61 protein-coding genes, 1 tRNA gene and 1 pseudogene (1 of these 63 running past the window's edge) are annotated in these 57,671 nt (G+C 39.3%); 18 read left to right on the top strand and 45 right to left on the bottom strand.

All coding sequences use genetic code 11. From position 1 onward, the window contains the following. Both PAN07_RS12920 and PAN07_RS12915 read right to left on the bottom strand, forming a co-directional pair. A protein-coding gene (locus tag PAN07_RS12920) for a hypothetical protein (RefSeq protein WP_269798053.1) crosses the window boundary here: on the bottom strand, positions 1-115 show its start. The gene continues 533 nt to the left of window position 1, outside the view; only the first 115 of its 648 coding nucleotides appear in the window; the start codon lies at positions 113-115; its stop codon lies off the left edge, out of view. A 98-nt stretch (positions 116-213) separates the two neighbouring features. After that, positions 214-1,551 carry a hypothetical protein gene (locus tag PAN07_RS12915; protein WP_269798052.1) on the bottom strand — a complete coding sequence of 446 codons (1,338 nt, stop codon included), beginning with the start codon at positions 1,549-1,551 and terminating at the stop codon, positions 214-216. 277 nt (positions 1,552-1,828) lie between these two features. On the opposite strand from PAN07_RS12915, the gene PAN07_RS12910 reads away from it, so the two are divergent. The 7 genes from PAN07_RS12910 (at position 1,829) to PAN07_RS12880 (ending at position 6,736) form a co-directional block, all read left to right on the top strand. Continuing rightward, entirely contained in the window at positions 1,829-2,359 is a 531-nt protein-coding gene (locus PAN07_RS12910; RefSeq protein WP_269798051.1) for a hypothetical protein, read from the top strand. Between the two features lie 99 nt (positions 2,360-2,458). Then, positions 2,459-2,773: a hypothetical protein gene (locus tag PAN07_RS12905; RefSeq protein ID WP_269798050.1), complete on the top strand. Its 315-nt coding sequence runs from the start codon at positions 2,459-2,461 to the stop codon at positions 2,771-2,773. After that, entirely contained in the window at positions 2,773-3,849 is a 1,077-nt protein-coding gene (locus tag PAN07_RS12900) for a cell division protein FtsK (protein ID WP_269798049.1), read from the top strand. Before PAN07_RS12905 ends, PAN07_RS12900 begins: the two co-directional genes overlap by 1 nt. Before the next feature lie 3 nt (positions 3,850-3,852). After that, on the top strand, positions 3,853-4,467 hold the full coding sequence (locus PAN07_RS12895) for a hypothetical protein (RefSeq protein WP_269798048.1): 615 nt from the start codon (positions 3,853-3,855) through the stop codon (positions 4,465-4,467). 132 nt (positions 4,468-4,599) lie between these two features. After that, entirely contained in the window at positions 4,600-5,199 is a 600-nt protein-coding gene (locus PAN07_RS12890; RefSeq protein WP_269798047.1) for a replication protein, read from the top strand. Then, a complete protein-coding gene (locus PAN07_RS12885; protein ID WP_269798046.1) occupies positions 5,190-5,453 on the top strand; it encodes a helix-turn-helix domain-containing protein in 264 nt (87 codons plus the stop codon). Before PAN07_RS12890 ends, PAN07_RS12885 begins: the two co-directional genes overlap by 10 nt. 65 nt (positions 5,454-5,518) lie before the next feature. Next, complete coding sequence (locus PAN07_RS12880) at positions 5,519-6,736, top strand: site-specific integrase (protein ID WP_269798045.1); 1,218 nt, start codon at positions 5,519-5,521, stop codon at positions 6,734-6,736. A gap of 105 nt (positions 6,737-6,841) precedes the next feature. Here PAN07_RS12880 and rpsI read toward each other — a convergent pair whose 3' ends face one another. The 8 genes from rpsI to pbp2b form a co-directional block, all read right to left on the bottom strand. Beyond that, positions 6,842-7,234, bottom strand: coding sequence for a 30S ribosomal protein S9 (gene rpsI / locus PAN07_RS12875; protein WP_269798044.1), 393 nt, complete (start codon positions 7,232-7,234; stop codon positions 6,842-6,844). Between the two features lie 18 nt (positions 7,235-7,252). Next, complete coding sequence (rplM, locus tag PAN07_RS12870; protein WP_001044624.1) at positions 7,253-7,699, bottom strand: 50S ribosomal protein L13; 447 nt, start codon at positions 7,697-7,699, stop codon at positions 7,253-7,255. A 158-nt stretch (positions 7,700-7,857) separates the two neighbouring features. Beyond that, complete coding sequence (locus PAN07_RS12865) at positions 7,858-8,565, bottom strand: TIGR02206 family membrane protein (RefSeq protein WP_269798043.1); 708 nt, start codon at positions 8,563-8,565, stop codon at positions 7,858-7,860. A gap of 122 nt (positions 8,566-8,687) precedes the next feature. Next, positions 8,688-9,299 carry an NUDIX hydrolase gene (locus tag PAN07_RS12860; protein ID WP_269798042.1) on the bottom strand — a complete coding sequence of 204 codons (612 nt, stop codon included), beginning with the start codon at positions 9,297-9,299 and terminating at the stop codon, positions 8,688-8,690. Then, complete coding sequence (gene murF / locus PAN07_RS12855) at positions 9,286-10,659, bottom strand: UDP-N-acetylmuramoyl-tripeptide--D-alanyl-D-alanine ligase (RefSeq protein ID WP_269798041.1); 1,374 nt, start codon at positions 10,657-10,659, stop codon at positions 9,286-9,288. Before murF ends, PAN07_RS12860 begins: the two co-directional genes overlap by 14 nt. 53 nt (positions 10,660-10,712) lie before the next feature. Then, positions 10,713-11,756: a D-alanine--D-alanine ligase gene (locus PAN07_RS12850; protein ID WP_250307608.1), complete on the bottom strand. Its 1,044-nt coding sequence runs from the start codon at positions 11,754-11,756 to the stop codon at positions 10,713-10,715. A gap of 165 nt (positions 11,757-11,921) precedes the next feature. Then, the gene (recR, locus tag PAN07_RS12845) at positions 11,922-12,518 is read right to left on the bottom strand and encodes a recombination mediator RecR (RefSeq protein ID WP_269798040.1); all 597 of its coding nucleotides are present in this window, start codon (positions 12,516-12,518) and stop codon (positions 11,922-11,924) included. A 10-nt stretch (positions 12,519-12,528) separates the two neighbouring features. After that, a complete protein-coding gene (gene pbp2b, locus PAN07_RS12840) occupies positions 12,529-14,571 on the bottom strand; it encodes a penicillin-binding protein PBP2B (RefSeq protein WP_269798039.1) in 2,043 nt (680 codons plus the stop codon). Positions 14,572-14,778: 207 nt separating this feature from the next. Here pbp2b and PAN07_RS12835 point away from each other — a divergent pair, with 207 nt between their 5' ends. Next, the gene (locus PAN07_RS12835; RefSeq protein WP_269798038.1) at positions 14,779-15,630 is read left to right on the top strand and encodes a MurR/RpiR family transcriptional regulator; all 852 of its coding nucleotides are present in this window, start codon (positions 14,779-14,781) and stop codon (positions 15,628-15,630) included. 63 nt (positions 15,631-15,693) lie between these two features. On the opposite strand, the pseudogene PAN07_RS12830 reads toward PAN07_RS12835, so the two are convergent. From PAN07_RS12830 to nrdR, 24 genes and pseudogenes are all read right to left on the bottom strand, one after another. After that, positions 15,694-17,814, bottom strand: a pseudogene (locus PAN07_RS12830) (alpha-L-fucosidase); the annotation flags it as partial. A 206-nt stretch (positions 17,815-18,020) separates the two neighbouring features. After that, the gene (locus PAN07_RS12825; RefSeq protein WP_269798037.1) at positions 18,021-18,905 is read right to left on the bottom strand and encodes an ROK family protein; all 885 of its coding nucleotides are present in this window, start codon (positions 18,903-18,905) and stop codon (positions 18,021-18,023) included. 15 nt (positions 18,906-18,920) lie between these two features. Beyond that, on the bottom strand, positions 18,921-19,838 hold the full coding sequence (locus tag PAN07_RS12820) for a dihydrodipicolinate synthase family protein (RefSeq protein WP_250307612.1): 918 nt from the start codon (positions 19,836-19,838) through the stop codon (positions 18,921-18,923). 164 nt (positions 19,839-20,002) lie between these two features. Beyond that, positions 20,003-20,653, bottom strand: a complete 651-nt coding sequence (locus PAN07_RS12815; protein ID WP_269798036.1) for a DUF624 domain-containing protein — start codon at positions 20,651-20,653, stop codon at positions 20,003-20,005. 20 nt (positions 20,654-20,673) lie between these two features. After that, on the bottom strand, positions 20,674-21,126 hold the full coding sequence (locus tag PAN07_RS12810; protein WP_269798035.1) for a YhcH/YjgK/YiaL family protein: 453 nt from the start codon (positions 21,124-21,126) through the stop codon (positions 20,674-20,676). A 68-nt stretch (positions 21,127-21,194) separates the two neighbouring features. Next, positions 21,195-22,034, bottom strand: coding sequence for a carbohydrate ABC transporter permease (locus PAN07_RS12805; protein WP_006153157.1), 840 nt, complete (start codon positions 22,032-22,034; stop codon positions 21,195-21,197). Positions 22,035-22,050: 16 nt separating this feature from the next. Beyond that, positions 22,051-22,917, bottom strand: a complete 867-nt coding sequence (locus PAN07_RS12800) for a sugar ABC transporter permease (RefSeq protein WP_075566090.1) — start codon at positions 22,915-22,917, stop codon at positions 22,051-22,053. 231 nt (positions 22,918-23,148) lie between these two features. Then, entirely contained in the window at positions 23,149-24,483 is a 1,335-nt protein-coding gene (locus PAN07_RS12795; RefSeq protein ID WP_269798034.1) for an ABC transporter substrate-binding protein, read from the bottom strand. A gap of 125 nt (positions 24,484-24,608) precedes the next feature. After that, complete coding sequence (locus tag PAN07_RS12790; protein ID WP_269798033.1) at positions 24,609-25,307, bottom strand: N-acetylmannosamine-6-phosphate 2-epimerase; 699 nt, start codon at positions 25,305-25,307, stop codon at positions 24,609-24,611. A 256-nt stretch (positions 25,308-25,563) separates the two neighbouring features. Further along, positions 25,564-26,547: an acetylxylan esterase gene (locus tag PAN07_RS12785; protein ID WP_269798032.1), complete on the bottom strand. Its 984-nt coding sequence runs from the start codon at positions 26,545-26,547 to the stop codon at positions 25,564-25,566. Between the two features lie 229 nt (positions 26,548-26,776). Next, complete coding sequence (locus PAN07_RS12780) at positions 26,777-27,262, bottom strand: hotdog domain-containing protein (RefSeq protein WP_269798031.1); 486 nt, start codon at positions 27,260-27,262, stop codon at positions 26,777-26,779. 292 nt (positions 27,263-27,554) lie between these two features. Next, entirely contained in the window at positions 27,555-29,570 is a 2,016-nt protein-coding gene (recG, locus tag PAN07_RS12775) for an ATP-dependent DNA helicase RecG (RefSeq protein WP_269798030.1), read from the bottom strand. Between the two features lie 25 nt (positions 29,571-29,595). Continuing rightward, entirely contained in the window at positions 29,596-30,699 is a 1,104-nt protein-coding gene (alr, locus tag PAN07_RS12770) for an alanine racemase (protein WP_269798029.1), read from the bottom strand. Then, positions 30,689-31,051: a holo-ACP synthase gene (gene acpS, locus PAN07_RS12765; protein WP_269798061.1), complete on the bottom strand. Its 363-nt coding sequence runs from the start codon at positions 31,049-31,051 to the stop codon at positions 30,689-30,691. Before acpS ends, alr begins: the two co-directional genes overlap by 11 nt. Positions 31,052-31,096: 45 nt before the next feature. Further along, positions 31,097-32,128 (bottom strand): 3-deoxy-7-phosphoheptulonate synthase, encoded by a 1,032-nt coding sequence (locus PAN07_RS12760; protein ID WP_269798028.1) that lies wholly within the window; start codon positions 32,126-32,128, stop codon positions 31,097-31,099. Position 32,129: 1 nt separating this feature from the next. After that, positions 32,130-33,161: a 3-deoxy-7-phosphoheptulonate synthase gene (locus PAN07_RS12755; RefSeq protein WP_269798027.1), complete on the bottom strand. Its 1,032-nt coding sequence runs from the start codon at positions 33,159-33,161 to the stop codon at positions 32,130-32,132. Positions 33,162-33,244: 83 nt separating this feature from the next. Further along, positions 33,245-35,755: a preprotein translocase subunit SecA gene (secA, locus tag PAN07_RS12750; RefSeq protein ID WP_075565821.1), complete on the bottom strand. Its 2,511-nt coding sequence runs from the start codon at positions 35,753-35,755 to the stop codon at positions 33,245-33,247. 270 nt (positions 35,756-36,025) lie between these two features. Then, positions 36,026-36,616 carry a LemA family protein gene (locus PAN07_RS12745; protein WP_269798026.1) on the bottom strand — a complete coding sequence of 197 codons (591 nt, stop codon included), beginning with the start codon at positions 36,614-36,616 and terminating at the stop codon, positions 36,026-36,028. A 47-nt stretch (positions 36,617-36,663) separates the two neighbouring features. Then, complete coding sequence (locus PAN07_RS12740) at positions 36,664-37,497, bottom strand: TPM domain-containing protein (protein ID WP_269798025.1); 834 nt, start codon at positions 37,495-37,497, stop codon at positions 36,664-36,666. A gap of 193 nt (positions 37,498-37,690) precedes the next feature. After that, positions 37,691-39,001, bottom strand: coding sequence for a ribosome biogenesis GTPase Der (der, locus tag PAN07_RS12735; RefSeq protein ID WP_269798024.1), 1,311 nt, complete (start codon positions 38,999-39,001; stop codon positions 37,691-37,693). 13 nt (positions 39,002-39,014) lie between these two features. Then, the gene (locus PAN07_RS12730) at positions 39,015-39,728 is read right to left on the bottom strand and encodes an NADPH-dependent oxidoreductase (protein WP_269798023.1); all 714 of its coding nucleotides are present in this window, start codon (positions 39,726-39,728) and stop codon (positions 39,015-39,017) included. Then, the gene (gene dnaI, locus PAN07_RS12725; protein WP_269798022.1) at positions 39,725-40,621 is read right to left on the bottom strand and encodes a primosomal protein DnaI; all 897 of its coding nucleotides are present in this window, start codon (positions 40,619-40,621) and stop codon (positions 39,725-39,727) included. Before dnaI ends, PAN07_RS12730 begins: the two co-directional genes overlap by 4 nt. After that, the gene (locus PAN07_RS12720) at positions 40,622-41,791 is read right to left on the bottom strand and encodes a DNA helicase (RefSeq protein WP_269798021.1); all 1,170 of its coding nucleotides are present in this window, start codon (positions 41,789-41,791) and stop codon (positions 40,622-40,624) included. After that, the gene (nrdR, locus tag PAN07_RS12715) at positions 41,792-42,265 is read right to left on the bottom strand and encodes a transcriptional regulator NrdR (RefSeq protein WP_004250782.1); all 474 of its coding nucleotides are present in this window, start codon (positions 42,263-42,265) and stop codon (positions 41,792-41,794) included. 139 nt (positions 42,266-42,404) lie between these two features. Here nrdR and PAN07_RS12710 point away from each other — a divergent pair, with 139 nt between their 5' ends. Genes PAN07_RS12710 through PAN07_RS12700 form a run of 3 tightly spaced genes read left to right on the top strand, consistent with a single transcriptional unit; the run spans position 42,405 to position 44,216 of the window. Then, the gene (locus PAN07_RS12710) at positions 42,405-42,770 is read left to right on the top strand and encodes a GntR family transcriptional regulator (RefSeq protein WP_269798020.1); all 366 of its coding nucleotides are present in this window, start codon (positions 42,405-42,407) and stop codon (positions 42,768-42,770) included. Between the two features lie 3 nt (positions 42,771-42,773). Further along, positions 42,774-43,469, top strand: a complete 696-nt coding sequence (locus tag PAN07_RS12705) for an ABC transporter ATP-binding protein (protein ID WP_269798019.1) — start codon at positions 42,774-42,776, stop codon at positions 43,467-43,469. A 15-nt stretch (positions 43,470-43,484) separates the two neighbouring features. Next, a complete protein-coding gene (locus PAN07_RS12700; RefSeq protein ID WP_269798018.1) occupies positions 43,485-44,216 on the top strand; it encodes a hypothetical protein in 732 nt (243 codons plus the stop codon). Positions 44,217-44,284: 68 nt separating this feature from the next. Here the strand turns inward: PAN07_RS12700 and PAN07_RS12695 are convergent, their stop codons facing one another. Further along, the gene (locus tag PAN07_RS12695; RefSeq protein ID WP_269798017.1) at positions 44,285-44,980 is read right to left on the bottom strand and encodes an LrgB family protein; all 696 of its coding nucleotides are present in this window, start codon (positions 44,978-44,980) and stop codon (positions 44,285-44,287) included. Then, complete coding sequence (locus PAN07_RS12690) at positions 44,977-45,351, bottom strand: CidA/LrgA family protein (protein WP_269798016.1); 375 nt, start codon at positions 45,349-45,351, stop codon at positions 44,977-44,979. The genes PAN07_RS12695 and PAN07_RS12690 overlap by 4 nt, the downstream gene beginning before the upstream one ends. Before the next feature lie 180 nt (positions 45,352-45,531). Between PAN07_RS12690 and PAN07_RS12685 the strand changes: the two genes are divergently transcribed. From PAN07_RS12685 to trxA, 3 genes are all read left to right on the top strand, one after another. Beyond that, a complete protein-coding gene (locus PAN07_RS12685; protein WP_006149405.1) occupies positions 45,532-45,912 on the top strand; it encodes a MarR family transcriptional regulator in 381 nt (126 codons plus the stop codon). Between the two features lie 96 nt (positions 45,913-46,008). Next, positions 46,009-46,230 (top strand): DUF4649 family protein, encoded by a 222-nt coding sequence (locus tag PAN07_RS12680; protein ID WP_004250771.1) that lies wholly within the window; start codon positions 46,009-46,011, stop codon positions 46,228-46,230. Positions 46,231-46,244: 14 nt separating this feature from the next. Further along, positions 46,245-46,559, top strand: coding sequence for a thioredoxin (gene trxA / locus PAN07_RS12675; protein WP_125827523.1), 315 nt, complete (start codon positions 46,245-46,247; stop codon positions 46,557-46,559). A gap of 97 nt (positions 46,560-46,656) precedes the next feature. Here the strand turns inward: trxA and PAN07_RS12670 are convergent, their stop codons facing one another. From PAN07_RS12670 to PAN07_RS12635, 8 genes are all read right to left on the bottom strand, one after another. Continuing rightward, the gene (locus tag PAN07_RS12670; protein ID WP_269798015.1) at positions 46,657-47,325 is read right to left on the bottom strand and encodes an aquaporin; all 669 of its coding nucleotides are present in this window, start codon (positions 47,323-47,325) and stop codon (positions 46,657-46,659) included. A 352-nt stretch (positions 47,326-47,677) separates the two neighbouring features. Beyond that, entirely contained in the window at positions 47,678-49,474 is a 1,797-nt protein-coding gene (gene pepF / locus PAN07_RS12665; protein ID WP_269798014.1) for an oligoendopeptidase F, read from the bottom strand. Between the two features lie 10 nt (positions 49,475-49,484). Further along, on the bottom strand, positions 49,485-50,228 hold the full coding sequence (locus PAN07_RS12660) for a 16S rRNA (uracil(1498)-N(3))-methyltransferase (protein ID WP_269798013.1): 744 nt from the start codon (positions 50,226-50,228) through the stop codon (positions 49,485-49,487). 1 nt (position 50,229) lies between these two features. Continuing rightward, positions 50,230-51,180: a 50S ribosomal protein L11 methyltransferase gene (gene prmA, locus PAN07_RS12655; protein WP_269798060.1), complete on the bottom strand. Its 951-nt coding sequence runs from the start codon at positions 51,178-51,180 to the stop codon at positions 50,230-50,232. A gap of 136 nt (positions 51,181-51,316) precedes the next feature. After that, a complete protein-coding gene (locus PAN07_RS12650) occupies positions 51,317-51,751 on the bottom strand; it encodes an NUDIX hydrolase (RefSeq protein WP_269798012.1) in 435 nt (144 codons plus the stop codon). A 49-nt stretch (positions 51,752-51,800) separates the two neighbouring features. After that, positions 51,801-52,334, bottom strand: a complete 534-nt coding sequence (locus PAN07_RS12645) for a hypothetical protein (RefSeq protein WP_346658462.1) — start codon at positions 52,332-52,334, stop codon at positions 51,801-51,803. A gap of 23 nt (positions 52,335-52,357) precedes the next feature. Then, positions 52,358-53,437 (bottom strand): site-2 protease family protein, encoded by a 1,080-nt coding sequence (locus PAN07_RS12640; protein ID WP_269798010.1) that lies wholly within the window; start codon positions 53,435-53,437, stop codon positions 52,358-52,360. Positions 53,438-53,455: 18 nt separating this feature from the next. Further along, positions 53,456-53,926: a DUF3013 family protein gene (locus PAN07_RS12635; RefSeq protein WP_269798009.1), complete on the bottom strand. Its 471-nt coding sequence runs from the start codon at positions 53,924-53,926 to the stop codon at positions 53,456-53,458. 115 nt (positions 53,927-54,041) lie between these two features. On the opposite strand from PAN07_RS12635, the gene PAN07_RS12630 reads away from it, so the two are divergent. The 4 genes from PAN07_RS12630 to PAN07_RS12615 all read left to right on the top strand — a co-directional run bounded on the left by PAN07_RS12630 (position 54,042) and on the right by PAN07_RS12615 (position 56,899). Next, positions 54,042-55,313: a replication-associated recombination protein A gene (locus tag PAN07_RS12630; RefSeq protein WP_269798059.1), complete on the top strand. Its 1,272-nt coding sequence runs from the start codon at positions 54,042-54,044 to the stop codon at positions 55,311-55,313. Positions 55,314-55,575: 262 nt separating this feature from the next. Continuing rightward, positions 55,576-55,648 (top strand) — tRNA-Lys (locus PAN07_RS12625). Between the two features lie 95 nt (positions 55,649-55,743). Continuing rightward, positions 55,744-56,160, top strand: a complete 417-nt coding sequence (locus PAN07_RS12620; protein ID WP_257365013.1) for a helix-turn-helix transcriptional regulator — start codon at positions 55,744-55,746, stop codon at positions 56,158-56,160. Positions 56,161-56,383: 223 nt separating this feature from the next. Beyond that, positions 56,384-56,899 carry a DUF308 domain-containing protein gene (locus tag PAN07_RS12615; RefSeq protein ID WP_006150850.1) on the top strand — a complete coding sequence of 172 codons (516 nt, stop codon included), beginning with the start codon at positions 56,384-56,386 and terminating at the stop codon, positions 56,897-56,899. Positions 56,900-57,399: 500 nt separating this feature from the next. Here the strand turns inward: PAN07_RS12615 and PAN07_RS12610 are convergent. After that, the coding region (locus PAN07_RS12610) for an AI-2E family transporter (RefSeq protein WP_269797705.1) at positions 57,400-57,671 on the bottom strand (272 nt) is incomplete at its 5' end.

Genomic DNA, 57,671 nt, shown 5'->3' with positions numbered 1-57,671 from the left:
TATTTAAAATCATTAATAACAAGAGAAAATAATTTAATACTTTATTTCCTGATTGTTTTGTGCCAAGGCTATATGCCACAATTAATGTGACTACTAAATTAATCCAAAATAACATACTTCTCCATTTCTTCATACTCAAAATATTACGAAATTATTATATCAAAAAAACTTTCCATTAACGGAGTTTTCTTCTCAGTTTATTATTTTCTTTAATCAGCGACGTTTTAGATCTTCATATAATTTTTTTGTTTCTTTTGCTAAATCGCTATCAGGATGTTTTTTCATAAAATAACGTTCTCTTGCACGTCGATTGTTGTCTATTCGTAAGCGATTGCTGATCAACGGTCTTAAGATTTCTTTATCTCCCGATATTAAATATTTTAAAATCTCATTACCGAATTGATATTTTTTGACATAACCCAAATAATTGCCTTGCCAATGTGAATTATCCTCTCGAAAGCTTTGGAAACTACTTAAAGAATTAAGTAGCTTTTCTGATAAATCTAAAATATATGTAGCATATATCGTTTCCATGTCCTTATCATCTAAATAAAGACCCGTGCATTCAAACAGCTTATCACTATAATTATATTTATTGAGTGCACATATAAAATCATGATCCCAAATTCTTTTATTATATTTTTTCTTGATGCCTTCCGAATCTTCTCCACTTTGATACATTCGCATCTCTTTTTGGATTGAAATAATTGACTCTAAACTTTGATAAGTACTATTCTCTTGGATAGCTTTCCCTTCATATCCATAGTAACTTGTATCGTTAATAAATTTATCAAATCTTTTTTTTAAAATTTCATGATAGAAATCATTCAAATAAGTATCAATGAGGGCTAACTTATTATTGATTGTCGAGTCGTTCTTTTTTCGTTCTTCATAATATTCCCAAAATAAAGAGCTAGTATTTACCACTACTTCTGAAGCCCGAAAAATCCCAGTCATAAATAATTGGTAATGCTCTTCAAACAAGATATTGTATACCTTTTGAACGTCAACTACATCTAACCTTATTTTCTCAAATTCAATATTAAGTGGCATGTATCCTAAAACTATTCTCCATAGATTTTCGTCATAAGACTCAAAAAGAATATCTAAAATGATACTAGACGATAGAAAAGATTTCAGCTCCCAATGCTCAGAAGAATTACCAAAACAAATCTCATCGTAAGATTCAAACATTATATTGCGTCTTAAATATTGCTTTTCTTCATCAATATTTAATCCTAGTTTTGTACCATATTGTTCCAATTTACAATTATTAAAAACATCTTCTATTGAATTAGGAGTATATAAGAATGGGTTTTTTGAGGTTACCATCCCTCTCCTAATTAAGCTAATTAACGGGGGATTACTTGGAGAAATCTCTTGATTCGTGAGCTTATTATACTTGTTGTTTTTATTCTTATTTTGTCCAGTATGCCAGAAATGCTCTATGGAAGCTCTTGATTTTCGCTCCTCATTTATAATGTTAATTTTGGAATCAAGCCTTATCGAAGCACAATCCATTAAATATTTCTTTGTTCTTTTGAAAATCATAAATCCTCTCTCGAAAATGTGGTGTTTTTTTCTAATTTTTTTAAAAAAATCACCCTAATTATACCACTTTTTATATTTTATAATGTAATTACCCCATTTAAATGGAGAATATAAAGTCCAAAAGTGCACTGAAGGACGGATTGAAACTAAAAAATAGACATCTATGTTAGTTGTCTATATCTTGTAAGGTTTCGCCGTTGATTTAGTGTGCTTTTTTTACATCTATCGGTCGGGAATTATTTAGTTTCTTTCCGTCTTCGGACGCAAAGGAAGTAAAATGACATCATATAGAAAAGTGATAGCAGAATTGTATTGCAAGTTGATAGGCGAAGAACTCAAGAAAAAGATAAACGAGCTAGAAATGTTACAAAATCAAATTGGATATGAAACAGAAGAAGGGGAAGTTGAATTATTATCCGAAACAACTGTCGGACAAATACTAAAAGGAAAAAGGAATATTAGCTTCAGCGCTTCGTTAGCTTTTCAATCTAGTTTACATTATAAAAATCCAAGAGAATTATTTTTTCCGAGTAAGAAATTCGAATTACTGCTGATAAAGAATATAATATCTACAATTTTAATTGATCCTATATTTGAAGACACGCTTCTAAAGCAGATATTAGCAAAAAAAATTTCTAATATCTCACAAAAAGAAGTATCTCAATTCATAGAAAAAAACAAAGAAATTTTTCTATGTTCTTTGTCAAACTTTATTTCAGATTTTCCAGAGGAAGAAACTTCGCATCAAATAGCTGAAAAATTAACTGATTGGTTATCCGAATTTGCCTGTCTCATATCACAATTTTAAAGATAGACTGTCAGAAAAACTGACAGTCTACTTCATGAAATTACGTTAAACTAAGATTGTTCTTAGCTAAGACAAATAATCAAACACGAGGTAAAACTAATGAAAACAAGGAATCGTAAAGGTGGCTACTCAGCCAATACTGCCAATGAATATATTGATAACAAGCAAGGTATTTATTGCTTAAGTACAGAATTAGAGACACAAATTAAATTTGAAGACGGTCAACCAACGGGTGAAATCATTGCTTATAAAGCCTGGTTCTCTCAGAAGGGACTTCCACCTTTTCGTGTCAAATTTGAAAACGAAATAGAACTTCCCTCCTATATGACCTTGGTACAGTTCGATAATTTACAAGCTTGCGAGGTGGGCTTCAATGTCTACTTTAAAGCTGATAATGTTAAGGGGATTAAATAATGACTAAAAAAGAACTAGAGCAGTATTTGCTCCAAAGCTTAAACATGGGGCTAGGAAGTATTATGCAGGGAGAAAATAGCTATTTGAACAGTTTTACATGTATGATTATGGAAGAAGGATTCCTCTTTCTTCCTCGCTTACCAGCGAGTTATATCATTGATGATGAACTCTATCAAAAAATTTTCCTGATTGCCAATGCTGCTCTCTATCCTCTCTTCACTCTTCTCAAACAAAACTCAGCCTATTTAATGGCGCTAGATACAGATGATATTCATGTACAACGTGGGCTCTTCTTCCCTTGGAAAGCAGGCGTTTCTGAACGTCTAGTGATTGCTGATTTGGAAGAATTCACGGCAAAACAAAAGGAAAATCTGATTCCCGTCATGAAAAATCTTACTCTTGACTACAATAAAGTAACTTCTATGGCTATCGCAGGGAATAGCGGTTCAGGTAAGTCTTACGCTCTGACCTATTTTCTTAGCCTGCTAAAAAATATTTCAGAGCTAATAATTGTAGATCCAAAATTTGATACACCCAGTCGATGGGCTCGCGAACATGGCATTCCGGTTCTACATCCTCAAAAAAATCGTTCTAAATCTGACTTTGTTTCAGAAATCAACGAGAATTTGAGTACTTGCTTGAATCTTATACAACAGAGACAAGAGATTCTCTATGATAATCCAGATCATAAATTTGAACATTTGACGATTGTCATTGATGAAGTGTTGGCATTATCCGAGGGAGTCAATAAAACTATTAAAGATTCATTTTTCTCTCTCTTATCACAAGTTTCTCTTTTGGGCCGAGCCACATCTATCCACTTGTTGCTTGTTAGTCAGCGCTTCGACTATAATACTATACCTATATCTGTTAGGGAACAATTGAATGTCTTGATACAAATAGGCAATATCAACAAGAAGACAACACAGTTTCTGTTCCCTGACTTAGATCCTGAGGGAATTGTCATCCCAATTGGAAAAGGGACTGGCTTAATTCAAATTATAGATAATGAACATCCTTATCAAGTTTTGCCTCTACTATGTCCCACGTATTATACAAAGAAAGGTATCCTGTAACTCATGAAAAAAACTTTTTTTCAAAGAACTTATAACCTCAATATAAATCTTATTGGCCTTGCAATTTTTAGCTTCCTCTTTAAGATTGGAATCAATTTATTTATCCAAGCATTAGAAAATATTAAGATATATGGAATGCAAGGAGTTTTTACAAAAGTACTAGATATATTGACTATTTGTGAATATTACATTCAATTACTATCATTCTTTCTCATTCTCGTTCCTGCTCTTTTGGTTATCATTGAGTTAGTTCAAAGATTTTTAAAAGATTCATTATGGAATTATTTTAAATCTATTTACCGGACTTCTAGAATGAGACAATTTTTAAAGCAAGATGAACAATATGAACCAATAAATACAATTGAGAACCAGGGCATTACTCGAATCAAGCCCGTTTTAAAAAGTTTTAATCATTCTATCTTAGGATGTACGGTAGACGTAAGAAAAGAAACTGTCACTGTCTTACTGGCCATTCCAAGAACTCAACAGGCTCAGAAGTTACTGAAAGAAATGGAAGATGATATCAAGGAAGAAATTTCAAACAGAAATCCACACTATTATTTTTCTTCACCTCATCGAAAAGGTAATAAACTTTGGTTTACAGGAACTAAGAGATAAAGGAAAATATGGGGCTTGGCTCACATAGTGAAAGCCAAAAGCCCCATATTTTCAAAATCATCTATCCACGTGTAATGGGGTTACTACGACCCCCAATTATCCTGTAATCAGCAATCAGAAAGGTATATTAATATGACAAAAGAACAGCGCTCCAGCAAGTGGACATTCCTTTTTTACAAAGAAAGTGCCCCTGCTGACTACCTTGAAGTTCTTGAAGAACTACACATCCCCTTCATCCTTAGTCCTTGGCACGATAAGGACATTAACCGACAAACTGGGGAACTGAAAAAATCTCACAAACACGGGGCTTTCTTCTTTGATTCTCTCAAAAGTTATAAACAAGTTTCCGAGCTAATCAAGGACAAGTTGAATGGACCTGCTCATGTAGAAATCGTACAATCACCCAAAGGACTTTTTGACTACTTCATTCATGCCGAAAATAAGGAGAAAACCCAATATGATATAGATGATATTGAAGTTGGATGTGGTTTTAATCTCGATAAATTTCTTGTAGAAAATAACTCAGATGATTTCATGCATGAAGTTGTGGATATTATTGAGCAGAATGACTTCACAGAGTTTGAAGAACTCGTCTGGTATGCACGAGCTAATCACACACCACTTCTTGGACTTATCATCGAACGCACCTACTTCTTTGCTAAGTATTTGGATTCACGTCGATGCAATCCAATGAGGAACCAAGATAAGAAGGAGCGTAATAAATGCAAGTGATTCTTCCTGATGAACAGATTCATCAGATTCAGCTATTGCTATCAAACCTTATCCAAAAAGAAATTGAACAACAAATAGAAAAAAATTCTATAAGTTGCCCCTATTTGAACAAAAAACAGACTTGCGACTATTTGGGAATTTCCAACAATACCCTTGATTCATGGATTCAAAGGGGGCTTCCATCAATCAAAATTGGAAAAACAATTCGATTCCACAAAGACGCTATTGACCGCTGGCTAAACAGTAACAACTAGAAAAATCAAGATTTTTATTTTATAATGGTCATGATATTTTCTGGTTCGATATAAAGGAGAATATCATGACTATCAGTAAGACAAAAAACGGAACTTACCGCTTAAAAGTCTATATACCATTAGAAGCACGAATGCCTCTTGGTATCGTTAACAATAACTATTATGATAAGAGATTTAAAACAAGAAAGGAGGCACGACAAACAGAGATAGACCTACTTACGAAGCTAAATCAAATTGAAGATAACGTCTTTTTCGGACTAGGAAAAGAAGATATTCTTTTCTCGGACTTCTATAATAAGATTTGGTGGGAATCCTACAAAGCAGGACAAACTACATCTACTTCGAAGCCACCAAGCAGGTCAACAATTGCTAATACCAAAACATGTTTTGAAAAGCATATACTACCACTTCTTGGCAACTATACGATTCAATTTTTAAACCAAAATAAACAGGTTATTCTAAATTTGATGACGGCAAAAGCCAACGAATATGCCAACTTCAAAACTTTACGAAGTTACGTTATTTCTATTTTTGATTGGGCAGAAGAACTTGAGTATATTGAAGCAAATAGAGTTGCAAAAACTTTAAGACGAATTAAGGCTGTAAAAAAAATTCAACTTGCAGAATCAAAACGTGATGAAGATTTATATTTAACTCATGAGCAACTCCAAGAATGGTTCTCAGCCTTTAAAGAAGATTTAGAGAACGATAAAATATCACTCAAAGATTACGTTCTTTTCTATCTCACTTTTTTCCTCGGAGATAGAAAATCAGAAACATATGCTCTCCAGTGGAAACATATCGACTTTTCAAAATCTCAGATTCAGTTAATTCAGGCTTTAGATAGATATGGACAAGTAAAATCTACCAAAGGAAATAAAAAAACTATCTTTTCTATTTCTAGCGACTTGCTTCAACTTCTGACTTCATGGAAAAAACAACAAAAATATGAACTAGCAAAGTTTGGTATCATCACTAATCCAGAACAATTCATCTTCACTTACATAGATACCAGAGGAAATATCAATAAACCTTTACACTCTGACTATCTCAATAATAAGATGAAAACTATCAGAAAGCGACACCCAGAGCTTACACACGCTACACCACATAAACTACGTCATACGGGAGCAACACTCGCTAAACAGGCAGGAATGAGCTTAGAAGCTATTTCCGAAGCTCTAACACATAGCGACACAGGTACAACACAGATTTATGTCAATACTTCTAATGTAGTCCCTATGGCAGTCGGTGAATTTGCCTTAAAGTCTCTAAAACAATAAGGTTAAAATAAGGTAAACTTTGAGGTGAACTTTTTAAAAAAACATAAAAAAGCACCCATGAGGTAAACTCTTGAGTGCTTTGAAACGTTGATATAATCGTGTTGATTAACGTTTTGAGAATTGTGATGCTTTACGAGCTTTCTTAAGACCTGGTTTCTTACGTTCAACTTTACGTGAGTCACGTGTAAGAAGTCCTGCGCGTTTCAATGAATCGCGGAAGTCTGGGTCTACTTGAAGAAGGGCACGAGCGATACCGTGACGGATAGCTCCTGCTTGACCAGCGTATCCACCACCTACAACGTTAACGAGAACGTCGTATGAACCTGCAGTTGAAGTAACTGCGAATGGTTGGTTGATTACAAGACGAAGGTCAGCGTGTGGAATGTACTCTTCAACATCTTTTTTGTTAACAGTGATTTTACCAGTTCCTGGAACAAGGCGAACGCGTGCAACAGCGTTTTTACGACGTCCAGTACCTGCATATTGTGCTTGTGACATACTTTATTGTTCCTTTCCTTAGATAAGTCCTGAAATATCAAGAACTTCTGGTTGTTGTGCAGCGTGAGTGTGCTCAGCTCCAACAAATACTTTCAATTTCATACCTTGAGCGCGTCCAAGAGTATTGTGTGGAAGCATACCTTTAACTGATTTCTCGATCAAACGAACTGCGTTTTTAGAACGAAGTTCACCAGCAGAGATTTGTTTCAATCCACCTGGGTGGTTTGAGTGAGTGTAGTAGATCTTATCAGTTGCTTTTTTACCAGTCAATTTAACTTTTTCAGCATTGATAACGATTACGAAGTCACCTGTATCAGTGTGTGGTGTAAATGTTGGTTTGTTTTTTCCGCGAAGTACGCTAGCAACAACTGCTGAAAGGCGTCCAAGAGGTACATCAGTTGCGTCAACAACGTACCATTTGCGTTCTACTTGGCCTGGTTTAGCCATGAATGTAGTTTTGTTCATGATTTCTCCTATATGAATATCGTTTTTGTTTACAGGGCGGATGTTCCGGTCCGCGGGGTATTTGAAAGGTTCCGGGGCCTTACAAATGGGGTAAACAATACCGCCTACTATTGTATCAAAATTCTCAGATAAAAGTCAAGCGGTTGGGAAAATATTTTTTATTTCTGCCAGATTTTCAATCTTCTTTCTGCCTTCTCCTGAGTAATGACTTGAAAACCTTTAGAGAAGAGGAAAATAGCACAAGTTAAAAATAGAGTGACAATGATATAATTAACCACAAGACCATGATCTCCAACCAATGGTGGTTTTGTCATAAATCCGTAATCTCCACCTGTCACTAAATTGACCATGAAAATCAAACCATTGAGCAAAGAGGTCAGTATAAGAATACCTTTGAAATCCAACAGACGAGCATCGTAGTGTTTTAAAAGATAAATCAAAGAATTTCCAAGAAGGGCTAGATGTCCGAAAATAAAGGACAAAATAACGATGTGTGGGAAAGAGTAAGCGTCTGGGATTGGATAAACAAAAGCTGCAATCGTCCCGAAGGTTCCAAGCAAAGCAAAATACTGTTTGGTTTTTGAAACACCTGGTAGTAGTAGAACTACAAACATGGCTAATCGGCAATGATAAAAAGGCAAGCTTTCTGACAGCGGGAACTGATTGATCCAATACCAGCTATAAAGCGCGATTAACTGTATTGCCTGTATTATCTGGAAAAATCGTTGACAAACCTTATTATCACGATAGCGGTGAGCAAGATAAATTGTCAAAAACAGTAAGGCAAATGTGCTTGCGTACCAAGTAAATCCAAATTGGGGTGGCTCCGTAGCCTGGGTGGTAAATAAAGCATCCCAAACATTCATATAATTTTCCTCATCTTTATATAAGCCGATCTCTTACTTATCTACATAGAGCCTAGCTTACATTTATTTCTAATATTTTTTTGTTCAAAAGAAGCTAGTGGCCTTAAGATAAAACAAAGCTTCTAATCAATATATTGTTTCCGCTCACCCTGATAAACCTGCCATAGAATATCCATTTGTTCCTTGGTTATTCTTTTTTTAGATAAGGGAGGGAGAGCCGAAATGTCAAAAAATCCTAATTCAGCAACTTCTTGGTTTTCTTGAAAGTCCCCATCCAATAGTCGACAATCAAATACAAACTTGGCATACTGCTTACTCTGCATTTGAAAGCGATTGGTATCAAAAACAGCCAATAAAGAGCCTACTTCTGCAAAAAAGCCTGTTTCTTCCTGAACTTCTTTTCGGATATTTTCCTTAGGGGAATAGCCTACTTCACCAAAGCCACCAGGTAATGCCCAAGTATCCTCTCCTTGTCCTCTAACCAGGCAAATCTTCTGATCTTGAACAATCCAAGCCCTTACATCCATCAAGGGAGTTGCATAGCTAGCTGTTGGTTTTAAGATCGCAGTCAATTCCTCTTGATTGAGCTCTGTTTGATCCTGTAATAGGCTCCATAAAATCTGACGTAAATCCTCATAACGTTCACGGTCAAAGGGGTCCTTTGTATAGGTCAAACCAGTATCAGTGATAGCCAACATCCTCTGTAGATTCTTAGCAAAATTAGTTGCACTCATTTTCTAAACTTTCTACTAGCTTAGCTAGATTCATAGAATTCGAACCTTTAAGCAGAATCTGGTCATTTGCACCAAGACTCTCCTTGACTTGTTTGACCATGGCTTCAAACTGGTCTTCATCAGCTGTTTTCTTAAAGTAATAAACATGACCGATTGGGAACATTTGACTGGCTAGTTGGGCCAATTCCGCAATATCTTCACCGTAGAAAATAACGGTATCAAGTACATCAGGTGACAGGCTCAAAATCATTTGATTGTGAAGTTGGACAGACTGGTCTCCAAGTTCTTTCATATCCGCCAGAACTGCGATTTTCTTGCCACCTTCATTGGCTGGGATAGCAGAGAAAGTTTCTAAAATCAACTTCATGGCTGTTGGGTTGGCATTGTAGACATCTGACAAGATATCCGCACCGTTGGCTGCTTTTTTCCATTCAGTACGATTGCGGGTCAACTCAAGGTTTTGGAAGGCTTGACCAATCTGCTCCTCAGACACTCCTTCTTGCAAGGCTACGTAGGATGCAATCATGGCATTGGTCGCATTATATTTACCTGTTACGGGCAAGTCAAGAGCTTGCTCCAAGAAATTAGCCTTGAAGGTTAAGCTATCCTTACGCTCAATCAAATCTGTAATTTCTAGTTCTGCACCTGGACCAAAACGAACTACTTTTTGGTCAGCAGGTAGATAATCCTCTACAATTGGATCAGCCGGTGCCAAAAGTAAGCTACCTTTCTCCATACCATCAGCAATCTGTAATTTCCCTTTGGCAATCTCTGAACGGTCCTTGAAGAAGGCCAAATGAGCCTCTCCGACTAAAGTCACAATAGCTGTCTTTGGACGAGCCAGTTCAGACAAAAGATGGATATCTCCCAAGTGATCCTGGCCCATTTCCAAGACCAACTTTTCAGTACCATCCGGCATATGAAGAACAGTGTAGGGGAGTCCAATCTCGTTATTGTAGTTTCCTTGCGTTTTGTAGGTTTTGTAGCTTGTAGAAAGCAAATGGGCCAACATGTCCTTAGTCGTTGTCTTCCCATTTGAACCTGTAACAGCTAAGACATCTACACCTGTTTTTTGGAGATAACTAGCTGCTAGAGCTTGAAAAGCTGTTAAGACATCATCTACTAGAATATAGGGATGACCTTCTACTTCCTTCTCTGACAAGGTTGCAGTAGCTCCGTTTTCAAAAGCTGTCTCGATAAAATCATGGCCATCACGCACTCCCTTGAGAGGAATAAACAAATCACCCTCAGCAATCAATCGACTGTCAAATTCTGCCTTAACTAGTGGACTATCTGGATAGACTGACACGTCATTCTTAGCACCAACAATACTCGCAGCTTCGTGAATCGTAAGTTTCATATTTACTCCTTTAAAAAGGGGCAAGGAGTCCTTCCCCGCCCTTATGTCTGTCTTTACAATAGGTGCGCTTCACGCTTGTCAAAACTTTCCTTAGCAAGATCAACTAAACGTTCAATTAATTCTGGATAAGAAATTCCCATATTGTCCCAAAGCAAGGGATACATAGACCATTGAGTGAAGCCTGGCATCGTATTTAGCTCATTTAGGAAAATCTCACCTTTATCTGTATAGAAGAAGTCACAACGAGACAATCCAAGTCCACCGATAGCACGGAAGGCAGTTTCGGCATTCTTGCGCATAACCGATACTACATCATCGCTAATCTTAGCTGGGATATCCATGGTAATCTTGTTGTCGATATATTTGGCATCATAATCATAGAAGGCTACGTCTTTGACAACTTCACCGGGTAGCGTGCTCTTAACATCATAGTTTCCTAAAAGTCCAACTTCGATTTCACGCGCAGTTACACCCTGCTCCACCAAAACACGACTATCGTACTTGAAGGCAAGCTCTAAAGCTTGGCGAAGTTCCTCTTGATTCTCAGACTTAGAAATACCGACACTAGAACCCATATTCGATGGCTTGGTAAAGACTGGGTACCTTAATTTTTCTTCAACTTCTGCAATCTTAGAAGACAAGTCATCCCCTTCAACAATGGCTACATAAGGTACTTGAGCGATTCCAGCAGACTCTAAGACACGCTTGGTAGTGATTTTATCCATAGCAAGACTTGATGACAAGATGTTACACCCAACATAAGGCATTTTCAAGACTTCTAGGAAACCTTGGACCGAACCGTCCTCTCCCATCGGTCCATGAAGGACTGGAAAGACTACTGCTCCTTCTTCGTAGATAGCACTTGGAGTAATTTTCTTGTCCCAGTCAATGCTATCATTCGTCATGAGACGATCATCCTGACTTGGAGTTTGGGTAAATTCTTGTGTTTTAATAAAGTCACCAGACTGGCTAATGAAGAAAGTTTTTACCATGAAGCGATCATAGTTAACCGCACGCATAACACTTTCCGCTGACAACACAGACACTTTACGTTCTGCACTGCGTCCACCGTATAATAGAATAATTGTTTGTTTCATATGGATGTCCTATTTCTACTAGAATACTTGCTCTTTAGTATATCATATTTGTCTATTTTTTTAAACTTGTATATTCAAAAACAAAAGAGGCTGGGACAAAACTAGGTCCAGCCTCACTCTTATTTTTACTTTACTAAGTGCTTGCCTCTTTTTTACCCTTAGAGCCTATAGTTCTGTCCGATTTTCAATAGCTCGAAGAAGAGTTACTTCATCTGCATATTCAATATCAGCTCCTACTGCTAACCCTCGTGCTAAACGAGTAACTTTAATACCTGCTGGTTTAAGCAAACGAGATAGATACATAGAAGTCGCCTCGCCATCTGCTGTCGCATTGGTTGCAACAATGACCTCTGAAACGTCACTATCCATAAGCCGAGTCATGAGACTCTTTAGATTGATATCATCAGGACTGATTCCATTCATTGGCGAAATCAAGCCATGCAAAACATGGTAAAGTCCGTGGTATTCTTGGATATTTTCCATAGCTGCCACATCTCTACTATCCTCTAAAACTAAGATAGTTGTCTGATCACGACTAGGGTCTGTACAGATCGAGCAAGGATCCTCGTCTGTCAAACGGCCACAAATGGAACAATAAGTTAATTCTCGTTTAGCTGAAAGAAGATTTTTTGCAAATTCATTAACGTCATCGTCAGGCATTCCAATCGTGTAAAAGGCCAATCGAGTCGCTGTCTTAATCCCGATACCGGGAAGCTTAGAATAACTGTCAATTAACTTGGCGATGGGTGTTGGATAAAGCATAGCTTCCTTTCTAGTTCATTGGATGGTGTTTGTTATATAAATTGATAATATCACGAGCAATAGAAGGGCCGACACCATTTGTTAGATTGGTGTTATGTGGGAAGACCACTGCAACTGCAATCTGAGGATTATTAGACGGAGCATAGGCAACCGCATTGGTATTGGTAGCCTTTTGACCATTTGCTACATTACTTTCGGCTGTACCAGTTTTTCCACTTATAGAAACTGTCGCCCCATTTGAGAAGGAACGTCCTGTTGTCAAAGGGCTAGTTCCGTGAGAAACTTGGTAAAACCCTTGTTGTAAGAGGGCCATGTCTGACTCTGAAATATTGACTCGATTGATTTCTTTGGTCTCTGTTTCTTGAATTAACTCTCCAAGTCCGCCTGTCTCGTTATTATCATAAATTCCCTCAACAATGTGTGGAGCTAGACGAACACCGTTATTAGCAATGGTCGCAACATATTGAGCTAACTGCAAAGGTGTATAGTTGTCAAACTGACCAAAAGCATTATTTAGATAATTGGCCAAATCAAATTCTTTAGGAACAAATCCAATTGATTCATCAGGTAAATCAATTCCAGTAGCGACACCCAGACCATATTCTCCAAAAGTTGAACGTAGTTTACCCATAGCCGAGTCTAGTTGATTGGTTACAACTGACATATTCGGCTTGTAGGTTTGACCCATCATTCCCAGTGCCGTTTGCACCATATAGGCATTTGACGAGTACTCTAAGGCTTCAACGGCCGTGATCGGGAAGGAACCAGTCGAAACTGTATACCAAGAATTGATAGGGGCAGACCCCTGAAACACAATCGGTTGATCTGTTAGGGTTTGATTACCTGATAAAACTCCGTTTTCCCAACCCGAGCTAATGGTTGCTGCCTTAACGACAGATCCTGGAACAAATACATTGGTCACAGTTCCAAGAGAATCCGGAGTTAACTCACCAGTATCCACATTATGTTTCATCCCTGATAAGGCTAAAACTGCCCCCGTCTTCGGATTAAGTGCTACTGCGTAGACACCCTCTGAATATTTAGCTCCACCGTTCGCTAATTCTGATTTGAAATAACTTTTCAACAGCTCATCAACACTATCTTGGAAGGCCAAATCAATGGTTAGTTTGATGTTTTTACCCTTACTACCTTCCTCAATATTCTCAACACTTTCCATGTCTCCATGTTTGTCAAGATGAATTTCTTTAACAGTGCGCTTCCCTTGTAGAATTTCTTCGTATTGTTTTTCTAGATAGGAAGTTCCTACACGGTCATTGAGGGAATAACCTTTTTTAAGGTATTCATCAACATCTTCAGCTGGAAGACCAGATTTTTCACTCGAAACACTACCAACAATTGACGAAAGTGATGTATCTAAAACCTTACGATCCCAAGAAGTTGAGATACTAATCCCTGGTAATTCCTTAGAGGCAGAAGCGATAACTGCTACCTGAGTATCATCTAATGGATCTGTTTGGATATTGCCAGTTGCAAAATTCCCAACAGCATTAAGCTGATTAAAGATATAAATGACTTTCTTTTCATCCTCTGAATAGGTCATTTTGTCGGAAGCAATACTCTCAGCAGCATTGTTATAAAGCTCAGATTCTGAAAGTAGATTCCCATCTGAATCAAAACGCTTATCCTTTGGAAGACCTTCTACCGTCTTTTTATAGGTAGCTGGATCAGCTAGGTAGTAGTCAGCAATTTGACGGTCAGTTAGCTCAGGAGAAGTAACCGATACATAGTTTAATAGTTTATTGGAAATATCTTTCAAGTCTGTCGCTGTCATCTTATTGCTACGTGTGAAAGCAACTACTTGTTTGACAGTGTTTTCAACTAGTGGTTTTCCTGTTGCATCATAGATCTCACCACGTACAGATCCTGTTGTAACACGAGTTTGGCTAGCTGAAGTTAGTTTGTTTTCATAAAAATCTTTGTGTAAAACCTGCATATAGAGCAAGCGTCCAATAATCGCCATAAACAATAGAATGACGATTGCAAACAATAAATTTAGCCGAATCGGAATCGAGTGGCTATTAAATTTTCTCATACAAATCAGTCTCGTTTCTAATCAAAATCTCACTCTACATTGTACCATAATTTGAGGAGAAAATTATGGAAAAAGGGAAGAGTTTTGCTTTTTAGTCAAATATCTACGTTTAAAAAAATAGATGTGATATAATAAAAATAATCATCCTAATTCTAGATTTTTTTACACTCATTAAATCTGTTGTAATACTATCAACCAAGGAGTCACATGAACAAGCAAGACATCTCTACGATTATTAATCTTCATTTTGAGGAAATGACGGAATTAGAGCAAGTGATTGCCCGTTATTTCTTACAAGTTGAAACAATTCATGACGACTTGTCTTCGCAAGAGGTCACCCAAAAACTACATATCTCACAAGCTGCTCTCACACGTTTTGCAAAAAAATGCGGATTCAAAGGTTATCGTGAGTTTATCTTTAAATATCAACAACAAAAAGATGCCCTAACTCTCCTACAACCAGATATGAATCCCTTGACACAAAGAGTCTTAAGAAGCTATACTAATCTCCGAGAAATGTCTCGAGAACTGATTGATGAAGAACAACTAGAACGCGTAGCCCAAATGATTGAACAGGCTGAGCGTGTCTACTTCTTTGGAACTGGAAGTTCTGGCTTAGTCGCTCGGGAAATGAAATTTCGCTTCATGAGACTGGGTGTAGTCTGTGAAGCCATAACAGATCCAGATGGTTTCGCCTGGACTACAAGCATTTTGGATAAGAACTGTCTCGTATTTGGTTTTTCTCTTTCAGGAACAACAACTTCCGTCATCGATAGTCTACTAGATGCTCAGGATATGGGAGCAAGAACTGTTCTATTTACCAGTATGCTTAGCAAGGAGACTCAGGACTTTACTGAGACTGTACTTGTAGCAAATCAAGGTCAATCCCCTTATATTCAACGGCTTTCTGCCCAGCTTCCTATGCTCTTTGTCATTGACTTGCTTTATGCTTATTTCTTAGAAATTGATCGTGAAAGTAAAGAAAAGATTTTTAATAGCTATTGGGAAAATAAAAAACTCAATGGTTATCGTAGAAATCGTAAAAATGGAAAATCCTAAATTGATGTAACAATTTAGGATTTTTTTATCACTCAAATGTGCTTATAACAAATTTATCAAAACTCAATTCTCTTTTGAAAGCAAACCTACTTTCATCACTCGAATCGTTGCTTCTGAAGCGAATCCAAGAAGAGCATTATCAGAAACGTTGGTCATTTTCACCTTGAAATCAAAGATGGAATCAGCTTGCTCTGTAAAGTCAATCGTTGGAATAGTGATTGTTTTCTCAGTTTCACCATCTTGGAAGGTCAAGTCAGCTGTTGTGTCCTTATACACTTTACCATGAACCCCTGTTCCTGGTTCTGTTACGACATGGACTGTTGCTGTTCCTTTGCTACCACCAACACGCTTAATGGTTACAGTAACTGGTTGACCTTTTTGAACTTCATAAGTTGTTTCTTTCATCTCAAACATACCCTCGCCGGCATTGTTGAGCGTGTAGATGCCTTCAGTTGCAATGGCTTTTCCAGTCTTGTTAACGAGTTTGATGGCATGTTCACCTGGAGCCAAGTCATCTGTTTCATAAACCATCTGGCTACGTTTGCGAGCTGCATTATTGGTTTGCACGTCTGCAACCTTTTGACCATCCACGTAAACTGACATTTCACCGTGGTTTGGATCAACTGTAGACACTACATATGCTTTTGTTCCAGTGAAACGGTAGGTAACGCTAGCATCTTTTTGGTTAGTCCACATAGATGTTCCGCGGATACCTTCAGATTCGTCATACCAAGTTGTATTTTCTTTATCAGCTGTGGTATTTGAATGGTAATCTAGTCCGAGAGGGTAACCATCTGTTTTCTCGATACTACTTGGTGTCTTATAAACAGAGAAGTTTGTCAAGATTGGAGTCTCTTGTGCACCAGTAATGGTCACGCGAATCTTTTGTGCTTCTACTGGTTGACCTTGGATAAGGCGACGATAACCAACAGTTGAACCTTCACCGTATGGTACCCAACGACCGTTGAGTTCAACTTCAACCTTGAATCCAGAGATTCGTTGACCTTTAGCAATATCTTCTTTGAGTTCAACTACGTCAAAGCGTCTCTTTTGACCTAGATTAACAGTAAATTCGCCTGTTTTCGCATCATTTGCTAGTGCCCAGCTCGTATCATCCTTACCATCTGTTAGGTGGCTTGCTTGATACAAGTGATTCTTACGAGTAGAGCTTGCAGTTACAGTTGCTCCTTTAGCAAAGTCTGTCGCATACATTTGATCCAAGATTGCTCGGAATTCTTGCAAGCGAGCGACATCTGCATCTGCGAATTTACCTTCTTTATTAGGTGGAATATTGAGTAGGAGTGGCGTTCCACGACCAACAGACTTGAAGTAGATATCCATTAAATCTTTGATAGATTTTGGTTCTTGATTGTCATGATAGAACCAACCTGAGCGGATAGAAACGTCTGCTTCACCAACTGAGTACATATCTCCTTCTGGATCTCCATGGTTGAGATACTCATTCTTCACATCGTCAGTGATTTTAGCTTTCTTGACTTTATGCCAAACTGGATCTCCGGCGATACCACGTTCATTACCGATCCATCGAACACTTGTCGGTTGAGCAGAGAAGATAGCGATGTCTCCTTCAGCTTCCTTGATGTACATGAACCACTCATCAAAGGTATAAGTTACTTTTTGAGCTCCGCTACCACGCGCACCATCCATCCATACTTCGATGAATTTACCGTTATTTCCGTATTTAGGATTGCCAAGGATTTCCTTGAGTTGGTTGAGGTAGTATTCATTGTACTCTTTCTCAGTTGCAACATGATATTTAGGATGGTTAGCATCCCATGGTGATAAGTAAACACCCATATTCATGTCATACTTAGTCGCTGATTTAGAGATTTCTTCGAGAAGGTCCCCCTTACCATCTTTCCACGGACTAGCAGCGACCGTATGTTTTGTGTATTGAGAAGGATAGATTACAAATCCATCGTGGTGTTTCACTACCATGATTGTTCGTTTGAATCCAGCATCCTTCAAAGTCTTAATCCACTGGTCTGTATCAAGGTTTGTTGGATTAAAGTTTTGAGGATTTTCTCTACCGTTACCCCACTCAGAGTTAGTGTAGGTATTCATACCATAGTGGATGAAGGCAGCCAATTCTTCTTTATGGTAGTCCAATTGAGCCTTGCTTGGAAGTGGGCCATAGGCTGTAATTTCTGTTTCTTGATCCTCAGAGGATTTTACTTTACTGTTATATTTTTCTTGTTGATTATAGGTCAATGATTGCTTTCCTTTAGTTCATATCTATTAGTGTTACTGGCATATATTTGAATTAACTTAAATATACTATATCGAAGTCAAAAATGCAAGATACCTTGCCATCAGTAAGCAAGTTAGTATTTGCCTTTATTTAAAAATCCTAAATTGGCCTTGCCAATTTAGGATTGTTTTGTTTTGAAATGATAATATGCACCTAGCATCCCAGCAGTATTCTGATGATGTGCAAACTCAAGTCGAGTCTTGTCTGCCAAACTTGGAACAAGCGAATCTTTCAAAGCCTTCCGAATTTTAGGTTTCAGAATCGCTTCCTGTCCCATAATCCCACCACCAAGGATGACAACTTCTGGATTGGCAACATAACAAATATTAGCGAGACCCTTACCAAGGTATTCTACCATACGGTCAATCCCCCCCATACAGAGTTTGTTACCTTCGGTTGCTTCCTTGAAAATTCTGCGACCGTTCCACTGTTCCACTTCATCTCCATGTGCATCGGCCACATACTTAACAAGTGCTGTCGTAGAGGCTAAATCTTGAAAAGCACCATCCTGCATATGCAAATAACCGACTTCGCAGGCAGAATTACTAAAGCCATGGAATACTTGGCCATCAATGATTAAGCAACCTCCGATACCAGTTCCGATAGTCAAGCAAAGGGTAATACTTGCTCCTTTTCCTGATCCTGAAACGGCTTCTGCAAGACCTGCGCAGTTGACATCATTTTCAATCTCACATGGGATTCCAAAGCTACTTTCAATTTCTTTTTTAAATTGAGTTCCTGCATAATTTGGAATCTGCGGACCGGCATAAAAGATTTCGCCCTTATCAGGGTCAACCATTCCCGCAGAGGAAATAGCCACACCTGCTACTGGACCTTTTTCTAGATAGCTAGCTACAATGTCTTTTGTTTTCTGTAAGATGTGCGGACCACCTTTATGAGCCTCGGTTGGAACTTCATTAGACTCTACAAGTTGTCCATCCTGGTCAATCAAACCGTATTTGATATTAGTTCCACCAATATCAATTGCAACGTAATTAGTCATAAAGCCTCCTGTTGATTAGAGGAAACGCTCCTTAGTTTCACGAATCAATTGAGCAGCTGCTTCCACAACTGGACGATCTTCTTCGGTCACTGGTGTAAGTGGAGAACGAACTGATCCGATATTGAGTCCTTCATTGATTTTCAAGACTTCTTTAATCACACAGTACATATTTCCATGGGCTGCAGTTAATTTACCGATGATAGCGTTGATTGCATACTGCAATTCACGCGCTGTCTCAAGGTCTTTGTCCGCAATCAATTGGTTGAGTTTCAAGAAGAGTTCTGGCATAGCACCATAAGTACCACCAATACCAGCTTTTGCTCCCATGAGACGTCCACCTAAGAACTGCTCATCTGGTCCGTTAAAGACGATACGGTCTTCACCACCAAGGCTAACGAATGTTTGAATATCTTGAACTGCCATTGAAGAGTTCTTAACACCGATAACACGTGGGTTTTTCAACATTTCTGTGTAAAGGCTTGGAGTCAAAGCAACACCTGCCAATTGAGGAATGTTGTAAATAACGTAATCTGTGTTTGGTGCTGCAGCACTAATATCGTTCCAGTATTTCGCAACTGAGTATTCAGGCAAACGGAAGTAAATTGGTGGAATTGTTGCGATGGCATCTACTCCCAAGCTTTCAGCGTGGCGAGCAAGTTCAATACTGTCTTTTGTATTGTTGCAAGCAACGTGAGCAATGATAGTCAATTTACCTTTGGCAACTGCCATGACTTCTTCCAAGATCAATTTGCGGTCTTCTACGCTTTGGTAAATACACTCACCAGAAGAACCATTAACGTAAAGTCCTTGAACTCCTTTATCAATAAAGTATTGAACCAAGGCACGTGTACGTTCTGGACTTACTTCACCCGCATCATCATAACATGCATAGAAGGCTGGAATGACACCTTCATATTTTTTCAAATCTGACATAGATTTCTCCTAAGATTTCATATTTTCTGCACTTGGCAGATTGATTTTTACTGTATTAGTATACACTTTGTAAAAATGGCTTTCAATATCTCCCGGCCACTTAGATTTTAATTTCTTCTTGCTGTTTGAAGATTTTTACAATTGAAAGTAGTTTCATACCTATTTCATTCAGCTTGATACTTTGCGAACAATTTTTCCATTAATCCAGCCTGCAAAAAAGCAAGAAGCCCAAATCCAAATAGTAAAAATGCCGAACCACCAAGTAGAAGAGTAAATGCTGATAGATATAGAACCATAGCAATTAAGAAGAGGATTGCAAGCATGAGGAAGAACCAAGGAAAGTTAAAGCTCACTAGAAGCAAACCTTTCTGAAGAACCTCTTTCCATGCTAATTCATAACGAGCTGCGATAGGATAACTTGCTAGCATCACTAAGGTCAGGAAGATTAAAATCCCTAGACAGATCACTTTCAGCAACTGAAATGCAAGACCTTCTTGTCCCCAAAACAGATATAGATCAAGAACACTAATCAGAACAATTCCCAACTCCAGTAGACCCAATTGCAGACCTAATTTTAAATTTTGTTTAAAGGCTCTAATATAGGTTTTAAATACTGGAACTCGTCTACTGTTCTTGATTTCAAAAATTGTTTGGTAAAGACTAATCTTGGCTATCCCAATAGTCACAATTGGCAAACAAGACACAACAAAGAGTAGATTAACCGTCACAATATCTAAGACTTTCTCACTAAAACGCATGAGAAAATTATCAGTATCAAATGCTTCTTTAATTAATCCTGAGCCCTTTTGTGCCATTGCTTGCTCCTCCTAACTTACTAATCGATTAAAATTTTAAACAAATACTTGCGAACCTTATCTTCCATACCTGCATAACCGTTTGGCTGATGAGGCTCCCCTGGGAAGAAGACTGCAAAATTGTGATAACCCAACAAAAGTGGGTATTGTTCGTGACAGTGAACAAAGCCAATGTCACTTGCTTCATCAAATGCTACTGCCTCGTCCTTAACACGAGAACCGTAACTTGAGTATTCATGCCCTTCAACCAACAAATGCAAGTCTGCATAGTTTTTATGGTATTCAAAGCGATCATTTTCTTCTTGATTGAGAACATTTTCTTGGACTACTAGGAAAATCTTGTCTCCGTCAATATCGTACTTTCCAAATTCGAAAGTATCTTTGCGGTGTTCATAAAGATAATCAATAGCCTTATCTAAATTCGGATGAAGTCCTTTGTAAAAGGTTATATTTTTTAAATCATCAAAAATCATATTCTACTCTCTTCTCTATGATACTATTTCTAATTGTAGAATGTATCAAAATAATCAAATACTCTCGATTAACCCTTAACCGCTCCCATAGTAATACCTTGAGTAAATGATTTTTGGAATACTAAGAAGACTGTTACGATTGGCACAGCTGCAAGGGCAGCACCTGCCATGATTAATCCATAGTTGGTTGCCATTTCAGCCTGCATGGTTGCAACCCCTAGTGAGATAGTCAAGTTTTGACGTGAAGTCAACATAACCAACTGCATGAAGTAGTCATTCCATGTATTGATGAAGGTAAAGATTGCAAGAGCTGCAAATCCTGGCTTCACAATAGGGAAGGCTACGCTCCAGAAAGTACGAATCTCACCACATCCATCGATTTTAGCAGATTCGAGCAATTCTGTAGGAATGTTTTCACTGAACTGTTTCATGAGGAAGACCCCAAATGGCCATCCGATCAAAGGCAAGATAACTGCCCAAAGAGTATCATGGATTCCCATGAAGTTGACAATACGTACCAATGGTACAAGAACAACTTGTTTTGGAAGAGCCATGGCAGCGATAAAGATAGCGAAGAGAATGCGTTGTCCATAGAAACGTTTCTTAGCCAATACATAACCTGCTAGTGAAGACGTTGCACAAACCAAGAACATAGTTACTAAAGAAATGAAGACTGAGTTCCACATCCATTGCAAGGCTGGGTTTTGCACCATCAATTGTTGGAAGTTCTCCATAGTTGGAGCTTTAGGGAACCATTGTGGTGGAATCATAATGGTATCCGGTTGTGATTTGAATGCACCTGTCAAAATCCAGTAGAATGGAAAGATAAACAGTACAGTCAATAAAAGCAAGAAGATGGTTGAAATAACAGTGAAGGCTGTTAAAGGTTTCTTTTGTGTAGATTGCATAGCTGTCTCCTTTCTATTAGTATTCTACGTCGTTTCCAAGTACTTTAAATTGAACAAAGCTGACAATGGCAATCATAACTGCCAAGAATACACCAATAGTATTGGCATAGCCATACTCAGTCAATTGGAAGGCTTTTTCGTATAGGTAGTACATAAGTGTACTTGTTGAGTAGTTTGGACCACCGGAAGTCAAAAGCTGAATCAAAGCGAAACACTGGAATGAGTTGATGGTTGTGATGATTGCGATATATAGAGTTGTTGGAAGAAGGCTTGGCCATTTGATCTTCCAGAAAACTTGTAATTCAGTTGCTCCATCGACACGCGCTGCTTCAACAAGAGAGTTATCAATGTTTCCCATTGCTGCGATGTAAAGAATGATTGGTTGACCAACTGATGTTGTCAAAAGAATAATCATAATCGCCATCAAAGCCCAGTTTTTATCTCCTAACCAAGAAATGTTTTGGCTAATGATATGGCTTGACTTAAGCACGAAGTTCAAAATACCTGATAGAGGATCATAAATCCATTTCCATACAACCGTTACGGCAACACTACCTGTTACAACAGGGAGGAAGAAGACGAAACGATAGAAAGATCTAGCAACAGCATTTTGTTGGTAAGTTTGCGATGCTACAAAGAGCGAGAAGAGTACAACTACAGGTACAGAACCAATAACCAAGATAACGGTATTGATTAAAGACTTTACAAAGACTGGATCTTTAAACATACGGATATAGTTGTCCAATCCTATAAATTCAAAGCTTGTCATCGAATAGTTAAAGAAACTAGTGATGAACCCCATAATCATTGGAGCTAAAACGAAGACAGTAAAGAAGATTAGTACTGGTGCTAAGAAAGCATAGGAAATCACTGTTTCCCGCATACGAATTTTATTGACTTTCACTGTCGGTACCTCACTTTCAATTATTTTATTATTTTGTTTGTCACCTGACATTGATGTAAAATCAAAATGAAATTTTTTCCACGATAAGCCTATGTAAGAACTTCATTTTAATTTTGATTTGTCAGTTGCTTACATTTTCAAACAAAAGTCCCCCTTTTCGTGTACGAATGTTCACAGGGAAAAGGGGGGACTGTAAGGTTTATTTAGGACTTATTTTTTAGTTGCTTTTTTAATAGTTTCGTTTGCTTTTTCAGTGAATGTCTTCAAAGCTGCAGCAGGTTCTTCGTCACCATTAGACACGGATTGCAACATTGGGAACCATAGAGTTCTCATTTCAGCGAATCCATCGATTGTGTTGTAGTATGGAGAGTAGTATTTAGTCCAACCACTGATTGTTTCCATACGTTTGTCATCGTAAAGTTTACCAAATGAAGTACGAACTGGGAATGCTCCTGTACGAACTACGTCTTTAGGACCCCACTCTTTATCATCAGCGATGAATTGGATGAATTTCTTAGCTGCAGCAACTTTCTTTTCATCCTTGTTGTTGAATACTGCAAATCCGTTTACAAGGTATTCAAGAGCTGGTTTACCAGAATCAGATGGGAATGGAACTTCTACCACTTCAACTTTACTTGCTTCCAATAATTTAGCTTGGATACCGTTTTGAGCTGGTGCCCAAAGGATTGTGTATGATGTTTGACCATTTGCAAAGTTTTGGATGTCTGCACCACCGTCAAATTGTGAACCGTTGTTCAACAAACCATCTTTAATCCAGCTAGTTGCTTTTTCAAGACCTTTAACGAATTTAGGATCGTCAGTTGTGTATTTAGTTACTTCTTTATCTGTTACAGAACCACCGTAAAGGTTAGAGATGAAGGCACGTGTTCCTTGGTCTCCCCCTTGACCAGAACTGAACAATGAACCTGGAGTGTATCCTTTGTCTTTAAGAGCTTTCAAAACTTTTTCAAAGTCATCTGTAGTCCAACCTTCTTTAACAAGGTCAGCTACACCAGCATCTTCCAACATCTTCTTGTTCATAGCCATGTAGAATGGTGCAGAACTAATTGGATACATGTAAGCTTTATCACCAGCTTTACTTGCTTGGATGATATTATCATTGTTTACATCTTTAACAAATTCGTCTGTGAAGAGGTCATTCAACTCAGCCAATTTACCATTTTTACCATAATTGATGATACGTCCTGGTGCGTCAAATAGTACGTCTGGAGCAGTCCCAGCTTCGATTGCTGTAGTGATTTTTTCAGGTCCAGATTTGAAGTCGATTGTTTCTAGCTTAACTTTAATATCTGGATTTGCTTTTTCAAAAGCTTCGATGATAGATTTTTCATAAGTTCCAACACCGTCACCAGTTTTTTCTTGTGTGAAGACAGGGAATGCCCACCAAGTAATTTCTGTAGTTGCAGCAGCAGAGTCGCCACCTGATTTAGCTGCTTCTTTGTTAGTGTCTGTTTTACCACAAGCAGCAAGAGATAGAACTGCAGCACCTGCAAGTACTGTACAAGCTAATTTTCTGAATTTCATATGTATTCTCCTAAATTTATTTATAATGACGATATCCAATTTGGATAATGGGAAACATTGTTATTGTATACGTTTTCATTTTTGTCTACTCATCAACCACTCTCCTCAACTTTTTAAAGATTGTGTTACTTAAGACCCGAAACAAAACGTTCCGTGATTTCTTTTGGTCTAGTAATGGCTCCACCGACAACAATTCCACGGACCCCGTAACCTAGGATCTGCTTGGCTTGTTCTGGTGTATGAATTTTTCCTTCTGCGATGACGTCCACCCCTGCATCACAGAGCTTCTTAATCAATTCAAAATCTGGGCCATCTACTTTTGGACTGTAAGATGTGTAGCCTGATAAGGTTGTACCGACAAAATCAATTCCTGCTTCTACTGCTGTCAATCCCTCTTCGAAGGTACTGATATCAGCCATCAAAAGTTGATCCGGATACTTTTCTTTGACTTGTCGGATAAAGTCTTGAATTTCCATACCATCATAACGTTCTCGTTTGGTACAATCAAGAGCAATTACTTCGATGTCAAGTTCTGCTAATTCATCAACCTCTTTCATAGTAGCAGTGATGAATGGTTCTTGTGGAGGATAATCACGTTTGATAATCCCTATAATTGGAAGTTTGGTTACTTCCTTAATTTCTTTGATATCTCGGACACTATTAGCCCGGATACCTACTGCTCCACCTTGCTCAGCCGCTTTGACTAGCAAGGGAATTACCCCTCCCGCTTCTGTATAAAGCGGTTCGTGAGGAAGTGCCTGACAAGAAACGATGATTCCATTTTTAATCTGCTCAATCAAAGCTTCTTTTGTAATTTTTGGCATCCACTTTCCTCCTTTTCTCTTTTCTTATGTCCTCATTATATACTATTTTTAAAACGCTTTCAATAAGTTGTACTATAATAGATTGAAGTTTCAAAATAATGTTGTGTAACAATTTGTTCTGAAAGTAGTTTCAGTTGCTACTGTTTTTTTATTTATAAAAAACAGATTTATCAACTAGCACATCTATATTTAAACTCAATTCTGTTGTACTATAGCCCCCACTTCAATCGAAGCTATAGGGATATTCAAAACTATTCTATTGCCCTACATAGGTAAAAGGTATTTCACTACCACACAACCAATTATAAACTTGATCATTGACATGAACATTCATAGCCTCATGCGCGTATTCAGGCATAAGACGGTAGCTCTTCTCACAAGTTAGACGATTGTAAATAGCAAACTGAGTGATTGGGTAGCAGACATCATCATCAAGTCCCGTAATCATGCGAACCTCACCCTTAATACGATGGGCAAAATTTTTCACATCGATATAACCTAATGTTTCCATAATCCTCTCTTCCGTATCATGGAAAGGATCATGAAATTTGAAATATCTAAAGAGCTCATCATAAGCTTCACTAGTATTCCCAATCTCTAACACTCGTCTAAAATCAGACAAGAATGGATAGATGGAAACTGTACGCTTGATTTTAGGGTTCAGAGCTGCTGCAACTATGGCTAAAGCCCCACCTTGAGATGCTCCATAGCTAGATAATTGTTCTTCATCAACTCGAGGAAGACTTGCAATAATTTCCACCAACTGATAAATATCTAGATAAACATCCTTGAAGAACAATTGGTCCTTTCCCGCTACAGCCCCTCGAATAATTTGCCCTTTAACTGTATTTCCTAGAGGAGAACACATGCCATCTTGAGAATAACCAGACTGTCCTCTGACATCCATGGATACCACACCATAACCTGCCACGGTATAGGTAAGCATATCTGTCCAATCCCAACCACGGCCCATATATCCATGGAAATGGAAAATAACAGGAACCTTCTTATCTAGCTTAGGCAAAACAACTCGTGCATAAACGATTCCATTACCAGTCCCTTTAAAGGTTAGTTCGTAACACTCAACATTTGGAATATGAAAATCACGCTCCTCTAATTGATAATCTAGTAAGGCCGATAACTTTTTAATCTCTCCATCCCAAAAAATGTCAAAATCGAGTGGTACTTCATCTCGCCCTCTATAAGTTTTCATTTCTTCTATTAATGCTGGATTTCTCATAAAACTCTCCTTGTTTTTGTAAACGTTATCATAACTGTATCATATCTAGAAAAGCAATGCAAGAATGACCCTAAATCAGAAAGTTTTTTTACGTTATTCTTGCATTTCAAGTTAGACTAAAAGTAGTTTCAAGTATACTCTTTCTTAAAAATCCGTGATTAATTTTCAGTTTATATCACACAACTAAAAGTGAGAGCAAATCCTTGCTCTCACTAGCTTATCTATACGTTTACATGTTGTCCTTAACTGCTACGGCAACCATTTTAGCTTTTGCACGCACTTTACCTGCCACTGACATTTCCATAGAAACGATGGCTTTTCTTTCCCCTAGTTCCTCCAATGTTGAAGTAACGACAATCTCATCGTCAATTGGGGTTGGGCTAAGATAATCAACTTCTAAATGAGCTGTGATGAAGCGTCCGATAACTGTTTCAGCTGTCAATTCCAAACCCTTTTGATGATGAGCGAACCATGCAGCAGACGCTGTTCCATGACAGTCAAAAATCACAGCAATCATGCCACCAAATAGATTTGCAGGGACACCTCCTGTATACTGTTGGTCTACCTTGATACGGCTAATGCAGCTTGTGCCCTCTACACTTGGATAAGTTTTCAAATGCAATCCTAAATCATTCTTAGGCCCACAACCCCAACAGTGTTGAAATCTTTCCCCATATGTATCCTGAATTGCAACATTTCTTATTTCTAATGTCATGTGAACTCCTTTCAGAAGTATATTGATTAGTTTTCTTCATTATAGCAATCTTTGCCACAATAGTAAATAGACTAGTCCGATAATTATTTTAATCCCTAGTCTAAGCTCACTTTATAGAGAAAAAAGAGCGTTTCCGCTCTTTTACTTAGTATTTAGGAGAAGGTACTTGTTTCACTTGAAATGTTTTTTGATAATTTACTTTAATCATCATATGAGAGTCCTCATTTCTTTTTGATGACTCTAGTATAGATCTCTTTCCTAAAACATATCTTATAGTTTTCTTAGAAAATACTTAATCCAAATATTCTTTCTTTTGTAGATTTAGAGCTATTATATGCCATTCTGGATCCTCTTGCCAGTTAGGCAGGGAACTAATATAACTGGCAACTTTTCTGGCTTCTTCCAAAATAGGGAAGTCTTCGATAATATCAGCCACTTGAAATTCTGGTAAGCCTGACTGTCTCGTTCCAAATATTTCTCCCGAACCTCGCATTTTCAAATCTTCCTCTGCAAGGACAAAACCATTTGTTGTCTCGGTCATGATACGCATACGGTCTTTCCCAGAGTCAGTTTTGGGATTGGCGACGAGCACAGCATAGGACTGTTTATGACCCCGACCAACTCGACCCCTGAGCTGATGGAGTTGACTGAGCCCAAAACGGTCGGCATCCATGATAATCATGACTGTCGCATTTGGGACATTGACACCAACTTCGATAACCGTTGTCGAAACAAGAATATCGGTTTTCTTCTCTTTAAATTCTTGCATAATCTGATCTTTCTCATCACTTTTCATCTTACCATGTAAGAGGGCTACTCTTGCCATACCAGAAAAATGAACCGTCAATTCTTCCGATAAAGCAATAGCATTTTTCAGATCAAGAGCTTCAGACTCCTCTATCAATGGAGAAATAACATAGGCTTGAGAACCCTTCTGAATTTCTCCCTCTAGCCAAGTCAAAACCTGAGGCAGTTGCTCATGTTTAATCCAACGCGTGACAATCGGTTTTCGCCCCTCTGGCATTTGGTCAATAATAGACACATCCATATCTCCAAAAGCTGTGATAGCCAGAGTACGTGGTATAGGAGTCGCCGTCATCATGAGGACATCTGGGTTATCTCCTTTTTCTCTCAAGATGCGCCTTTGCCCTACGCCAAAGCGGTGTTGCTCATCAATAATAATCAAACCTAGTCTAGCGTAATCTACACCATCTTGAATTAGAGCATGGGTTCCAATAATAAAATCAACTTCACCCTTGCCAATCTTTTCCAAAACTTGGCGCTTTTCTCCAACTTTTAAAGAGCCTGTCAAAAGAACTAGTCTTAAATTCGGAAATAGTTCCTGTAAACTCTCAAAATGCTGTTCAGCTAAAATCTCTGTTGGCACCATGAGAGCAGCCTGGTAGCCTGCTGTCACAGCAGCATACATAGCTAGTCCTGCAACAACTGTCTTACCACTACCTACATCTCCTTGTAGAAGACGATTCATATGGCGGTCAGAACTCATATCAGTCAAAATTTCTTCCAAACTCTTTTCCTGAGCTGGAGTTAAGACAAAAGGCAGGCTTCCCCTCGCTTTTTCTAATTTTTCACGAGACCAGTTTATGACTAGGCCACTACCATGAACCATATTTTCTGATTTGAGGGTTTGCAATTGCATTTGGAAATAGAAAAGTTCCTCAAACTTAATCCGCCTAAGAGCTTGACGATAATCCGCCAAATCCTTGGGAAAATGCATGGCACGCACAGCTTGACCACGTGGCATAAGCTTGTACTTATCTAGTAAAGTTTGAGGGAGATTCTCCTCCAGTAAGAGATCCAAGCCCTGATCAAAGGCCGTTTTAATGACCTTGACCAAGCCTGCCTGACTAACTCCTTGAGCTAAACGATAGACTGGCTGAAGATCATCCTCGACTTGAGCCAAGACTTTCATCCCTGTCAAACTAGCCTTAGCACGATCCCACTTACCAAAAACTGCTAGAGTAGCACCAAGTTCTATCTTATCTGCTAGATAGGGTTGATTGAAAAAATTAACTGCAAAAACAACTTCTCCCTGTTTCAGACTAAAGCGTAGGCGATTGCGCTTGAAACCATAATATTGGACACTGGCAGGAGTTACGACCTGACCAGACAGGACCGCTTTTTCACCGTCTTCCAGCTCTAGCACCTGCTTGCTCTTGAAATCTTCATAACGAAAAGGAAAGTAGAGCAAGAGGTCCTGCAGATTTTCAATGCCTAATTTAGCATACTTTTCTGCTGATTTGGGCCCTACACCTGGTAAGACATGTAAGGGTTGATGTAAATTCATCTTGCTCTCCTTCCCTTATTTGTCCTTAATAATATTCTCTCGGGATGCGATCACTTAGGAGGCAAACAACTTCATAGTTGATAGTCCTCCGATAGGTCGCCACCTCTGTAGTAGTGATTTCCTTATCACCATTTGAACCAATCAAAGTTACCTTCGTTCCCAACGGATAGATATGAGGTAGACGAATAGTTATTTGATCCATGGAAACTCGACCAACGATAGGGCATAACTGTCCATCTACCAAGACCGAAAAATTTTGCATATCTCGTGTCCAACCATCCGCATAGCCGATTGGCAATGTAGCAATCACTTGTTCACTACCAGTTTCATACGTAGCCCCATAGCCTACACAAGCCCCCGCTGGAAGCGTTTTTACATGTACAATAGCAGACTCCAGGCTCAATGCCGGCTTCAAGTCATACGGTAGCTCCAAGACTCGTCCACTAGGATTGAGTCCGTACATGGCATCCCCCATACGGACTGCATTGAAAATTGTTTCTGCATGCCAAAGAGTCGTTGCCGAGTTGCTAGCATGAATTAGTTCTGGTAAGTCTTTAAAGTCTGCTAGAATAGCTTTAAAACACTTTAATTGTTGGTCAAAGTAGGCCTCATACTGCTCATCCGCTGTTGCAAAGTGGGTGAAAACTCCTTCAACATAAGCTCCATGTTCCTGAAGTAAAACTTGAGCTTCTTGGGCTTCTTGAGCGTCTCTAAAACCGATTCGGCCCATACCTGAATCAATCTTGAGGTGAACAGTCAAACCAGATAGGTTTGAATGACTAGCTAATAAGCCCTCAACCCACTCTAGCCCTGCTACCGTCAAGGTAATATCAAATTCTTGCGCTAGTGAAACTGACTCAACCTCAGATACTCCTAGAATAAGAATTTTCTTAGTGATTCCAGCTTGACGTAGCTCAAGTGCTTCATCGACATTTGACACACAAAAACCATCTACATCATTCTGGATAGCTGTAGCAACGGCTACTGCTCCATGTCCATAAGCATTGGCTTTTACGACCGCCCATTTGATGGTTTCTTGGGGAATATGAGCTCCCATTTGTTGGATATTATATCGGATTGCTCCTAGATTAATCAATGCCTTTGTCGGTCTATGTGGACTAGTTTTCATGATTTCCCTCCAAAATGACACTTGCCGTTACATACTCTTCTGTATGACTAATAGATAACCATATCTTCCCTGAAAAAGGAGCTTGGTTAAAATAAGGGGCACCTTTATCATCATTCAAAACTTCTAAGTCCTGAAAACTAAGCTTCCCTATCCCAGTCCCTATAGCCTTGGCAAATGCTTCTTTAGCGGACCAGCGCCCTGCTAGATATTCAAATTGCTTGCGGCCTTTAAGACTAGTATAACGTTCCAATTCTCTTGCCGTCAAGACTCGAAGAGGAAAGTTTGCTCTTTTTTCAACCGCCTCTTGTATTGAAGCTAATTCTTCAATATCGATTCCATGTCCAAGTATCATTTTTATCAAAAAGAGTTGAGATCCCCCCAACTCCATCCTTTTCTCTTATTTTATTAAAGTAGCATAAATTTCTTCGATCAAGGCTTCTGTTTTTTCCCAGCCCAAGCAAGGGTCTGTAATGGAACATCCAAAAATTTCAGGCTGATTTTGACGTCCATCTTCTAGGTAAGACTCAATCATGAAACCACGAACTGTTTTCTTGATTTTTTCATTCCATTCACGATTCAAAAGACTTTGTCGAACAATACGAATTTGTTCTAGGTATTCTTTACCTGAATTATCATGATTAGTATCAATGATAATAAATGGATTTTCTAAACCCATCTCCTCATAGCCTTCAATAGAGTCTAGTAAGGTCTCATAATAAAAGTTGGGTTTGTTGTCCCCATACTCATTTAGGCCACCTCTAAGAATGACATGTGCCAAAGGATTTCCTGAAGTCTCTACTTCTTGTCCGTGGTAGAGGAAAGTTTGCTTGTTTTGCGCTGCATAGATAGCATTAAACATAACAGCTAGATTACCAGATGTTGGATTTTTCATGCCTACTGGAGCATCAATACCTGAGGCTACAAAACGGTGTTCCTGATCCTCAACCGACCGAGCTCCCACCGCATGATAACTCACCAAATCATCGACCATCACTAAATTTGATGGATAGAGCATTTCATCTGCCGTTGTCAATCCTGTCTCCGTAATGACCCGATAATGAAGGTGGCGAACTGCCTGTAAGCCATTGATTAAACTTGGTGCTTTTGATGTATCTGGTTGATGAACCAATCCCTTATAGCCATCACCGTTGGTCCGAGGTTTGGCTGTGTATACACGCATGACCATAAAGATTTTATCGACTACTTTTTGCTGTAAACGAGATAAGCGACGAGCATACTCTAGAACAGCTTCTTCATTATCCGACGAGCAAGGTCCTAATATCAATAAAAGACGGTCATCCTTACCAGCAATAATATTTGCCAGTTCCTGATCACGTTTATTCTTGTGATGTAAGGCTTCAGCAGATAGCTGTGTGTCAGCCTTTATCAATTGAATATCGATTTCTTGACCTTTTTCGATAAATGCCATCTTAGTCTCCTAGTGTTTGGTAGATTTCTCGAACTAGAGCTTCTGTTTTTTCCCAACCAAGGCACGGATCTGTGATAGATTTCCCAAATACCTCTGGCTCATTTTGACGTCCATCTTCTAAATAGGATTCAATCATGAAACCACGTACATATTTTTTAATCTTTTCATTCCAAGCTCGGTTGATTAAGGTTTGACGAACAATACGAATCTGTTCTAAATATTTCTTACCTGAGTTATCATGGTTGGTATCAATAACAATAAACGGATTTTCCAAGCCCATTTCTTCATACTGAGCAATAGTGTCTAATAAGTTATCATAGTAGTAATTAGGGATGTTTTTACCGTATTCATTAAGGGCTCCACGGAGGATAGCATGAGACAAAGGATTACCCGTTGTCTCCACTTCCTTTCCTAAGAAAAGGAAACTCTGCTTATTCTGGGCGGCATAAATACCATTGAACATCACATTTAGATTTCCTGAAGTTGGATTTTTAAATCCTGTAGAGAAATCAGCTCCACTGGCTACAAAACGGTGCTGTTGATCCTCTACCGAACGCGCACCAACTGCCATATAAGAAATCAAGTCATCTACCAAAGGAAGATTTTCTGGATAAAGCATTTCATCTGCTGTTGTCATCCCTGTTTCTGTGATAACACGATAATGGAGTTGGCGAACTGCCTTAATACCATTAATAAGACTTGGAGCTTCCTTAGCATTTGGCTGATGGATCAATCCCTTATAGCCGTCACCGTTAGTACGTGGTTTAGCAGTATAGACACGCATGACCATAAAGACGCGGTCTTTGACTTCTTCTTGTAAGGCTGACAAGCGTTTAGCGTATTCAATTACGGCATCTTCATTATCAGATGAACATGGTCCAATTACTAACAAAACACGTTGATCTTCTCCACGAATAATAGCTTCTAACTCTTGATCTCGTTGCATTTTTTTAGCCAGTGCTTGGCCTTCTAATTTGGATACACTACGAACTTCTTCTATATTTATTTTAGGGCTTCTAGCTGTAAATACCATAACTCGTCTCCTTATAAAGCAAACGGACGCCGAGCAAAAATTTACTTTTCACTATGCATCCGCCTAAAAATTATTCAGTCTAATTATTTTTTCCCGTGACAGTTTTTAAACTTCTTACCTGAACCACATGGGCATAAGTCATTTCGTTTCACTTGACTTAAGTCCAAATCATCTGGAAGATTTGTCTGCTTAGCTGCAATGTTTCGGGTAGCTGTAGTACTGATATGACGTTCCGCTTGAGGACGTTCTTGTTCATGAATTTGAGCTTTCATCATCAATCGAGTAACATCAAATTCAATTGATCCAATCATATCATTAAACATACGGAAACCTTCCGCTTGGTATTCTACAACTGGGTTATTCTGAGCATAACCACGAAGCCCAACAGCATTACGTAACTGGTCAAGCGCATCGATGTGGTCTGTCCATTTACTATCCACAACACGCAGAATCAATACTTTTTGGAATTCCTTAACAGCTTCCTCGTCACGTAATTTAGCTACTTGGCTATCATATACTTCCAAGGCACGTTTGTATAGTTCATCCTTAATAGCTTGGTCAGATAAACCAGTAAGGTCTTCAAGGGAAATCGAGTTCTCTGGGAGCAAGTTATACTTAGCAAAATTAAGAATTGCTTCTAATTTTTCTTCTTGCTTAGCACGAGCATGATTGTCGACAATACGGTTGATTGTACGCTTAATCATAGCGTGAATTTCTGGAGCAAGATCTCGATCAGCAGTGATAACATCATGACGTTGAGCGTAGATAATTTCACGTTGCTCTCGCATAACATCATCATATTGAAGGACTTGTTTACGAGTATCGTAGTTATTTCCTTCAACTCGTTTTTGGGCTGCTTCCACTTGACGAGTCAACATACGTGATTCGATAGCTTCATCAGACATGTTAAGACGTTCAAATACACCTTTCAAGCGTTCTGAACCAAAGCGTTTCATCAAATCATCTTCAAGAGATAGGTAGAATTGAGATTCACCTGGATCTCCTTGACGTCCCGAACGTCCACGAAGCTGATTATCAATACGACGGCTCTCATGACGTTCTGTACCGATGACACATAGTCCACCAAGCTCACGAACTCCTTCACCAAGCTTAATGTCGGTACCACGTCCAGCCATGTTGGTTGCAATCGTAACTGCACCACGTTGACCAGCGTTCATAATGATTTGCGCTTCTTTGTAGTGATTCTTAGCATTCAATACTTCGTGAGGAATACCTGCAGCTACTAATTTCTTAGAAAGGAAATCACTGGTTTCAACCGAAACAGTACCTACCAAGACTGGTTGACCTTTTTGGTAACGAGCCTTAACGTCTTCAACTACAGCTTTGAATTTTGCATCAAGGCTAGCATAAAGAAGGTCAGAGTGGTCGATACGTTGGATAGGACGGTTGGTTGGAATTGGAATAACGCGAATATTGTAGATTTCACGGAATTCTTCTTCTTCTGTTTTACCAGTACCAGTCATACCAGCCAATTTTTTATACATACGGAATAAGTTTTGGTATGTAATAGATGCAGAAGTCTTGGTTTCGTCTTGGATTGGCACACCTTCCTTAGCTTCAATCGCTTGGTGTAATCCGTCTGAGTAGCGACGACCTTCCATGGTACGTCCTGTAAATTGATCGACAATCAAGATTTCTTGTTCTTCACTAACCACATAGTCAATATCTAATGTCATAATGTAGTTGGCACGAAGAGCGTTGTCGATGAAGTGAGTAAGAGCTACGTTTTCAATATCGTAGAGGTTTTCTAGCTTAAAGTAGTCTTCAGCCTTATCAATCCCTGAATCAGACAGACCGATTGTTTTAGATTGGATATCAATAATATAATCTTCTTTATCCAATGACTTAACAAAGTAGTCAGCCATATGATATAGTTGGCTTGTCTCAACTGCATTCGCACCTGAAACAATCAATGGTGTTCTAGCTTCATCAATCAAGATTGAGTCAACCTCATCGACCAAGGCATAGTTGAGCGGACGTTGAACCATGTTTTCTGCACGAACAACCATGTTGTCACGAAGGTAGTCGAAACCAATCTCTGAGTTTGTCGAATAAGTGATATCACAAAGGTAAGCTTCTTTTTTCTCCATCGGAGATTTAGCTGCCAAGTTGATACCTACTGAAAGACCAAGCCAAGAGTATAGTTCACCCATTTCAGTAGCGTCACGTTCTGTTAGGTACTCGTTGACTGTAACTACGTGTACTCCCTGGCCAGCTAAGGCATTAAGATAAACAGGCATAGTCGCTGTCAAGGTTTTACCCTCACCAGTACGCATTTCTGGAACGTCACCATGGTGAAGAACGATACCACCCATAACCTGAACCTTGTATGGGAAGAGACCAAGGACACGCTTAGCACCTTCACGAACAACCGCAAATGCTTCATACAAGAGCTGATCTAACGTTTCACCATTTTGATAACGTTGCTTAAACTCTTCCGTTTTCGCTTGAAGCTGCTCATCTGTCATTGCAGCCATCTCATCTTCGTATTTCAAAACCTTGTCAGCCATCTTTTCAAGACGACGAAGTTCACCTTTATCATTTTCGATAATTGTTTTTAGTAAATTTGCCATTTTTTTCCTTACTTCGAATTTTTAATATTTTAAAACGTTCTTTTCATTGTAACATATTCACTAATCTTTTTCAACAAAGAATACATCTTTATAAACAGAAAAAAGGTTGATTTTATTGCTTTTTTAGCATTTTTTGTCTTTTAGTTCCACTTTTATTTAAACTTCCCATCCATACAAAAACCTTTAGCATTTGTTCTCATCCAAAGTCCTTTTCGACAAAAAGCCTAGAACAAATGTTCTAGGCTTTTGATTGATTTATTGACATACGATCTATCGCGATGAAGAATTGCCAAAGTCAACCTTTGGAGCCGTCTTAGCTTCTTCGCTTTCTTTAAAGATTTCTGCCTCTTTAAAGTTCATCATATTAGCGAAAAGAACTGTTGGGAAGCTTCTTAATTTTTGATTGTATTCTGTTGCCACTTTGTTGTAATCCTTGCGGGCTACAAAGATACGATTTTCACTTCCAGCCAGTTCTGTCATGAGTTGTTCTACATTTTGGTTGCTTTTCAACTCAGGATAATTTTCAGTTAAGGAGATTAAGCGTGAGATGGCTGAACTCAACTCTCCTTGAGCTTCCTGATTTTCTGTGGATGTAACTGAACTATTGCCAATCTTAGCTCTTGCTTCTGCAATCCTGGTGAAAACTTCTGTTTCATGGTTCAATTGTCCTTTGACAGATTCCACAAGATTTCCAATAAGATCTGACCGTCGTTGAAGGGCAGTAGCCACATCTGCTTGTGCTTGTTCCACCTTGGTTTGTTCGGAAACAAGGCCATTATAAGTGCCTACTACTGAGCATCCTCCTAGCAAAATAATGGCCAGTAATATACTCAATACATAAATAATTCCTTTATTTTTCATATCTAAACCTACTCATTTCTATAAATTTTTAATACAAAGGGAAAGAATTACCAATCATCAGATGAGCCTCCGCCATCGAAGCCACCACCGTCCCAGCCACTAGACGAGTCTGAGCTTGACCAGGAAGATCCTGAATCGGATGAGTCACTATACCACCAGCCTCCGCCAGATGAGTCACCGCCGCTACCCCCACCACCTCTGATAATGGCAATAATGACTCCTATGAAATATATCCCCGTCAAAAACAGAAAGAAATCTTTCAAGGGATCTTTTCTTTGATGGCGACTTGATGAACTGTTTCTGTCTCGATTAGATTTTTTTCCACTGATACTTTCAGAATAACGTTTGATTTCAGAGGATTCATCAGACGAGAAGGTTCCCGTTCCTCTATAAAACTGATTGTCCAAACCTTTGGCAATCGCCAGAATCCCCTTACTATAGTCACCGTTTTTAAAATCTGTACGACTAGCTGCCAAGATCTGCTTGGTTTGATAGTCCGTTATTCTAATGGCAGTGTTATTGCTGGTTTCAATTCTTGATTTACGGTCTTGAACAGCTACCACAATCAGACTTCCAAAATTATCTCCTGAATAGCCAACCTTCCAAGCCCTGGCAGTTTCATTAGCCACCGTTTCAATGCTTTCTCCTTCCAGACTGTCTACGATATAGACGCCTATTTGAAGTTTTTCTGTCTTTTTACTGTTGGCTTCATTCAAATCACGAATTTGGGTGACTACATCCTCTGTCAAATAATGATTAGGGTCATAAATCCCATAGGCTGGTTTTTCAGGTACTGTGAATCCGGATAGGAAGAAAAATACCATCAGTATTCCAAGCAAGCGTACGAACAAACTATTTTTTAATAATCTGTATGCTTTCATAATAACCTCCCTATATTAGGAAAATTGATTTAGAGAATTATAGCACTTTAAATTTTACAAAGAAAGTACGTTTCCATTACAAATCCGTGACAAGGACTAGGAAAATGATGTTATTTTGATGACAAATTCAGCTCTAGTCTCCTGATGTCATTTCCAAAAAAGAAGGTCCAAGAACCTTCTTCTTTTTATCATTTTATTTTCGTTTTCTTGCGATCAGATGAATCGGTGTTCCTTCAAAGACGAAGGCCTTGCGGATTTGATTTTCCAAGAAACGCAAGTAAGAGAAGTGCATGAGCTCTTCTTCGTTGACAAAAATCACAAAGGTCGGCGGTTTAGTCGCCACTTGAGTCGCATAGAAGATCTTGAGGCGTTTCCCTTTATCAGTCGGTGTTGGGTTGATGGCGATAGCATCCATGATGACATCATTCAAGACTGCTGATGGGATACGAGTGTTTTGACTCTCACTAATTTGCTTGATCATCTGAGGTAGTTTGTGGAGACGTTGCTTGGTCAAAGCCGAAACAAAGATAATCGGAGCGTAAGGCAGGTATTGGAACTGCTCGCGAATATCCTCTTCCCAGTTTTTCATGGTGTGGTTATCTTTTTCAAGAGTATCCCACTTATTGACTACAATAATCATCCCTTTACCAGCTTCGTGGGCAAATCCAGCGATACGCTTATCATACTCACGGATGCCTTCTTCGGCATTGAGGACCATCAAGACTACATCTGAACGGTCAATAGCTCGCATGGCACGCATGACTGAGTATTTCTCTGTGTTTTCATAGACTTTACCAGACTTACGCATACCTGCCGTATCTATCATGGTAAACTCTTGACCATCTTCATCTGTAAAATGCGTGTCGATAGCGTCACGAGTTGTACCAGCTACGGGACTAGCAATCACACGATCTTCTCCTAAAATGGCATTGATCAAGCTAGATTTTCCGACATTTGGACGTCCAATTAAGCTGAATTTAATGACATCCGGATTTTCTTCTTCGACTTCATGTGGGAGATTTTCCACGATAGCATCCAGTACATCCCCTGTCCCAATACCGTGTACAGACGAGATTGGTAGAGGTTCGCCCAAGCCAAGAGCGTAGAAATCATAGATATCATTTCGCATCTCTGGATTATCAACCTTGTTAACTGCAAGGATAATAGGTTTATGGGTTTTATATAGTTTACGTGCTACGTATTCGTCTGCATCCGTGATTCCTTCTTTACCGGAAACTACAAAGACGATGACGTCTGCCTCTTCCATGGCAATCTCTGCCTGGTGCTTAATTTGTTCCATAAATGGAGCATCAACATCGTCAATCCCTCCAGTATCAATCATACTGAAAGAACGGTTGAGCCACTCGCCAGTAGCATAGATACGGTCTCGTGTTACTCCTTCGACATCTTCTACGATTGAGATGCGTTCCCCTGCAATACGGTTAAACAGGGTTGATTTCCCAACATTGGGACGTCCTACAATGGCAACAGTTGGTAAGGCCATGTTTTCTCACTTTCTACAATAAGTTCTTTTGTTCAAGATTTTCTCTAGTCGAGCTTGGTTCTGGATTACCGAATTGCTCTGCTAGACGTTGACTCCAAGTGGTAGTCGCACGCGCACCCGCATAGTCGGCCTGAACACGGTCATAGGCTTCAATTGCTTCAACTGAAACTTCTTGATACTCTTCTTCAAAAACAAGCTGGTCAAGAGGCAATCTTGGTTTCACATCATGTTTTTGATTCGGCACACCTAGTGCAATACCAAATACAGGATAAGTATAATCAGGAAGCTTGAACAATTCTGCTAACTCAGCAGATTTATAACGCACCAAACCAATAATCACTCCACCATAGCCTAGGCTTTCTGCCGTAAGCAAGGTATTTTGTCCAGCCAAAGCAGCATCCACAGAAGTAATGAGGAGACCTTCCACACCTTGAGGTTGGAAGGTATCGGTATGGAGACGAGCTCCTTTTTCTGCACGGTTTAAATCACCAACAAAGAGCAAGAATGCTGCTGATTGACGAATAGCTTCCTGAGGAACTAGTTCATAAAGAGCATCTTTTTTCTCTTGACTTCTTACTAAAATCACTGAATAAGATTGGAAATTTTTCCAAGTTGAAGCCATTTGGGCAGCTTTCAAAATCTCATTCAAGTGTTCTTGAGGAATCTCTTGCTCCTTAAATCTACGAACTGACGAATGAGCCTGCATTAATTTAATTGTTTCTGTCATCGACGGTTTTCTCCTTCTAATCTTGTTTCTTCAGCTAAATAACGGATACGCTCCATGACACGTCTGGCTTCCCAGGTTTCATCATTTCCGTTCTTACCTTTAGAAAAATGTTTTTCCAAATCTTCAAAATTGAAATTTGAGGTAAAGAAGGTTGGCAAATCTTCCTGCATACGATACTGAAGAATGACCTGCAGAATTTCATCACGTACCCAAGGTGTTGATTGCTCAGCACCAATATCATCCAAAATCAAAACTTCAGATTGCTTAATCTCATCCACCAAAGTCTTAACGTTTCCATCACCGATAGCATTTTTAACATCAATAACAAAGCTCGGATAGTGGAGCAAAGTTGATGAAACGCCACGTTTTTCTGATAAGTCATGTGCTAGGGCAGCAACCATAAAGCTCTTCCCTACACCAAAGTCTCCATAAAGATACAGACCTTTTCGGATGCTAGGATATTCTTCAACAAAACCTAATAGTTTTTCAAAGACTGGTAGACGTCCTAAATCATCCAAATCAACTTGGGCCAAACTAGCTTTTTTAAGACTAGCTGGTAAGTTAATCAATCTTAGGCGGTTCTTAATAGCAGCTTCTTTTTCTGCAGCGATTAGTTCTGGAGTCTCTTCATAAGTTACATCCGCATATCCATGATTCATGACCAAAATAGGCTTGTAGCCACGCGCAATATAGTCGGTATCTCCACGGAGGAATTTATCTCTCTCAGTGATGTATTGGTTAAACTTAGAGATACTGCGGTTCAACTCCTCTTGGCTGAGGGACTCCTTCTGAATAAAAGTCGCAACGTCAGGATCCTTCACGATCTGTTGAACTAAATCCTGATATTGAAAACGGCTGGGCTGACCTTTTAGCACGTTTCCTACACTTTCCATCTAGTCTCCTCCTTTTTCTAATCGAGCTAACATTTCTTTTTTCTTACGTTCCAATTCCAAACGAGTTTCCTCGCTCGTCTCATTCTTATATTCTGGATTGCTCCACTTAGGAACATTGGTTTTTGTCTGATTTGTCTTAGCTACTTTTTGTTCGTGCCCCTTTTGATTCTTCTCTCTGATTCGAAGTACAGCCTCTTCAGCAGAACGAATCTTGCTATAAGAGTAATCATTGGCCACTTTCATGGCATATTTTTCATTGAGATTGGCTGAATCAACCTTGTTGAATGTCAAAAGTATTACGACATTGATGACTTCATCAAGCAAGCCAAGGTCTGCCATCTGTTTTAGCAAATCGCGTTCAGCATGGATAATTCCAGCATTTCGGGTTTGTTTGATTCCCGCTAAAAATTCTAGGGCAGTTTTGCTTTTAGCTTCTCGGATAATGGTCGCTTCTTGAGGATTAAAATCCGACGAAACAGGCTTTTGCGCTAATTTTTCACGCATGCGCTTGATAGAAATAACTTGTGAAACAGCTGTTCCTTTAGCTAACTGATAGGTTTCAAACCAGGTCCATTTTTTCTCGTCAGCGATTTTAAACAACTCTAAAACATCTGACTGTTCATCTTTGAAACGGAGACCATCTCGAGCCATGAGCTGACGGAAATGGTCTAAATCGAAATCATTGACCAATTCTTTCTTCGCTGGTGCGTCTTCATGACTAGCCAAATCTTCTATCTCTGGAAAAGCCCGACTCAAAGGAACCGTCAAAGCTTCTCCGTCTGCAGTCTCTTGACGTAAATTAGATACTGCCATATCGCCAATCCTTTTCTCCAACAAAGTCCGATAAACTGTATGACGCAAGAAGTCAGATTGAGAAAGTGTTTGATGAATAGCGAGCTTATAGCCATCTCCATTTTGATAGAGGGTGACCAAGTTGAAAGCTGCTAAGATTTTAAAAGCTTTTAAGAGTCTATCCATCCCAAAATTGAGGTGGTTGAGGATAGCAGCAAAAAGATGTTCTTTTTGTCCATCATCCCAAAAAGCAAGAATATAAAGGTAAAGACTCAGCGCATCCTGACCGATAATCGGGAGGTAGCACTGCACCAAAGTTGTGGGATCTTGCGACACCCGATTATTCTTTAGAAAAGAAAAACGATCATTAGGCTTCATTTATTTTTCCTTTTTCTTCTTTGAAGATTGCGTAATTTGTTTGAGAAGATTTTCTAGTTCACTCACGTCTTTAAAGCTACGATAGACACTGGCGAAACGAACGTAGGTGATTTCGTCTAGTTCAGCCAACTCTTCCATAACGAGAGAACCGATATCTTCACTTTGAATTTCATTATCATTTCGACTGAGGAGTTTTTGCTCGATACGATTGACTACCATACCAATTTCATCACTAGAAACGGGTCGTTTTTGAGCTGAACGAATAATTCCATTAAAGATTTTATCTCTTGAGAATTGTTCTCGAGTTCCATCTTTTTTGACAACTACCAGTGTTCTCTCTTCAACTCGTTCATAGGTTGTGAAACGATGTTGACACTCTTCGCACTCACGTCTTCTTCTGATAGTATTTCCTTCTTCAGCTTGACGACTGTCAATTACACTTGATTTTGTAGCGCCACATTTTGGACAACGCATGCCTTCCCCTCCTTGTCGTTTTCTTCTCATTATACCATTTTTTGAATAATTCCCAAAATAATTTTCCTTTTGGCTTGACAAGTTTTTTGTTTTGTTGTATTATTGAATTAACACAAGAGGAGGTAGAAAGGAGACCGCGATGTCTTGGACATTTGATAACAACAAACCCATCTATATACAGATTATGGAGAAAATTAAATTACAAATTGTTTCCCATAAACTTGAACCCAACCAACAACTCCCGACTGTTAGAGAACTAGCTAGCGAAGCAGGAGTCAATCCTAACACTATCCAGCGTGCTCTATCAGAACTGGAGAGAGAAGGCTTCGTTTATTCCAAACGAACTTCCGGCCGCTTTGTCACGGAGGATTTGGACTTAATTCTCCAATCCCGAAAGCAACTTTCTGAAGAACAGTTGCAACAGTTTGTAACAGGCATGGTAGAATTTGGCTATAAAAAAGAAGAACTACCGACTGTTTTAAGAGATTATATTGAAGGAGTTTAAACTATGAACTTGTTAAGTTTTGAAAATGTATCAAAATCCTATGGAGCAAGTCCTGCTCTTGCAAATGTTTCCCTTGAAATCCCAGCTGGAAAAATCGTTGGTTTGCTTGGGCCTAACGGCTCTGGTAAGACAACCTTGATTAAACTCATCAACGGTTTACTTCAACCTGAACAAGGGCGTATTCTGATCAATGGCATGGAGCCAAGCCCAGCAACTAAAGCAATTGTTTCTTATTTACCTGATACGACCTATCTCAACGAGCAAATGAAGGTCAAAGAAGCTCTTACCTATTTCAAGACTTTCTACAAAGACTTCAATCTAGAACGCGCTCAAGGTCTTCTTCGTGACCTTGGCATCGATGAAAATAGTCGTTTCAAAAAACTCTCAAAAGGGAACAAAGAAAAGGTTCAGTTGATTCTGGTCATGAGTCGTGATGCTCGTTTGTATATCCTTGATGAACCAATTGGTGGTGTCGATCCCGCAGCGCGTGACTACATCTTGAACACTATCATCAACAACTATTCCCCAACTTCGACTGTCTTGATTTCAACTCACTTGATTTCAGATATCGAGCCTATCTTAGACGAAATTATCTTCCTCAAGGAGGGAAAAGTCGTTCGTCAAGGAAATGTAGATGATATTCGTTATGAGTCAGGTGAGTCAATCGACCAGCTCTTCCGTCATGAATTCAAAGCTTAGATAAAGGAGATTATTATGTTTTGGAATTTAGTTCGTTATGAATTTAAAAATGTTAACAAATGGTATTTAGCCCTTTATGGTGCTGTCTTGGCACTTTCTGTTATCATTGGATTACAGGCTAGTGCCATCAAAATTCTACCATCTCAAGATCAAGAATCAATCATGCTAGTATTTCAGGCCTTTATTTTTGGAGGACTAATCATTACCATGAGTATTTCAACCTTGATATTGATTATCCGTCGCTTCAAGGGTAGTGTTTATGAGCGTCAAGGATACTTAACTTTAACCCTACCTGTATCTGAACACCAAATCATCCTAGCAAAACTCTTAGGAGCCTTCCTCTGGTCTTTGCTTAGTACAGTAGTTTTCATACTAAGTATTTATATCTTTTTAGTGACAGTAGATCCACAAATTATTGATGTCTATGTTATCAGATACTTTTTTGGCAATTATTTAGATAGTATCGGATTATCTCTCATTTCATACATCTTTAGTACAGTGGCAGGAATTCTCTGCATCTACTTATCTATCTCTATCGGTCAACTCTTTAATGAATACCGTACAGCTCTTGCAGTTGTAGCCTACATCGTTATCCAGACTGTACTTGGTTTTATCAATCTCAACCTTCGCATCGATTTTGACTACAATTGGATGATATCCTTTGAAATTATCAAGGATTTAATCCTTAGCCTTGTCTTCTATCTTGGAACCTACTATATCTTAAAGAACAAAGTAAACTTACAATAATGAATGAAGCCCCTAGCAAATAAAGCTAGGGGCTTCTTTTTACACAAAGAAATATAAAATTCTTACTTTTAACTCAATATCAAACCTGCTACGATGGGACTTACAAATACATAGAGAATACCGGTGACACCGATAGCCAGGCCACCCATAGCCCCCGCAACAGCTCCATAGCGAAAAGCTGTTCCAGTTCCAACTGCGTGACCAGTTCCTCCAAGAGCAAGACCAACAGCTACTGGGTCGTCAATCTTGAGCCATTTTAAAAGTGTTGGTCCAATAACGCTGGTCAAAATGCCAGTTGCTACCACAACTACCAAGGTGATCGTCGCTATCCCTTGTAGCTTATCCGTAATTCCAACTGCCATGGCCGTCGTTACAGACTTTGGGAAAAGCGAAATCGCCAAGAAGAAATCCATACCGAAAAATTTTGCAACTAAAGCTGTAAAAACTGTATTTACAACAACAGCAAGGAAACTACTGAGTAGAATACTTCTAACATGGTGTTTCATGAGGTGAAAACTCTTATAAAGAGGAATTCCTAAAGCTACTGTTGAAGGAACAATCAAGTTATTGAGGTAGACCCCACCTTGATAATAGGCAACATAAGAAATACCAGTCAGTTTTAGAAAAACAATGATAAATATAGTTGCTAGCAGCAAGGGAGTGGTCAGAGGATGAGGGTACCGTCTAAAGATAATCATGCCTCCAAGATAAGCCAAAATGGATAAGGCTATCCCAAAAAGTGGATTGGATACAAATTCGCTCATTTGGCACCTCTTTCTTCGTAATCACCTTCATAACGCTTTTTGATAAACTGAACTACAAGCGCAATCAAGATAATATTGATAACTGCTGCAAAAAAGACAATCAAGACAATGGGCAATAAATAGGGAACAATCACATCAAATTTCTCCATAATCCCAACTGCGGGAGGCAAAAATAGAATAGTCATATTAGCTAGGAGAAAATTCCCAACCATGTTGACATGACGTACCCGCAACCACTTGAACTGCAAGGCTAAAAATAAAATAATCAAACCGATAATGCTTCCAGGAATAGGCAAATGGAAAAAGCTAGAGATTCTCTCACCAATCAGTGAAATGACAAAGAGAATCATTAACTGAACATATAACTTCATCGAATACTCCAAAAATAGACTTTCTGCATACCAGTTTACTCTTTTTTCAGAAAATTTCAAGGAAATACACACGAAACTTCCTTCTTGCTATCTCATCTAAAAAGTTGTATACTAATTGCGTGCGCAAGCATCTCAGATAGGCAAATCTGTTTATAACTACTATATAGAAAGGAGATTGATATGACATACTTAGAAAAATGGTTTGACTTCAACCGACGACAAGTAGAGCTAGAAGCTCTTTTAGAGCAAACGATTGCTGAGCAGAGTGACCAAAGCCTAACGCTCAAAGAATTCTATCTCTTGCACTTTTTAAATCAGGCTCAAGAAAAATCTTTGAGACAGATTGACCTGCCTGACAAACTCCATCTGAGTCCAAGTGCTGTATCACGAATGGTGGCACGCCTAGAAGCCAAAAACTGTGCTCTACTTAGTCGGAGATGTTGTGACCAGGATAAGCGAGCTAGTTTTATCTGCCTCACTAAGGAGGGTCAGACAACTCTTGCCTATCTACAAAAAGCTGTAGAAGAAAGCCTTGAAACAAAAGCAAGTTGGCTTTCCTAAAATTTTTACAAAAAAACTTGCGTGCGCAATCAATTTTCTTGACATTCCTTTTTCCAAGGAGTAAAATGAAGATATGATTTAGCAAAGGAGAATCCTATGATTGAAATCACTTATCTTGATGCCAGCAAGCAAGAGAGAACCATGACCTTCGAGTCATACGAAGAATTTGAACGTTCTCAACATGCCTGCCTGATTGGTGTCGCAGACTACTACCCTGTCCAAAAAGTAACCTACAAGGGACATGATTTGGACTACCATGGGACTTATGGAGATGTTTTCTTCTATCTCATGAAACAAGATTTAAGCCAATATAATTAAAAAGGAGAAATACTATGGCAAAAGCAATTACAGATGCAACATTCGAACAAGAAACTAAAGACGGATTGGTCTTGGTAGACTTCTGGGCTACTTGGTGTGGTCCATGTCGTATGCAAGGTCCAATCTTGGAAAAATTGTCTGAAGAACTTTCAGAAGATGTCTTGAAGATCGTTAAAATGGACGTTGACGAAAATCCAAACACAGCTCGTGCATTTGGTATCATGTCTATCCCTACTCTTCTCTTCAAGAAAGATGGACAAGTTGTTAAACAAGTGGCAGGTGTCCACACCGCAGAACAAATCAAAGCCATCGTTGCTGAATTGAGTTAATCACAAAACACTCCCACATTTGGTTATGGGAGTGTTTTTTATATATAAAAAACTACCCTCCAAGATGGAGAGTAGGATTTTTTACGATATAGTTGAATTATTCTTCAGTTCCAAGGAAGTTTTTAGCAACAAGAGCTGCAAGAACTCCACCAACGATTGGTGCAAGAATGAAAATCCAAACTTGTTGAAGAGCTGCGCCACCTACCAATACAGCAGGAGCCAAGCTACGAGCTGGGTTTACTGAAAGTCCAGTGATGTTCAATCCAACAAGAATCATAGCCATCAATGACAAACCAATCACCAAACCAGCAATAGCGCCATTCCCTTTGCTTGCTGATGTTACAGTCATGATCACCAAAACAAACAAGAATGTTGCGATGACTTCAAACAAGAAACCACCAAATACAGTTACACCGTTTGCCAAGGCATTTTCACCAAGACTTGCAGTTGACATACCTGAATTTGCCAAGAGGAAGAATACAGAAACAGATGCTAAGAAAGCACCAACTACTTGACCAAGGATGTAGTTTACAAGTTCTGAAGATGACAAACGTTTGTTAACAAACATAGCGATAGAAACAGCTGGGTTCAAGTGAGCACCTGAAACAGTTCCGATTGAGAAAGCTGCGACTACGATTGCCAAACCAAAGGCAAAAGCAATTCCAAGGTGTCCAAGACCTTCAACACCATTTCCAAAAACAACAGCTCCTGTTCCGATGAACACAAGCATAAATGTACCGATTAATTCAGCAACAAATTTTTTCATGTTAAGTCTCCTTTTTTTTCAAACTATCTATTAGTCTATCAGAAGAAGGAAAGGGTTTCAAGAAAAACGCTTGGAAAATATACTCGGAGAATCAGTCACCCCTTTAGAGAGGATTTTTACATTAAAAATAAATTCTCAGATGACTTTATATTCTTTAAACCTAGAATTTTTAATTAAATACAATCAAATATAATATGAAGAAGATGAATAGCAATACCGACTCAGCTATAAGCTCCTCTTTGCAATTACGACCTTCAATACTTTTTTTAACAATTACTACAAATAAAGCAAAAATAACAACTTCCAATAATCCTATCAATAACATCATAGAACCTCATCACTTGCCATTGTCCTACTCGCCCAACTCTGCACTGTAAGCTATAATCTGATCAACCGTATCAGACAAGAACTGAATCGTATCACGAAGTGGTTTATCTGTTGAGATATCTGCTCCGATGATCATTGCTGACTCAAGCGGTGTCTTGCTACCTCCTGATTTGAGGAGTTTGAGCCAATCTTCAGCTCCAGTTTCAGAATTTTTCAGATGCAAGTAACCCGCTGTTGAGATAACCAGACCCGCTGAATAGGTATAACTATACAAGCCCATGTAGTAGTGAGCTTGACGCATCCATGTTAAGGCTGCATCATCATCAATCTCAATAGCATCACCCCAGAATTCTGTCAAGACTTCCTTCATAATGCTGTTAAGTTTGCTTGCTCCGAAGGTTTCTCCTTCTTCAATCAATGTATAAACCTTGCGCTGGAAGGCTGCTTCCAAGAGGTGGGTTATAAAGTTATGGAAGTAGGTGTCTGTCAAACGGTGAGCAAGGGCAAAGCGTTTTTGACGAGGGTCGTCAGACTGGTGTTCCAAATAATCACTTAAAAGTAATTCATTGAAGGTTGATGGCGCTTCGACATAGTAGGTCGACATGTGGGCGTTGAAGTAACTCTGATGGTTATCCGAAAAGATAAATTGACCAGAATGCCCGATTTCATGAATCAAGGTATAAACATCGCTCAAACGACCTGTCCAGCTCATGAGGACATATGGATGCACACGGTAGGGATCAGCTGCATACCCACCTGAATCCTTACCACTATTGGCAGCAAAGTCCACCCAGCGTTCTTCTTGATAGCGAGCAACTTCTTGACAATATTCTTGTCCCAAAGGTTCTACTGACTTCATGACCAAATCATAGGCATCCTCAATGCTAACCTCTGGATTCAGAGCGCTGTCCAAATCCAATTTCCAATCAGCAAAGGTCATCTTTTCAAGACCATTAACCTTAGCAACATGCTTGAGATATCTCTGAGCGACTGGCGCAAAGTCCTTCATGATAAGGTCAATCTGGCGGTCAAACATAGCACGGTCCACTTCTTGCTCAGCTAAAAGATAGTCAAATACTGAGTCATAACCTTTCATATCTGCCAACAATTTTTCAGACTTGACCTGAGCAAGGTAAGCTGCCGCAGCTGTATTTTGGTGCTTACGTAGTCCTTCTGAGAAAGAACGGAAGGATTTTTCACGGACTTCCGCGTCCTCGTGGTTTTGGTAGAAATTCTCATAGGTTACAAAGCTATTTTTGTAGGTTTTTCCATGGGCTTCAAAGTCAGCCATTTCAAAGTCCCCAGCTCGCATTTTAGTATAGATATCCTGCGGACTATAGAAAACTTCACCCAGATTGGTCAAGGCCTTCTCCACATCAGGCCCAAGATAGTGAGCTTTTTTTATTTTTGCTTGACGAATGGCTGCAGTCAAATGTGGCAAGTCACCCAAACGGTCCAAAACTTCCTCATCTGCAGCCACCAAGGCGTCGTCAAAGAAAGTTAAGGCAACACTTGCATCTGTCTCAAAGTCCATCCCAGCTTGGGCGATATTGGCAAAATCCTCGTTACTATAGTCCGTCGTCTGAGGCATAAAGGAGTAATTCCCGATATGACTCATCTGAATATAGATTTGTTCCAATTCTGCAAAGGCCTTTTCAAAATCTTCAAAAGTGTGAAGATTACCCTTGTAGTCACGGCTAAATTGATTGATGTCTTCACGCGCCTTTTCAATCGCACGCAAGAAGTCCTCACGGTCTTGATATAAGGCTGTCAAGTCCCAAAGTTCCTTTTCGGGAAATTCTGAACGGTGTTTTTGTTCCATCTTCTTCCTCTTATTTCTTTAATTCTAGCAAAACACTGATGGCTGATAAGGCATAAAGTGGTGCTGTTTCAGCTCGTAGGATGCGAGGCCCAAGTCCTGCGAGAATCGCTCCTTTAGCTACAAAAGATTCGATTTCTGCAGGTGACAGACCTCCTTCTGGACCAAAGATAAAGAGCAGTTTAGCTCCTTTTTCAAGACCCGATACTGCTTGTATGAGCGCTGCTGATTCGCCTTCTTTGGCCGACTCTTCATAGGCCACTACGATGCGGTCAAACTGGTCAAGTTTGGCTATAAAGTCTGCCTTTTTCTCAAAAAGGGTAATGCTTGGGACAAGATTCCGCTTGCTTTGTTCTGCCGCTCCAAGGGCGATTTTTTCTAGTTTTTCGGCCTTTTTACCCAATTTTTTGCCATCCCATTTGGCGACTGACCAGTCTGCAGGGAAGGCCCATATCTGGCTAGCACCTAATTCAGTTACTTTTTGAGTGATAAACTCCAGCTTATCTCCTTTGGGAAAGCCTGATGCGATGGTCACTTGGACTGGCAGTTCCACATTGTCTGCTAATTCCTCAATCAGCTCCAACTGACGGGCCTCTACATTTACCACACGCGCCAAACGCTTAATGCCATCATCAAAGACCAATGTCACTTCATCGTCTTCTTTCAAACGCATGACCTGAAACATGTGCTTGCTGGTTTCCTTGTCCTCGATGGTGACAGGTGAGCTAGCCAAACCTTTTACAAAATACTGTTGCATGCTAGCCTCCAATCACACCAGATATATCCTTGGTTTTTTTGAAGACACAGGCATTCCACTCTCCTTGGATCATGTGGGTTTCAAGGAAAAATCCAGCTGACTCAGCCGACTCACGCACCATGCCCCACTTGTCCTTGATAATCCCGCTCATGATGAGATAGCCTTCGTCCTTGACCAAACGATAAGCATCATCCGTCAGGTGAATAAGGATATCCGCCAAGATATTAGCCACGATGACGTCTGCCTCGATTTCCACGCCTTTAAGCAAATCTCCTGGGGCTATATGGATGTTTTCCATACCAGGATTGAGCTCAATATTTTCCTGAGCGACACGAACCGCTACGTCATCCAAGTCATAGGCGAAGATTTCCTTGGCACCAAGTAGCGAGCTAGCAATGGAGAGGACGCCTGAACCTGTCCCTACATCTAGCACTGTTTCGCCACCGCGAAGAACCTGCTCCAAGGCAAAGAGACTCATCTTAGTCGTCGGGTGGGTTCCTGTTCCAAATGCCATACCTGGATCCAGCTTGATAATCTTCTCGCCAGCAGTCGCCTCATAGTCTGTCCATGACGGAACGATAGTCAAGTCATGGGTGATACGAGCTGGTTCATAGTATTTCTTCCAATTATCTGCCCAGTCTTCCTCAGCCAAGGCTGTCGTGCCAATCTTAACCTCACCCAGATCCATAAAGTCGGTCAATTCTGCCAGACGAGCCTGCAAATCAGTCTCCACTGCCGCTACATCAACCGTATCAGGATAGTAGGCGGTCACCACAATTTCTTCTTGTTGCTCGACCTCTGGGAAAATCTCACCGAAGCGGTCCACATTTCCCACATAGTCCATGCTGTCTTCAATTGCAACGCCCTGGGCGCCTAGTTCAATCAAGAGATTAGAGACCAGCTCCTCTCCCTCACGCTTCACTGTTACTTTTAACTCTTGCCATGTTTCCATCATTAAGATACCAAGCCCGTCATGCACAAAGCCAAATAGGAAATTCTCTGAAGACGCTTGTGTCTATGAGAAGTTTATCTTTTTGGCACAGTGTTTAGGGCGGGTTCAGTTTAGAAATTTAACCGAACCATCCTTTCTATTCACTTTCTTTTAAATAATCCCTCAATCTCCCCTGTAGCTGAGGCACTGCCTGTTTAGACTTCAAAAACTCCTCAATAGGAATCAGTTTATAGCCCTGCCCTTCATCTCCAAAGGTAATATTGTCAAATTGTTCTTGTCTTAGCTGACCAACCATAAAGACCGATTGCTTGCCTTCAAAGATTACGCTAGGATAAATTTTTCCCCAAAGCAAACAATCTTCATTTAAATGAATTCCCAGTTCTTCATGAACTTCACGCGCTGCGCATTCAAAGGGACTTTCATCCCCTTCACGGCCACCACCTGGCAACTCCCACATATTGGGACAAGGGATATCGTCCTTGTCATCACGTAAGATAGTCAAGACCTTATCCCCACAAATCAAGGCAATCTTGCAACCTTGGAAATCCATTCTGCTATCTAATAATTCCATGATATTTACTCTTTTCTATGATAACAATTACTCTCTAGGAAAATACGAGCTAGCTTTCTTCGATTACTTTTTGGCACTCTGCATCCCAGTACGCCTGCCATCTACCATGTTTTTTAGCAAAATAAACCGTAAACTCATCATTTACATAATCTGCAACATATCGAAGATTAGGCGGATTTTCCTCACCATTTAATATCCAAGGATGGAAGTAAAATGTCCTTTCCCATCTCTTCTGAGTATAGCCGAGATCCTTGGCATACTGAGGGATGGGTTGTTGCATCTCACTTTCCAAATAAGACTGAATGGCATTGTCAATACTATTTAAACGAGCTAATAGTTGTTGAAACTGCTCTTCTTCCTCCATCTTAAAACCAACTAGAAATTCAAATTCCGCAAAATCTTCAGGAAATTCAAGTTCTGTGATTTTACCATCCTCTGCATAGCGTCCCTCCTCATTAACGAGGCGACGAGTTCCAAACTTCAATACTCGCTCGAAATCTAGATCCGCAAAGCGATTTCGGGGAAAAATCGACTCACGTTCTTGGGATTTTTTACTAAATAACCTCTTAAATTTCTGAAGCATCATACAGCTCCCTTTTCTATTTCTCAGCTAACCTGAGTCTCTTCTTCCTGTATAGCTTGTTCCAACTCATCTAACCACTGCTGGTAGTAGGCTTTCTCATCCCGCAGCATTCGGCTGCTATTCATTTTCTGTCTAGCAATCTTCATAGCCTTGTGAGTTTGAACTACATCTTTCTTTACCTTAAATTGATACCAAGCTTGAATGACCTGCATATCTGCTGTTTTTAGAGATAAAAAGGATTTGACCCCCCGAATACTTGCATATTCTTCCGCTTTCTCATTATCTCCTTCTATCAGAGCAATTTGAAGAAGGTATAATTGAGAAATAGTTTTAGACATTGGATTATCTGTTTTCTCTAGCACAGACTGCAACTGTTGCTTTGCAAGCTCTATATTATCATCCAATATGAATACCAATCCCTGAAGAGTCTGAACACTTTCTGCAAAACTCCCTCTCGCATCCTCAGCGACAGGCATGATAAAGTCTTTTAAATTATATTCTTGAGGAGCCAGCAAAGTTTGAGCAGAATGTCTCAATACCAAGTAGGCGTATTTGGTATTTTCAGGGTGTTGTCTCAATTCCCAAATTTTCGCTCCATCGGTGATGCCGACTGGCAAAGCATTGTTTAGGAAGAAAGACAAATTCAAAAAAATCCAAGTACCAGCAAAATACCAACTTCTTGTCAAAAATCCAAACAATATCGCCAATAACATCAAGCTGATATGAACTAGCAAGCCTCCTGAAAGCATCAGGATGATTCTTTGATCGCTTTCATCTTCTTTCAATCCAATATACTGAGCACCAACATTTTTTATAACTGCTGTTCGACTAAGATGAAATCTGTCTGACTTTTTGGTCAAAAGAAAATGTCCTAATCCAAAAGCCACCAGCCGATAGCCTGTCAAGTAGCCGCAAAAAGCATGACCCAACTCATGAAGAATAAAGATTAAATACATGCTTAAAAGAGCGAAGGAATAACCAAAAGTAAAGGCTAAAACTGCTGAATACCCCAACTCTGCAAATGCGATAGTTCCACAAGCAAAAGCTAGCATAATAAAGACAAAAGCTAGCACATAAACCAAATACGTCCCAATTTTCTTCATAAAATCTCCAACCAACTCCTAATATCTCGGATAAGGATAAAAAGTGCTCTCTTCTAGACCGACTTTCCCTTCTTCAAAGACTTCTTGGTTCCATTCCATGACGAATTCTTCTGCTTCTGGGTCTTCCAAAAAGTCCATGAGGGCATCTAGTCCAACCTCTGCAGTATCTTTGAGGAATAGTGCAAAATAAGCTAAAAATTCACGAGAAAAACCTTTCTTCGGCAGATAAGGGATGACTGTGAGATACTCTTCTGCATTAACTGTTGACTTGGCAGGGTTATAAAAAAGCACCGCTTCTTCAAAGAGGATATCGTCTGATGACACCTCTCCATCCTCATCTAGCATCTCCACTCCTGCAGGATTTTGCGCCTCTAGCAGAAAACTCACTTCAACTGCATGATTGCGTTTGTCCCAGCTAATCTCATAGTCAAAAGGAAAGTTCTTGTCCAACTCTTCTTGTAAAACATCTAAAAATCCGTATGTTGCCATGTTGTCCTCTTTCTATACGACTCTTCAATCGCCCCGAATACTCGGAAATATGCTAAAATAGATACTACCATCTTACCACATTCGTATCAGAAAATCCATGTTAGAAAGGACTACTATGCCAGACAATCTCGCGCTTCGTATGCGCCCCAAAACCATCGACCAGGTCATCGGTCAGGAGCATCTAGTTGGACCTGGCAAGATTATCCGCCGTATGGTGGAAGCCAATCGCCTATCCTCTATGATCCTCTACGGACCTCCAGGCATCGGAAAAACCAGTATCGCTTCAGCCATCGCTGGAACGACCAAGTATGCTTTTCGGACCTTCAATGCGACAGTTGATAGTAAAAAACACCTCCAAGAAATCGCTGAGGAAGCTAAATTCTCAGGTGGCCTTGTACTGCTACTAGACGAGATTCATCGTCTTGACAAGACTAAACAAGACTTTCTCCTGCCTCTCTTGGAAAGTGGACTAGTTATTATGATTGGGGCTACGACTGAAAATCCTTTCTTTTCTGTCACTCCAGCCATCCGCAGTCGTGTTCAGATTTTTGAGTTGGAACCCTTGTCTAACCAAGATGTCAAAGAAGCCATTCAAATAGCCATAACTGACCCTGAACGAGGTTTTGATTTCCCTGTTGAGTTAGATGATGATGCCCTTGATTTTATCGCAACATCTACCAATGGAGATCTCCGTTCTGCCTTTAACTCGCTGGACTTAGCAGTTCTTTCGACTCCGGCAAATGATGAAGGTATCCGCCATATTACACTCGATATCATGGAAAATAGCCTCCAGAGAAGCTACATCACTATGGACAAGGATGGAGATGGACACTATGATGTTCTCTCTGCCCTACAGAAATCCATCCGTGGATCCGATGTCGATGCTAGTCTCCACTATGCTGCTCGCTTGATAGAAGCTGGTGATCTTCCTAGCCTAGCTCGTCGTTTGACTGTGATTGCCTATGAAGATATTGGCTTAGCTAATCCAGAAGCTCAGATTCATACCGTAACTGCTTTGGATGCTGCGCAAAGAATCGGTTTCCCAGAGGCTCGTATTCTCATTGCCAATGTCGTCATTGATCTGGCACTTTCACCTAAGTCTAACTCAGCCTACGTGGCTATAGATAAGGCCTTGGCTGACCTTAAAACATCGGGGCATCTACCGATTCCACGTCACTTGCGAGATGGACATTATAGCGGTAGCAAGGAACTAGGTAACGCCCAAAATTATCTCTATCCACATAACTACCCAGGTCACTGGGTCAAACAAGAGTACTTGCCAGAAAAAATTCGCAACCATAGCTACTTCTCACCAGAAGATAGTGGAAAATACGAACGTGCCCTGGCTCAACGCAAGGAAACCATTGATAAATTACGAAACTTATGAAATCCTTTTCAAAATTTTTAATTTTCCCTTGATTTTTTTTGAAAAAGTGGTATCATATAATCATAGAAACGCTGTGGTGTACGACTTCACATTTAAGTGTTGACCGACTATTTTTTGTATTATTAGGGAAACAAAAGTCTTCTAACAGCATGTAGGCCGTCTCACACGGAAACAGCTTCAGTTAGAGCGAGTTGCCCACCTGCTTAATTGCGCGGGTTCAATACAAACCGTGAAGTTTCGGCACCAATACAGCTTTTTATTTGCCTCCTTAGCTCAGTTGGTAGAGCAGTAGACTCTTAATCTATGGGTCACAGGTTCGAGCCCTGTAGGGGGCATCTAAATCAACAGGAAAAAGCCTTGATTTATAAGGCTTTTTTGCTTGTCTATAACTGATTTGCCCCATCATTTGCCCCACATTTTTTTATGAGCAATCTTTCCAAACATCTCTGATTACGAAAAACAAAAAAGCTATCCTACCTTTGCAAATTTGGATAAGATAGCAGAATATTTTAATGCAACTCCAACCCAACTATTTGGAACTAGTAAAGAGATTGAGTTAGAAAAGAGTGTTCTTGAATCGAATGAATACTCTGACAAAGTAAGTGAGATCTTAAAAGCTGTCAAATACATCGAACATTTCCTACATACTTATGGACAGCACTTAGAGGATTTACTTTATCTAACAAAAGGCAACCAACTATACACAGAAGATGGAGATGAGTTGTATATTGATCCAACTTCTCAGAAAAGAACATTTCATACTCAATATGAACCTGGTTTTATTGTAGCAAGAGAAAAATCTCCACTAGAACTCTTGATTGAAAATAAGGAATTGTTTGATAAATAGAAAAAGCGAGGATAACCTCGCTTCAGATTGAAGTTAAAATCTTTAGAAGACACTTTTATAAGGACTTTGTCTTAAATCTGTGAAAAGGAGTGAAAACTCCTTTTCTTTTTGTAAGTCAGACTGAAACTTCCAAATTGTTTATTTATTTTATTGACATTTTCTATAAAAATAAGTACAATAGTTTTATTAACAAACTATACTATACTATATAGGGGGTATTGAAATGAAATTTTCTAATCGTTTACTGCTATTCCTTGCAGGAGTTGTTTTTGTCCTTTTAGGACTTTTCCTATTTACAAACCCAGTAGCTAATCTTGTTGCTTACAGCTGGTGGATTTCATTTGGTTTACTGGTTTCTTCTATAGCAGCTATTTTAGGCTATTTCTCTGCACCAAAAGAGCTTCGCTCACCTGTTTATCTTTTCCAAGGATTTGTTAGTCTTCTCTTAGCTCTTTACCTCGTTGCTTATGGCTTTGTGACCCTGCCGGTCGTCATTCCGACCATTGTAGGAATTTGGTTAATTGTAGAAGCCATTATTGCTTTCTTTAAAGGCAATCGTCTAAGATTGATTTTCCCTATTATTGGTAGCAATATCACGTGGGTAGCCTTACTTGAATTTTTACTAGGTCTAGTGATTCTGTTCAATCCAGTGGCTACAGGTGTCTTTGTCGTTTATGTCATTGCCTTTTCAGTTTTAGTTACTGGCTTCACCTACATTATTGAGGCCTTTCGTAAATAGTCTAGTTGCTATTTCTATCGCATTCAAAAAAGCTGGGAAATCATATTCTCAGCTTTTTTGTCTCTTTAATTATCACTTTTTCGCATTCCATTCTGCGTAGAAATTTGTTTTTCCATTTTATTCTCCAATTTGATCTCGCACTGACATTTATTTATAACAACACTATATATCTAGTATGGCATAATCATTAGGTATTATAGGTTTTCAAACCAAATGTGAGTCATTCGTTTTTGCCCCACTTTTGCCCCATTTTTAAATCCTGACATTGAAAACACCTAAAAGTATTTCCCTAAAATCAGCTATATTTCAACATTTTTGTTTATTTTCAATATGAAAAGTTCTTACAAATCCATGTAGGGGGCATCTAAATCAACAGGAATAAGCCTTGAAACCAAGACTTTTTTGACGTCCAATAGCTTTTTGTAGAAAAGTATTTAAAAATAAAAGAGAAGAGAATCTCTCACTCTCTTCTCAGTATATCTTATTAAATTTAGTTTTTCTTAATCTACCTGATTTTCCTTTGCAACGACAAATTCTTTAACCAATCGATAGATAACAGCAAATACGGGGGTAAAGAATATCATTCCAAGTAGTCCGAAAAGATTCCCTCCGATACTAGCAGCCGCAAGCGTGAAAAGGGCTGGTAAACCAATAGACTGACCTACAACTTTTGGATAAATAAGGTTTCCTTCAATCAGCTGTATAACTTGATATAGAAGAAGAGAAAGTAAGGCTTGAGTAGGACTCACTGTGAAGATAAAAATCGCTCCCA

The organism is Streptococcus sp. SM5, assembly GCF_027497975.1.
This window is presented reverse-complemented; position numbering and strand designations above follow the sequence as displayed.

Excerpts from the sequence above, each read along its gene's own strand:
- PAN07_RS12915 (WP_269798052.1), bottom strand. The coding sequence starts at position 1,551 with ATGATTTTCAAAAGAACAAAGAAATATTTAATGGATTGTGCTTCGATA.
- PAN07_RS12910 (WP_269798051.1), top strand. The coding sequence starts at position 1,829 with ATGACATCATATAGAAAAGTGATAGCAGAATTGTATTGCAAGTTGATA.
- PAN07_RS12905 (WP_269798050.1), top strand. The coding sequence starts at position 2,459 with ATGAAAACAAGGAATCGTAAAGGTGGCTACTCAGCCAATACTGCCAAT.
- PAN07_RS12900 (WP_269798049.1), top strand. The coding sequence starts at position 2,773 with ATGACTAAAAAAGAACTAGAGCAGTATTTGCTCCAAAGCTTAAACATG.
- PAN07_RS12895 (WP_269798048.1), top strand. The coding sequence starts at position 3,853 with ATGAAAAAAACTTTTTTTCAAAGAACTTATAACCTCAATATAAATCTT.
- PAN07_RS12890 (WP_269798047.1), top strand. The coding sequence starts at position 4,600 with ATGACAAAAGAACAGCGCTCCAGCAAGTGGACATTCCTTTTTTACAAA.
- PAN07_RS12885 (WP_269798046.1), top strand. The coding sequence starts at position 5,190 with ATGCAAGTGATTCTTCCTGATGAACAGATTCATCAGATTCAGCTATTG.
- PAN07_RS12880 (WP_269798045.1), top strand. The coding sequence starts at position 5,519 with ATGACTATCAGTAAGACAAAAAACGGAACTTACCGCTTAAAAGTCTAT.
- rpsI (WP_269798044.1), bottom strand. The coding sequence starts at position 7,234 with ATGTCACAAGCACAATATGCAGGTACTGGACGTCGTAAAAACGCTGTT.
- rplM (WP_001044624.1), bottom strand. The coding sequence starts at position 7,699 with ATGAACAAAACTACATTCATGGCTAAACCAGGCCAAGTAGAACGCAAA.
- PAN07_RS12865 (WP_269798043.1), bottom strand. The coding sequence starts at position 8,565 with ATGAATGTTTGGGATGCTTTATTTACCACCCAGGCTACGGAGCCACCC.
- PAN07_RS12860 (WP_269798042.1), bottom strand. The coding sequence starts at position 9,299 with ATGAGTGCAACTAATTTTGCTAAGAATCTACAGAGGATGTTGGCTATC.
- murF (WP_269798041.1), bottom strand. The coding sequence starts at position 10,659 with ATGAAACTTACGATTCACGAAGCTGCGAGTATTGTTGGTGCTAAGAAT.
- PAN07_RS12850 (WP_250307608.1), bottom strand. The coding sequence starts at position 11,756 with ATGAAACAAACAATTATTCTATTATACGGTGGACGCAGTGCAGAACGT.
- recR (WP_269798040.1), bottom strand. The coding sequence starts at position 12,518 with ATGCTTTATCCAACACCCATCGCCAAGTTAATTGACAGTTATTCTAAG.
- pbp2b (WP_269798039.1), bottom strand. The coding sequence starts at position 14,571 with ATGAGAAAATTTAATAGCCACTCGATTCCGATTCGGCTAAATTTATTG.
- PAN07_RS12835 (WP_269798038.1), top strand. The coding sequence starts at position 14,779 with ATGAACAAGCAAGACATCTCTACGATTATTAATCTTCATTTTGAGGAA.
- PAN07_RS12825 (WP_269798037.1), bottom strand. The coding sequence starts at position 18,905 with ATGACTAATTACGTTGCAATTGATATTGGTGGAACTAATATCAAATAC.
- PAN07_RS12820 (WP_250307612.1), bottom strand. The coding sequence starts at position 19,838 with ATGTCAGATTTGAAAAAATATGAAGGTGTCATTCCAGCCTTCTATGCA.
- PAN07_RS12815 (WP_269798036.1), bottom strand. The coding sequence starts at position 20,653 with ATGGCACAAAAGGGCTCAGGATTAATTAAAGAAGCATTTGATACTGAT.
- PAN07_RS12810 (WP_269798035.1), bottom strand. The coding sequence starts at position 21,126 with ATGATTTTTGATGATTTAAAAAATATAACCTTTTACAAAGGACTTCAT.
- PAN07_RS12805 (WP_006153157.1), bottom strand. The coding sequence starts at position 22,034 with ATGCAATCTACACAAAAGAAACCTTTAACAGCCTTCACTGTTATTTCA.
- PAN07_RS12800 (WP_075566090.1), bottom strand. The coding sequence starts at position 22,917 with ATGCGGGAAACAGTGATTTCCTATGCTTTCTTAGCACCAGTACTAATC.
- PAN07_RS12795 (WP_269798034.1), bottom strand. The coding sequence starts at position 24,483 with ATGAAATTCAGAAAATTAGCTTGTACAGTACTTGCAGGTGCTGCAGTT.
- PAN07_RS12790 (WP_269798033.1), bottom strand. The coding sequence starts at position 25,307 with ATGCCAAAAATTACAAAAGAAGCTTTGATTGAGCAGATTAAAAATGGA.
- PAN07_RS12785 (WP_269798032.1), bottom strand. The coding sequence starts at position 26,547 with ATGAGAAATCCAGCATTAATAGAAGAAATGAAAACTTATAGAGGGCGA.
- PAN07_RS12780 (WP_269798031.1), bottom strand. The coding sequence starts at position 27,262 with ATGACATTAGAAATAAGAAATGTTGCAATTCAGGATACATATGGGGAA.
- recG (WP_269798030.1), bottom strand. The coding sequence starts at position 29,570 with ATGAATTTACATCAACCCTTACATGTCTTACCAGGTGTAGGGCCCAAA.
- alr (WP_269798029.1), bottom strand. The coding sequence starts at position 30,699 with ATGAAAACTAGTCCACATAGACCGACAAAGGCATTGATTAATCTAGGA.
- acpS (WP_269798061.1), bottom strand. The coding sequence starts at position 31,051 with ATGATACTTGGACATGGAATCGATATTGAAGAATTAGCTTCAATACAA.
- PAN07_RS12760 (WP_269798028.1), bottom strand. The coding sequence starts at position 32,128 with ATGGCATTTATCGAAAAAGGTCAAGAAATCGATATTCAATTGATAAAG.
- PAN07_RS12755 (WP_269798027.1), bottom strand. The coding sequence starts at position 33,161 with ATGGTATTTACAGCTAGAAGCCCTAAAATAAATATAGAAGAAGTTCGT.
- secA (WP_075565821.1), bottom strand. The coding sequence starts at position 35,755 with ATGGCAAATTTACTAAAAACAATTATCGAAAATGATAAAGGTGAACTT.
- PAN07_RS12745 (WP_269798026.1), bottom strand. The coding sequence starts at position 36,616 with ATGAAAAATAAAGGAATTATTTATGTATTGAGTATATTACTGGCCATT.
- PAN07_RS12740 (WP_269798025.1), bottom strand. The coding sequence starts at position 37,497 with ATGAAAGCATACAGATTATTAAAAAATAGTTTGTTCGTACGCTTGCTT.
- der (WP_269798024.1), bottom strand. The coding sequence starts at position 39,001 with ATGGCCTTACCAACTGTTGCCATTGTAGGACGTCCCAATGTTGGGAAA.
- PAN07_RS12730 (WP_269798023.1), bottom strand. The coding sequence starts at position 39,728 with ATGACAGAAACAATTAAATTAATGCAGGCTCATTCGTCAGTTCGTAGA.
- dnaI (WP_269798022.1), bottom strand. The coding sequence starts at position 40,621 with ATGGAAAGTGTAGGAAACGTGCTAAAAGGTCAGCCCAGCCGTTTTCAA.
- PAN07_RS12720 (WP_269798021.1), bottom strand. The coding sequence starts at position 41,791 with ATGAAGCCTAATGATCGTTTTTCTTTTCTAAAGAATAATCGGGTGTCG.
- nrdR (WP_004250782.1), bottom strand. The coding sequence starts at position 42,265 with ATGCGTTGTCCAAAATGTGGCGCTACAAAATCAAGTGTAATTGACAGT.
- PAN07_RS12710 (WP_269798020.1), top strand. The coding sequence starts at position 42,405 with ATGTCTTGGACATTTGATAACAACAAACCCATCTATATACAGATTATG.
- PAN07_RS12705 (WP_269798019.1), top strand. The coding sequence starts at position 42,774 with ATGAACTTGTTAAGTTTTGAAAATGTATCAAAATCCTATGGAGCAAGT.
- PAN07_RS12700 (WP_269798018.1), top strand. The coding sequence starts at position 43,485 with ATGTTTTGGAATTTAGTTCGTTATGAATTTAAAAATGTTAACAAATGG.
- PAN07_RS12695 (WP_269798017.1), bottom strand. The coding sequence starts at position 44,980 with ATGAGCGAATTTGTATCCAATCCACTTTTTGGGATAGCCTTATCCATT.
- PAN07_RS12690 (WP_269798016.1), bottom strand. The coding sequence starts at position 45,351 with ATGAAGTTATATGTTCAGTTAATGATTCTCTTTGTCATTTCACTGATT.
- PAN07_RS12685 (WP_006149405.1), top strand. The coding sequence starts at position 45,532 with ATGACATACTTAGAAAAATGGTTTGACTTCAACCGACGACAAGTAGAG.
- PAN07_RS12680 (WP_004250771.1), top strand. The coding sequence starts at position 46,009 with ATGATTGAAATCACTTATCTTGATGCCAGCAAGCAAGAGAGAACCATG.
- trxA (WP_125827523.1), top strand. The coding sequence starts at position 46,245 with ATGGCAAAAGCAATTACAGATGCAACATTCGAACAAGAAACTAAAGAC.
- PAN07_RS12670 (WP_269798015.1), bottom strand. The coding sequence starts at position 47,325 with ATGAAAAAATTTGTTGCTGAATTAATCGGTACATTTATGCTTGTGTTC.
- pepF (WP_269798014.1), bottom strand. The coding sequence starts at position 49,474 with ATGGAACAAAAACACCGTTCAGAATTTCCCGAAAAGGAACTTTGGGAC.
- PAN07_RS12660 (WP_269798013.1), bottom strand. The coding sequence starts at position 50,228 with ATGCAACAGTATTTTGTAAAAGGTTTGGCTAGCTCACCTGTCACCATC.
- prmA (WP_269798060.1), bottom strand. The coding sequence starts at position 51,180 with ATGGAAACATGGCAAGAGTTAAAAGTAACAGTGAAGCGTGAGGGAGAG.
- PAN07_RS12650 (WP_269798012.1), bottom strand. The coding sequence starts at position 51,751 with ATGGAATTATTAGATAGCAGAATGGATTTCCAAGGTTGCAAGATTGCC.
- PAN07_RS12645 (WP_346658462.1), bottom strand. The coding sequence starts at position 52,334 with ATGCTTCAGAAATTTAAGAGGTTATTTAGTAAAAAATCCCAAGAACGT.
- PAN07_RS12640 (WP_269798010.1), bottom strand. The coding sequence starts at position 53,437 with ATGAAGAAAATTGGGACGTATTTGGTTTATGTGCTAGCTTTTGTCTTT.
- PAN07_RS12635 (WP_269798009.1), bottom strand. The coding sequence starts at position 53,926 with ATGGCAACATACGGATTTTTAGATGTTTTACAAGAAGAGTTGGACAAG.
- PAN07_RS12630 (WP_269798059.1), top strand. The coding sequence starts at position 54,042 with ATGCCAGACAATCTCGCGCTTCGTATGCGCCCCAAAACCATCGACCAG.
- PAN07_RS12615 (WP_006150850.1), top strand. The coding sequence starts at position 56,384 with ATGAAATTTTCTAATCGTTTACTGCTATTCCTTGCAGGAGTTGTTTTT.